This window comes from Magnetofaba australis IT-1 (assembly GCF_002109495.1).
Lineage (GTDB): Bacteria > Pseudomonadota > Magnetococcia > Magnetococcales > Magnetococcaceae > Magnetofaba > Magnetofaba australis.
Genome location: NZ_LVJN01000018.1, coordinates 115,085 through 172,755, shown reverse-complemented (window position 1 = coordinate 172,755; position 57,671 = coordinate 115,085). Strand labels below are relative to the sequence as shown.

44 protein-coding genes and 4 tRNA genes (2 of these 48 running past the window's edge) are annotated in these 57,671 nt (G+C 61.7%); 32 read left to right on the top strand and 16 right to left on the bottom strand.

Going from position 1 to position 57,671, the window contains the following annotated elements:
* The 8 genes from MAIT1_RS06970 to pelG form a co-directional block, all read left to right on the top strand.
* Positions 1 to 361, top strand: partial view of a polysaccharide deacetylase family protein gene (locus MAIT1_RS06970; RefSeq protein ID WP_143814705.1) — the final stretch only. Its footprint begins 1,991 nt before the window's first position; the window shows 361 of its 2,352 coding nt (coding positions 1,992-2,352); its start codon lies beyond the left edge, outside the window; its stop codon occupies positions 359 to 361.
* Positions 362 to 801: 440 nt separating this feature from the next.
* Positions 802 to 3,552 (top strand): hypothetical protein, encoded by a 2,751-nt coding sequence (locus MAIT1_RS06965; RefSeq protein ID WP_085441569.1) that lies wholly within the window; start codon positions 802 to 804, stop codon positions 3,550 to 3,552.
* Positions 3,553 to 3,681: 129 nt separating this feature from the next.
* The gene (locus MAIT1_RS06960) at positions 3,682 to 6,039 is read left to right on the top strand and encodes a TonB-dependent receptor (RefSeq protein WP_143814704.1); all 2,358 of its coding nucleotides are present in this window, start codon (positions 3,682 to 3,684) and stop codon (positions 6,037 to 6,039) included.
* Positions 6,040 to 6,143: 104 nt separating this feature from the next.
* Positions 6,144 to 6,752 carry a hypothetical protein gene (locus MAIT1_RS06955; RefSeq protein WP_085441567.1) on the top strand — a complete coding sequence of 203 codons (609 nt, stop codon included), beginning with the start codon at positions 6,144 to 6,146 and terminating at the stop codon, positions 6,750 to 6,752.
* Positions 6,753 to 6,816: 64 nt separating this feature from the next.
* The gene (locus MAIT1_RS06950) at positions 6,817 to 8,235 is read left to right on the top strand and encodes a GAF domain-containing protein (protein WP_085441566.1); all 1,419 of its coding nucleotides are present in this window, start codon (positions 6,817 to 6,819) and stop codon (positions 8,233 to 8,235) included.
* Complete coding sequence (locus tag MAIT1_RS06945) at positions 8,232 to 9,368, top strand: tetratricopeptide repeat protein (protein ID WP_085441565.1); 1,137 nt, start codon at positions 8,232 to 8,234, stop codon at positions 9,366 to 9,368. Before MAIT1_RS06950 ends, MAIT1_RS06945 begins: the two co-directional genes overlap by 4 nt.
* Before the next feature lie 2 nt (positions 9,369 to 9,370).
* Positions 9,371 to 10,969, top strand: a complete 1,599-nt coding sequence (gene pelF, locus MAIT1_RS06940; protein ID WP_085441564.1) for a GT4 family glycosyltransferase PelF — start codon at positions 9,371 to 9,373, stop codon at positions 10,967 to 10,969.
* Complete coding sequence (pelG, locus tag MAIT1_RS06935; protein ID WP_085441563.1) at positions 10,969 to 12,360, top strand: exopolysaccharide Pel transporter PelG; 1,392 nt, start codon at positions 10,969 to 10,971, stop codon at positions 12,358 to 12,360. Before pelF ends, pelG begins: the two co-directional genes overlap by 1 nt.
* A gap of 257 nt (positions 12,361 to 12,617) precedes the next feature.
* Here the strand turns inward: pelG and MAIT1_RS06930 are convergent, their stop codons facing one another.
* Positions 12,618 to 13,394 carry a TIGR03943 family putative permease subunit gene (locus MAIT1_RS06930; RefSeq protein ID WP_143814703.1) on the bottom strand — a complete coding sequence of 259 codons (777 nt, stop codon included), beginning with the start codon at positions 13,392 to 13,394 and terminating at the stop codon, positions 12,618 to 12,620.
* A gap of 5 nt (positions 13,395 to 13,399) precedes the next feature.
* Positions 13,400 to 14,497, bottom strand: coding sequence for a permease (locus MAIT1_RS06925; protein WP_158089360.1), 1,098 nt, complete (start codon positions 14,495 to 14,497; stop codon positions 13,400 to 13,402).
* A 167-nt stretch (positions 14,498 to 14,664) separates the two neighbouring features.
* Between MAIT1_RS06925 and MAIT1_RS06920 the strand changes: the two genes are divergently transcribed.
* Positions 14,665 to 18,000, top strand: a complete 3,336-nt coding sequence (locus MAIT1_RS06920) for a PAS domain S-box protein (RefSeq protein ID WP_085441560.1) — start codon at positions 14,665 to 14,667, stop codon at positions 17,998 to 18,000.
* Positions 18,001 to 18,039: 39 nt separating this feature from the next.
* On the opposite strand, the gene tnpA is transcribed toward MAIT1_RS06920, so the two are convergent.
* The gene (gene tnpA / locus MAIT1_RS06915; RefSeq protein ID WP_085440116.1) at positions 18,040 to 18,471 is read right to left on the bottom strand and encodes an IS200/IS605 family transposase; all 432 of its coding nucleotides are present in this window, start codon (positions 18,469 to 18,471) and stop codon (positions 18,040 to 18,042) included.
* A 120-nt stretch (positions 18,472 to 18,591) separates the two neighbouring features.
* Here tnpA and MAIT1_RS06910 point away from each other — a divergent pair, with 120 nt between their 5' ends.
* Positions 18,592 to 19,281 carry a response regulator gene (locus MAIT1_RS06910; RefSeq protein ID WP_338038652.1) on the top strand — a complete coding sequence of 230 codons (690 nt, stop codon included), beginning with the start codon at positions 18,592 to 18,594 and terminating at the stop codon, positions 19,279 to 19,281.
* Positions 19,282 to 19,331: 50 nt separating this feature from the next.
* Here MAIT1_RS06910 and MAIT1_RS06905 read toward each other — a convergent pair whose 3' ends face one another.
* Positions 19,332 to 21,188, bottom strand: coding sequence for a Na/Pi cotransporter family protein (locus tag MAIT1_RS06905; protein WP_158089359.1), 1,857 nt, complete (start codon positions 21,186 to 21,188; stop codon positions 19,332 to 19,334).
* A 284-nt stretch (positions 21,189 to 21,472) separates the two neighbouring features.
* On the opposite strand from MAIT1_RS06905, the gene MAIT1_RS21810 reads away from it, so the two are divergent.
* Complete coding sequence (locus MAIT1_RS21810) at positions 21,473 to 21,634, top strand: hypothetical protein (RefSeq protein ID WP_158089358.1); 162 nt, start codon at positions 21,473 to 21,475, stop codon at positions 21,632 to 21,634.
* A gap of 11 nt (positions 21,635 to 21,645) precedes the next feature.
* Here the strand turns inward: MAIT1_RS21810 and MAIT1_RS06900 are convergent, their stop codons facing one another.
* Positions 21,646 to 23,517 (bottom strand): DUF8201 family protein, encoded by a 1,872-nt coding sequence (locus tag MAIT1_RS06900; protein WP_085441557.1) that lies wholly within the window; start codon positions 23,515 to 23,517, stop codon positions 21,646 to 21,648.
* A gap of 368 nt (positions 23,518 to 23,885) precedes the next feature.
* Here MAIT1_RS06900 and MAIT1_RS06895 point away from each other — a divergent pair, with 368 nt between their 5' ends.
* The 5 genes from MAIT1_RS06895 to MAIT1_RS06875 all read left to right on the top strand — a co-directional run bounded on the left by MAIT1_RS06895 (position 23,886) and on the right by MAIT1_RS06875 (position 28,428).
* On the top strand, positions 23,886 to 24,290 hold the full coding sequence (locus tag MAIT1_RS06895; protein WP_414673637.1) for an HAD family hydrolase: 405 nt from the start codon (positions 23,886 to 23,888) through the stop codon (positions 24,288 to 24,290).
* Positions 24,291 to 24,479: 189 nt separating this feature from the next.
* Complete coding sequence (locus MAIT1_RS06890) at positions 24,480 to 25,292, top strand: glycosyltransferase family 2 protein (protein WP_085441555.1); 813 nt, start codon at positions 24,480 to 24,482, stop codon at positions 25,290 to 25,292.
* Positions 25,293 to 26,018, top strand: a complete 726-nt coding sequence (locus MAIT1_RS06885) for a sugar phosphate nucleotidyltransferase (protein ID WP_085441554.1) — start codon at positions 25,293 to 25,295, stop codon at positions 26,016 to 26,018. It abuts the gene before it with no gap.
* The gene (locus tag MAIT1_RS06880) at positions 26,015 to 26,956 is read left to right on the top strand and encodes a lysylphosphatidylglycerol synthase domain-containing protein (RefSeq protein WP_158089357.1); all 942 of its coding nucleotides are present in this window, start codon (positions 26,015 to 26,017) and stop codon (positions 26,954 to 26,956) included. The genes MAIT1_RS06885 and MAIT1_RS06880 overlap by 4 nt, the downstream gene beginning before the upstream one ends.
* Positions 26,953 to 28,428: a phosphotransferase gene (locus MAIT1_RS06875; RefSeq protein WP_085441552.1), complete on the top strand. Its 1,476-nt coding sequence runs from the start codon at positions 26,953 to 26,955 to the stop codon at positions 28,426 to 28,428. Before MAIT1_RS06880 ends, MAIT1_RS06875 begins: the two co-directional genes overlap by 4 nt.
* A 55-nt stretch (positions 28,429 to 28,483) precedes the next feature.
* Here the strand turns inward: MAIT1_RS06875 and MAIT1_RS06870 are convergent, their stop codons facing one another.
* On the bottom strand, positions 28,484 to 30,703 hold the full coding sequence (locus tag MAIT1_RS06870) for a hypothetical protein (protein WP_085441551.1): 2,220 nt from the start codon (positions 30,701 to 30,703) through the stop codon (positions 28,484 to 28,486).
* Positions 30,704 to 31,376: 673 nt separating this feature from the next.
* On the opposite strand from MAIT1_RS06870, the gene MAIT1_RS06865 reads away from it, so the two are divergent.
* On the top strand, positions 31,377 to 32,102 hold the full coding sequence (locus MAIT1_RS06865) for a TVP38/TMEM64 family protein (protein ID WP_158089356.1): 726 nt from the start codon (positions 31,377 to 31,379) through the stop codon (positions 32,100 to 32,102).
* A gap of 10 nt (positions 32,103 to 32,112) precedes the next feature.
* A complete protein-coding gene (locus MAIT1_RS06860) occupies positions 32,113 to 32,838 on the top strand; it encodes a glycosyltransferase family 2 protein (protein ID WP_085441549.1) in 726 nt (241 codons plus the stop codon).
* A 79-nt stretch (positions 32,839 to 32,917) separates the two neighbouring features.
* Here MAIT1_RS06860 and MAIT1_RS06855 read toward each other — a convergent pair whose 3' ends face one another.
* Entirely contained in the window at positions 32,918 to 33,406 is a 489-nt protein-coding gene (locus MAIT1_RS06855) for a DUF4405 domain-containing protein (protein ID WP_085441548.1), read from the bottom strand.
* A gap of 116 nt (positions 33,407 to 33,522) precedes the next feature.
* Here MAIT1_RS06855 and MAIT1_RS06850 point away from each other — a divergent pair, with 116 nt between their 5' ends.
* On the top strand, positions 33,523 to 34,050 hold the full coding sequence (locus MAIT1_RS06850) for a MarR family winged helix-turn-helix transcriptional regulator (protein ID WP_085441547.1): 528 nt from the start codon (positions 33,523 to 33,525) through the stop codon (positions 34,048 to 34,050).
* Between the two features lie 21 nt (positions 34,051 to 34,071).
* On the opposite strand, the gene MAIT1_RS06845 is transcribed toward MAIT1_RS06850, so the two are convergent.
* Entirely contained in the window at positions 34,072 to 35,028 is a 957-nt protein-coding gene (locus MAIT1_RS06845; protein WP_158089355.1) for an AEC family transporter, read from the bottom strand.
* A 196-nt stretch (positions 35,029 to 35,224) separates the two neighbouring features.
* Between MAIT1_RS06845 and MAIT1_RS06840 the strand changes: the two genes are divergently transcribed.
* The 3 genes from MAIT1_RS06840 (at position 35,225) to MAIT1_RS06830 (ending at position 39,196) form a co-directional block, all read left to right on the top strand.
* On the top strand, positions 35,225 to 36,241 hold the full coding sequence (locus tag MAIT1_RS06840) for a TAXI family TRAP transporter solute-binding subunit (RefSeq protein WP_085441545.1): 1,017 nt from the start codon (positions 35,225 to 35,227) through the stop codon (positions 36,239 to 36,241).
* A 69-nt stretch (positions 36,242 to 36,310) separates the two neighbouring features.
* The gene (locus MAIT1_RS06835) at positions 36,311 to 38,419 is read left to right on the top strand and encodes a TRAP transporter permease (protein WP_085441544.1); all 2,109 of its coding nucleotides are present in this window, start codon (positions 36,311 to 36,313) and stop codon (positions 38,417 to 38,419) included.
* A 6-nt stretch (positions 38,420 to 38,425) separates the two neighbouring features.
* On the top strand, positions 38,426 to 39,196 hold the full coding sequence (locus MAIT1_RS06830) for a sulfite exporter TauE/SafE family protein (RefSeq protein ID WP_085441543.1): 771 nt from the start codon (positions 38,426 to 38,428) through the stop codon (positions 39,194 to 39,196).
* A gap of 93 nt (positions 39,197 to 39,289) precedes the next feature.
* Here the strand turns inward: MAIT1_RS06830 and MAIT1_RS06825 are convergent, their stop codons facing one another.
* On the bottom strand, positions 39,290 to 40,834 hold the full coding sequence (locus MAIT1_RS06825; protein WP_085441542.1) for a DEAD/DEAH box helicase: 1,545 nt from the start codon (positions 40,832 to 40,834) through the stop codon (positions 39,290 to 39,292).
* Positions 40,835 to 41,488: 654 nt separating this feature from the next.
* Here MAIT1_RS06825 and MAIT1_RS06820 point away from each other — a divergent pair.
* The 3 genes from MAIT1_RS06820 to MAIT1_RS06810 all read left to right on the top strand — a co-directional run bounded on the left by MAIT1_RS06820 (position 41,489) and on the right by MAIT1_RS06810 (position 43,839).
* Positions 41,489 to 42,259: an SDR family oxidoreductase gene (locus MAIT1_RS06820; protein ID WP_085441541.1), complete on the top strand. Its 771-nt coding sequence runs from the start codon at positions 41,489 to 41,491 to the stop codon at positions 42,257 to 42,259.
* A gap of 194 nt (positions 42,260 to 42,453) precedes the next feature.
* Complete coding sequence (folK, locus tag MAIT1_RS06815) at positions 42,454 to 43,008, top strand: 2-amino-4-hydroxy-6-hydroxymethyldihydropteridine diphosphokinase (protein WP_158089354.1); 555 nt, start codon at positions 42,454 to 42,456, stop codon at positions 43,006 to 43,008.
* Positions 43,009 to 43,035: 27 nt separating this feature from the next.
* Positions 43,036 to 43,839: an SDR family NAD(P)-dependent oxidoreductase gene (locus MAIT1_RS06810; protein ID WP_085441539.1), complete on the top strand. Its 804-nt coding sequence runs from the start codon at positions 43,036 to 43,038 to the stop codon at positions 43,837 to 43,839.
* 5 nt (positions 43,840 to 43,844) lie between these two features.
* Here the strand turns inward: MAIT1_RS06810 and MAIT1_RS06805 are convergent, their stop codons facing one another.
* From MAIT1_RS06805 to MAIT1_RS06785, 5 genes are all read right to left on the bottom strand, one after another.
* Entirely contained in the window at positions 43,845 to 44,615 is a 771-nt protein-coding gene (locus MAIT1_RS06805) for an SDR family NAD(P)-dependent oxidoreductase (RefSeq protein ID WP_085441538.1), read from the bottom strand.
* Positions 44,616 to 44,745: 130 nt separating this feature from the next.
* Positions 44,746 to 46,233 (bottom strand): sodium:proton antiporter NhaD, encoded by a 1,488-nt coding sequence (gene nhaD / locus MAIT1_RS06800; RefSeq protein ID WP_085441537.1) that lies wholly within the window; start codon positions 46,231 to 46,233, stop codon positions 44,746 to 44,748.
* 542 nt (positions 46,234 to 46,775) lie between these two features.
* Entirely contained in the window at positions 46,776 to 47,318 is a 543-nt protein-coding gene (locus MAIT1_RS06795; RefSeq protein ID WP_085441536.1) for a protein-tyrosine phosphatase family protein, read from the bottom strand.
* Between the two features lie 168 nt (positions 47,319 to 47,486).
* Positions 47,487 to 47,562, bottom strand: a tRNA-Ala gene (locus tag MAIT1_RS06790).
* A 60-nt stretch (positions 47,563 to 47,622) separates the two neighbouring features.
* A tRNA-Ile gene (locus MAIT1_RS06785) sits at positions 47,623 to 47,699 on the bottom strand.
* A gap of 255 nt (positions 47,700 to 47,954) precedes the next feature.
* Here MAIT1_RS06785 and MAIT1_RS06780 point away from each other — a divergent pair.
* The 6 genes from MAIT1_RS06780 to MAIT1_RS06755 all read left to right on the top strand — a co-directional run bounded on the left by MAIT1_RS06780 (position 47,955) and on the right by MAIT1_RS06755 (position 54,132).
* Positions 47,955 to 48,044: transfer RNA gene (locus MAIT1_RS06780), tRNA-Ser, on the top strand.
* Positions 48,045 to 48,112: 68 nt separating this feature from the next.
* Positions 48,113 to 48,667, top strand: coding sequence for a hypothetical protein (locus tag MAIT1_RS06775; protein WP_085441535.1), 555 nt, complete (start codon positions 48,113 to 48,115; stop codon positions 48,665 to 48,667).
* Positions 48,668 to 48,674: 7 nt separating this feature from the next.
* Positions 48,675 to 49,124, top strand: coding sequence for a nucleoside deaminase (locus MAIT1_RS06770; RefSeq protein ID WP_085441534.1), 450 nt, complete (start codon positions 48,675 to 48,677; stop codon positions 49,122 to 49,124).
* Positions 49,125 to 49,171: 47 nt separating this feature from the next.
* Positions 49,172 to 49,262: transfer RNA gene (locus MAIT1_RS06765), tRNA-Ser, on the top strand.
* A 256-nt stretch (positions 49,263 to 49,518) separates the two neighbouring features.
* Positions 49,519 to 52,413, top strand: coding sequence for an acetate and sugar kinases/Hsc70/actin family protein (locus tag MAIT1_RS06760; protein WP_085441533.1), 2,895 nt, complete (start codon positions 49,519 to 49,521; stop codon positions 52,411 to 52,413).
* Positions 52,414 to 52,743: 330 nt separating this feature from the next.
* The gene (locus MAIT1_RS06755; RefSeq protein WP_158089353.1) at positions 52,744 to 54,132 is read left to right on the top strand and encodes a GGDEF domain-containing protein; all 1,389 of its coding nucleotides are present in this window, start codon (positions 52,744 to 52,746) and stop codon (positions 54,130 to 54,132) included.
* Between the two features lie 30 nt (positions 54,133 to 54,162).
* Here MAIT1_RS06755 and MAIT1_RS06750 read toward each other — a convergent pair whose 3' ends face one another.
* On the bottom strand, positions 54,163 to 54,786 hold the full coding sequence (locus MAIT1_RS06750; protein ID WP_198947819.1) for an MBL fold metallo-hydrolase: 624 nt from the start codon (positions 54,784 to 54,786) through the stop codon (positions 54,163 to 54,165).
* A gap of 77 nt (positions 54,787 to 54,863) precedes the next feature.
* Positions 54,864 to 56,663, bottom strand: coding sequence for a single-stranded-DNA-specific exonuclease RecJ (recJ, locus tag MAIT1_RS06745; RefSeq protein WP_085441531.1), 1,800 nt, complete (start codon positions 56,661 to 56,663; stop codon positions 54,864 to 54,866).
* Between the two features lie 458 nt (positions 56,664 to 57,121).
* Here recJ and MAIT1_RS06740 point away from each other — a divergent pair, with 458 nt between their 5' ends.
* Positions 57,122 to 57,671, top strand: partial view of a type II secretion system protein gene (locus MAIT1_RS06740; protein ID WP_085441530.1) — the 5' portion only. 104 nt of this gene lie beyond the right edge of the window; the window shows 550 of its 654 coding nt (coding positions 1-550); the start codon lies at positions 57,122 to 57,124; its stop codon lies off the right edge, out of view.

Below are 57,671 nucleotides of genomic sequence, written 5' to 3'. Positions count from 1 at the left end.
CAGCCTCTACGTCATGCTCGACACCTCCAAGGAGGAGGCCCTCATCGCGCTTAAAGAGGCGGAGTTCTCCGGCAAGCGCCCCACCGCCAACCGACTCTATCTGCTCGATTCGCGCTGGCGGGTGTGGAACTTCCAAGAGGATGGCCGCGGCGGCGCGCGCTTTTTCGCCTCAGGCTTTGGCAAAGGCGCCATGACCTGGCGCGTCCCTGAGAGCTCACGCCGTTTCCAAGTGAGCATGGAGAGTCTCGATGGCAAGCTGTTGAGCAACGCCACCGTCGAGGCCAATGCGAACGGCGCCATCACCCTGGCGCTTCCGGCCAATGCCATTGAACCGGTCAATATCACTTTCTGGCGCCTCTGAGCAACGCCTGAACGCCCGATTTTCGCCTCGATGCGCCCTCGTTTCCAGGTAAACGTGTTGTAAACCCGTCTCATTGGCGGCAAAAATTCACAATTGTGAATTTTCCTGCAAAACAAATGCACTATAAATCAGTTAAATAGCTCCCGCCGCAACAATTTGACACAATCCTGAAACATAAACGCCTTGTAAACCAATGATTTTTCAGTGTTTATACAAATCTTCTAATTGAAGAATCGTTCTCATTATGATGTAATAGGGACGGAAATTGGGCGTTCACTCCCCCTCTTAGCAGGTATTAAGTCGCAATTTTCGCGATCGGCGCAAAGAGGAGATGGAGGCAAACGCCTGAGTAAAATCACTTAATTATACCCCGCGCTTTGCCCGGGTCAGACAGATTACGGACAACGGCCTTTTTGCCATGTCCTGACGAGTACGACGCCATGAAAAGCGCCATCTTTACCGCCATCATCCTTGCGATGATGGGCGTGTCCATCAGCACCGCTCTCATTCCCAGCGAAGAGACGCTCGCCTATCTGCATCTGAAAGATAAAGAGTTCGATTCGGCCCTGGAGTTCTATGAGCAGCAGGTCGACGATCAAAACGTTCCCCCGCATGTGTTGATGCCGCTGGCGCAACTCTATCTGCAAAACGGCGATGTGGAGCGCGCCGTATCGCTGATGGAGCGATTCCTGCTGATTCCCAAGAACCAGAACAATGTCGAGGCGCTACGTCAGGTCGCGGTCTACTATCAGTACGCCCAACGCCCGGAGATGTATCTGAAGACGCTGGAGAAGCTGACTGCGCTCAACGCCTCCACCAATGATCTGGAGAAACTCTCCCAGCTCTACAGCAACACCGGCGACATCAACAAACAGATCTCCATTCTCGAGCGTCTGGCCATCCTCACGCCAGACAACGTGAAGATCCGGCAAGATCTGACGCGCCTGTATGCGGCCAACAACGACAAACAGAAGGCGACCGAAACCCTGCAGGCGTTGTGGGCGTCACAGCCCCCAGCCATTGACGGCTTCTATCTGGAGTTGTGGGTCAATCTATTATTGGATCTCAAACAACCGGACCAGGCGGCGCAGATCATCACCGAGTGGCGCGACCGACAAAAAAACGATGACGCCAACCATCTCACCGTGATCGCGCGCGCCTGCAACCTGATGCACTACCAGGATTACGACGACCAAGCCTGGAAAGTGTTGCAGCCTTACGCCGAAACGCCGTTCATTCACCGCGACATTCTTGCCAGCCTCACCCAGGTAATGCCGCGCGTGGGACAGGGCTCCGTTCTGTTTGCGCATATGCAAACCGCCTATGAGAACGGCTCTTTAGCCGCCACATCGCTGGGGGACCTGGCCGATCTGGCTTTTGTGCAGGAGGAGAACGCCTTCCTGTTCGACCTGCTGGCCAGCCGCGATCAGTTTACCCTGCCCGAATGGCTGCAACTGGCCATCGCCGAACGCGCGTTGGATGAGGCGCAGCCGCCGCTGCAGCGCGCCGCCCGCGCCAATATCGCCTGGGACCGGCTACAGCCCCACCTCAAAGAGATGCACCCGGCCCTGGCCGCTGAGCTGGCCTGGGCCAGCAACCAAAGCCAACTCGCCAACGCCTATCTGGACAAAGCCCTAGCCAGTTCCGCCGTCAGCGCCGCCCTCAACCCCAAGGACCAGTTGCGTCTGGCCGGTCTGCTGGTGGGTTTTGGCCGCAAAACGGAAGGGTTGGCCATCGTCGCCAAACTGGCGCGCCATGCCGACACCCCGGCCTGGATGCTGCGTGAATTGGCGGCGCGCTTTGTGGAAGAGAAGAGCGTGGACAAAGGCTATGCGCTGTTCACCGAACTGCGCAAAACCCGCCGCGAGCCGCAAGTGGACGCCGGGTGGGCGCTGCTGAGTCTGGCCGCCAAGCGCTCCTCCCAGGTTGAACAGTGGCTCGCCACCGATCCCAAGCTGGATGAGGCGGACCTCAACGATCTGGCTTTTGTGGCCATTGACAACGGCCATAGCGCGCTGGGCGAACGCCTCTCCAAGCGCCTTTACGCCCAGCAGCACACCGCCGCCAATCGCCGCCTGTTCATCAACGCCCTGCTGGCCAGCGGCGACGCCCATCAAGCCCTGCTGCTGGCGCGCCCCTGGCGCGACTCCAGCAGCAAAGAGGATCGCGATCTGTATGAAGCGTCGCTGTTCGCCGTTAAAGCGCGCGGCGGCGATATCGACCGCGAGTTGATTGCGGTGATCAAAGCGCGCATCAACGACCCCAAACTGGATCCTCAGGAGCGACGCAATCTAGCCTTTGCCCTGATGGACGCCAAAGCCTATCGCAAAGCCAAAATCGCCTTCCAGATGCTGGCGCAGGACGCCGACCCCGACAGCGTGGATCTGGCGCAGCTGCTGTTCCTGTGGGGGCCGCGTCCGGATAAAGAGGCCATCGCCTGGCTTGAACAGCGCGCCCGCGCCGAACAGAGCGACCCAGCCAAACGCGCCGCCTGGGTCAACCACCTGACCCAGCTGGGCGCAGCGGATCGCGCCGCGTTGGTGGTGGAGGCGCGCATGCCCCCCGCCGGTCAAGGCGGCGTGTTGCTGGATCGCTACATTGAGGCGCTGGTGGAGCTCAATGACACGGCGCGTCTGGATAAAGCGCTGCGCCGCGAGATCCCGCGCGTCAACGACGTCAAACAGCTTAAGGCGCTCTCCACCATCGCCGAAGCGCAAAACCTGCCCCTGACCGCCGCCATCGGCTACGACCGCGTGCTGTCCCTCTCCCACGACGACGAACTGGCGCTCAAGCGCTTGGGCTACATGGCCTTCTTCGCCGGACGCTGGCAGGAGGTGGAGAGCTACCTGGGCCGCTATCTGGCCCTCTATCTGGAGCAGGCCGACTACGAAGCGCACTTCTATCTGGCCGAAGTGCTGTGGGCGGAGAACCGCAAAAAGCGCGCGGATGTTCACTACATGCACGCGCTGGAGAAACTGGACAAAGTCAGCGACAAGCCCTTCCCGGTGCGGCTGACCTATGCGCGCATGCTCAACCGCATCGGCCGCGTGCCCGAGGCGCTGCAAGCCTATCGCGCGCTGTATGCCGAACAGCCGGAAAACGCCAATTTGCAAATGGACTTCATTGAGTTGCTCATCGACCAGAATCTCACCGACGAAGCCAGTCGCGTGGTGGTCTCAGCCAAACGGTAACGCCAGCATGACGCCCCCCTCTCTCATGCGGCGCCCCACGCGGGCCGCAGCGCATCGCCCGACTCTGTCGCCAACCCAGCCAAACACGCGGAGCGCCCATGCGCCCGTAGTCAAGCAAGCGTGGTGACCATGCGCCGAGCTTCACTGCAACAGAGTACGCGTCACGCATCCACCGGCGTCTTGCGCGCCCTGCGCGCCCGCCGCGCCCCGTGGGTTGCGGGCGGCTTGGTCAGTTGTGCGGCGCTGGCGGCCAACGTCTCCTTTGGCGGTCTCCCGAGCCCCAGCGGCAAAGCCCCTGCGCGCATCAGCGACGTCCCCCTTGCGCAACACAGCTTACTGCAACAAGCCGCCCTGGCCGCAGCCGCCTGGAATGAAGCCAACGCCGCCATCTCGGCCCGCGCCAGCGCGCCGCCGCGCTCCGGCGCGGCGGAGTTGCGCGAAATCACCTGGGAGGCTACCGATCAGCGCGCGCGCATCATTCTGCACTGGACTCAAGCGCCCGACGCGCCGGTGCGACAAGGGCAACGCTTTGTGGCCGTGCCCATGGATATCTTCCCCGACCCCGGGGCGATGCAGCGCTTGGTCAATACGCTGCCCGAATGGCTCGCCGACGCCAGCCAGGAGGCCAACCATCTGGTGTTTCGCGTGGCCGATGATCTCACCATCACCCACCACCACCAAGCGGCGCAGACATGGATCACCATTCGCCCCATCGATAAGCAGGCGCAACAGCGTCGCGCCCGCCTGCCCATGGCTCTGGCTACCGCTCACCAGCCACGCTGGGGCTCCTTGGGAACCCCACCCAGCCGCGCCTTGATGCTGGCGGCGGCGGGGTCGCTACAAGGATTGGTTGAACAGACCCCCGAACCGATGCCGCCCGCCTTGGATGAGATCACCAAAGAGGCAAAGCTGCTGGCCGAACTCCCCGATCCGCACACGCTGCCGCTGCTCTCCCCTGCAGAGTTGGCGGGCAAGGCGCTGTCGCTGCGCGCGGGGGACGAAACCAAACGCGCCCGCATCGTGTTGGAGTGGCCCACTGCGGTGGAGGCCAGCCATCAGGTCAAGAACAATGAGCTGCTGCTCACATTTGACCAGCCCCTCTCCGATGCCGGTCTCGAGAAGCTGCCCCAGGTTCTCGCCAACTGGATCGGCGACGTGCGCTTTGGCTTCAACACCCTGCTGCTGCGTCCGCTGCGACCCAACACCCGCTTTGCCGTACTCTATCAGCCCACCCGCGTCACCATTGTCATGAGCGTGGAGAAAGAGGTGTTGGCCGAGCAGGAGAACCGCGACATCCGCGCTCGCCGCCTGGACTATCTGGAGTCGCGTCTGGACGTGGTCACCGATGGGACCAAGGATGGCCGCGGCAAGTTGCGCATGCTGCTGGATGAATCGCCGCGCAACACTGAGTTCCTCGGCAACATGGCCAACTGGGAGCAGCAACTCAGCCGTTGGCGGCGCGCGCTCAACTACTATGATCGCGGCCTGCGCGAATCTCCCGGCGAAGCCAACCTGATCATCGCCCAGGCGCTGCTGCGGCAACAGTACGAACCCTCCCTGGATCTGGGCCGCACCTGGCGCAACACCAATCTGGGCGATGAGGCGTGGATCACCGACACGGCGACCTTCAGCGCCCCCATGAGCAATCGCCTCTCCTTCGAACTCACCGCGCAGCAGGCCAATTTCACCGCCCACACCTACGCCGTAGGCGGCTTCACCTTTGCCGATATCGACATCACCCGACGTCAGGGCGGCGCCAGCATGCGTTTGGACTACGATGACGCCGACCACAGCGAAATGGGCGTGATGTTTGGCGACAGCAACGAGCTTGGCCTGCGCGCAGCGCACCAGTGGCGCTGGGAGAAGAATGATCTGACCCTGGATCTGCGCTATCGCGAACCCTATTGGGGCTATATCGCCGCCGCCGCCGGCAACGTGGCGCGCAATCGCGTGCGCGGCGTGTGGCAGGGTGATATGGATTGGGCGATCAACGGCCTGACCGGCAACGCCGCCGTGGAGTACGATACCTACGTCTTCACCAAGGGTTCCGGCAACGTTGGCGAGGTGTTCCCACAAACCGGCGATTTCGCCCACACCGTGGGGTATCAATTCTCCCTGCTGCACAACATCCCGGAGTACAACTTCACCCTCAGCTACAGCGTTGACGGCGAGTTCACCCGCGATGTGGACAACGCGCCCAACTTCGATCTGCCGACCTTCTTCGTCAATCTCACCGACCGCGAGACCCATGCGGTGAACGTCAGTTGGTCGGACCTGCTCACCGACTACCTGGATCACCGGGTGGTGCTGGGCTACAGCTACGACCGCGTCACCAAAGGCCAGGGGCCGGGGGCGCTGCTGGGGCTGACCTACTCGCCGTTTGAGGATTTTGAAGTGGACCTGTCGGTGCAGTACGCCCAGGCCCAGCAGGTGGGCGAAGACGCCACCACCACCACCACCGCGCTGCGCGCCACCTGGATCTTTTAAGCGCCTGACGCCAATGACCGACCAAGACTCAAGCCAAACCCGAATGAATTGAGATAAACGCCATGACCGCATACGCAACCCACACCGCCACAGGAGTCGATTCCATGCGCCGTTCCTCCCTCTTTCGCGCGCGTCTGCTGCGCTGGACCCTGCCGCTGCTGCTGCTGGGGCTGGTCGGTTGTTCGTCAAAAGGAACCAATAACGCCTTCCGCCATCCAGTGCACATGGAGAAGCGCGATATGACGGTGGCGGTGTTGCCGTTCGCCAACCTCACCAACAACCCCAGCGCGGGCGTCATTCTGCATGAGTTGGTGACCACCGAACTCAAAAGCCGCAACGACTTCAAACTGCTCGAAGAGAGCGTCATCCGCCATGAGATGAAGAAGCGCAAAATCGATATCGATCGCCTTGCCGACGCAGGCATCGCCCAGACCATCGGCAAATATCTGGGCGTGGACGGCGTGATCGTCGGCAGCGTCTCGGAGTTCTCCTACCAGCACGGTCTGCGCGAAGAGCCCGCCGTGGGCGTGAGCGCGCGGCTGATCCTGTCGGAGAGCGGCGAAGTGGCCTGGAGCGCCAACCAATCGCGCATGGGCTCCGGTTTCTTCCGTCGTCAGAGCCTGATTCACACGGCTCAAGACGCCGTGGATCTGATGATCGACACCATGGGCTTCGCCGATATGCAGGCCCAAACCCAGGCGGCTGAAGAGTAAGCCGCGTCAGCTGCTGGGTCTGAACCACACGTGAACGCATACTGTGTCAAAGGAGCCCTCCCCCATGGGCATTTCTGAAGCCGCGCAACGCGCCGAGCGCGCCGCCAGCGACGAGCCCGCCTCGGTGCTGACGCGCATCGGCCTGACCGGCTCAACACTGGGCTTTCGCCACTCCGCCCTGGTGGAGTTGGTTCTCTTCTTCGCCCTGTGCATGGTCATCGACAAGCAACTGCTGCTGGGCGACCGCATGTGGGGCGTCTCGCCGCATCCATTCTGGCTCCCGGTGATTCTGTCGGCGGTGCAGTACGGCGTGCGTGAAGCGCTGCTGGCGGCGCTGATCGGCTCGCTATTGCTGTTGGTGGGCAACCTGCCCGAGCGCTCGATTTTCAGTAACGTATTCGAGTTCTTCCAGGAGGTCGCGGCCCGTCCCATGATGTGGTTCGTCACCGCCGTGGTGCTGGGAGAGATGCGCACCAAGCAGATCTTCGAACGCGCCAAACTGGAGGGCGAGTTGGATGAAAGCCGCATGCGCGAGCAGTCCATCACCAATGAGTTTCATCGCATCAGCAAGCTCAAGGATAACCTCGAAGCGCGCATGGTCAGTCAGATGCGCACCGTGGTCTCCACCCACCAGGCCGCCCGCGCGCTGGAGGAGTTGGACCCGGTCAGCGTGCTCAACGGCGCCACACAACTGGTGCGCACCTCGCTGGAGCCGAAGAAGTTCTCCATCTTCCTGCTCGAAGAGGACAAACTGCGCAGCGCCATCGAAGATGGCTGGACCGATGAGGATCAATACCACAGCACCCTGGATGTGAGTTCCGCCATCTATCAGGAGGTGATCGGCAAACAGCGCTTTCTGGTCTCGGCGCGGCGCATGGACCGTGAGGCGCTGGATAATCAGGGCGTGCTGGCGGGCCCCATGAGCAACCCGGAGACCGGCGAAGTGGTGGGCATGCTCAAAATCGAGAAGATGGGCTTCCTCGACCTGAACGTCAGCAACGTGGAGAACTTCCGCGTGCTGTGCCAGTGGGTGGGCGCCGCCTACGCCAACGCGCGGCGCTATCAGGACGCCGACGCCGACCGCGTCACCAACCCCGATCACCAGCTCTACACCTACTCCTTCTTCCCCAAACAGACCAGCATGCTGACCAATCTGGCGCGGCGACTGAAGTTCGACGTGTGCATGATTCTGGTGCGCATCGCCAACCCCGATGAGATCCCCGACGACAAAAAGCGGCTCATCCCCATTGCGGTGAACGAAGCGACCCAGGTGGTGATGCGCAACACCGACATGGCCTTCGACTACCAGAAGCCGGGGCAGGAGTTCGCCGTGGTGCTGCCCGCCACCCCCGCCGACCACATGCCCATCGTGCGTGAAAAGCTGTTGCAGGCCATGGATAAGCATGTGTTGAGCAAGATTCCCGAAGCCAAATTCGAGTATCAGGTGCAGGTGCTGCACCGCACCCAGGAGCCCAAGGAGTGAGCGAGTCGTCCGTCCAAGAGCCCGCAGAGGAGACGGCAGCGTCGCGGCACAAGCTGCAGCGCGATGATTGGCGCTGCACGCTGATGTTCCTGACGCTGGCGCCCATCGTGCTGATTCTGGAGTCCTACATCTGGTTCAAGGTGATCGTCGACCATCTGGCCGATCCCACCCTGTACGGCCTGGCGCACATTCTGCTCTCGCTGGCGTGCATCATCGTGGCGGTGATGTCGGCCATCCGCATTCAGGGCGACCGCGTGTGGCTGTCGCTGCTGGCGCTGTTCGTTATCGTCATGGGTCCCATGGGGGCGTTCGGCGCGCTATTCAGCTTCCTCATGAACCAGTGGTACCGGCGCGGCGCCAGCACCTTTGAGGAGTGGTACAACTCGCTCTTCCCCGAAGGCGAGATCGACGCCCCCCAAGCGCTGGTGGACCAGCTCGAAGCGATCAAGAAGAGCGGCGCGCAGAGCGGCGACACCGCCGACACCGCACAATTCCAGGATGTGCTTTCGTTTGGCGAACAGCGCCAGAAACTGGCCATGCTGGCGTTGATCTCGCGGGAGTTCAGCCCTATTTTCTCGCCGCTGCTCAACCGCGCCCTGGCCGACCCCGACAACGCCGTGCGGGTGCAGGCGGCCACCGCCGTGACCCACGTGGAGCATCGCTTCACCCTGCGCAGTCAATATCTGCAAAAGCGCATCAAAGAGACCCCCGATGACGCCCCGTTGCTGCTGGAGGCGGCGCGCCACTTCGACGACTACGCCTTCACCGGCCTGCTGGACGCCGTGCGCGAACGACAGAACCGCGAACTGGCGCTGGATCTCTACAAACGCTATCTGGCCCTCAAGCCCGACGATCTCTCCGCCCGCACCGCGGTGGGACGCAATCTGTTGCGCGACGGGCGCCATCAGGAGGCCGCCGACTTTCTGCGCTCCTGCTTTGAGGGCGGCTATGGCGCGCCGCAGTTGGCGCTGTGGTTCATGGAGGCGCTGTTCTCCCTGCAGCAGTTCGAGGAGTTGGAGTCGGTGGCGCGGGAGTATGGCGACGTGTTCCGCGACCGTGAACGCTACAATCTGCAAATCAATGAGGCCATCGCCCTGTGGGTGGATGAGACCGCGCTGGAGGACGCCGCATAGCCATGAGCGCCAAGCCTGATAAAACCGCCAGCGCGCCGACCCTGCCCATGCCCGACGTGCGCACCATGGATGCCGTGGACGTCTGCCTCATCCTCGAGGGCACCTACCCCTACGTGGCCGGCGGCGTCTCCAGTTGGGTGCACGACATCATCCGTTCGCACCCGCACAAAACCTTCTTTCTGTTCGCGATTCTGCCGCCAAACCCGGACCTGACGCCGCGCTATGAGCCGCCGGAGAACGTGGTGGGAATCTCCCACATGGTGTTTCAGACCATGCGCCCTGGCAAAAAGAAGATCCCCAATCTCAAAGCCTTCTTCGCCGAACTGGAGGAGGCGCTGTTCGCCTTCCAGGAGCATGGCGACATCAATGCCCTGAGCAATCTGGTGCGCCTCCTCAAACCCTATCGTGATGACCTGGGCGAAGGGCTGCTGCTCAACTCCAAGCCCGCTTGGCGTATGCTGGAGAACCTCTACGAACGCCTGCTGCCGGAGGGGCCGTTTCTGGACTTCTTCTGGACCTGGCGTTTTCTGGTGGGCAACCTGTTTAGCCTGCTGCTGGCGGACATCCCCCCGGCCAAGCTCTACCACACCGTCTCCACCGGTTACGCCGGACTCTTCTCCGCCCGCGCCCATCTGGAGACGGGACGTCCGGCGGTGGTGAGCGAACACGGCATCTACACCAACGAACGTCGCATCGAGATCTCCATGGCCGACTGGCTGTATGAGACCCCGCGCGCAGGCTTCAACGTCGACACCGTGACCAAGGATATCCGCTCGCTGTGGGTCAATGCGTTCCAGGCCTACTCCCTGTGCTGCTATGAGGCGTGCGCGCAGATCATCACCCTGTTCGGCGGCAACCAGAAGTTCCAGATTGCCGACGGCGCCAATCCCGAGCGCATGCGGGTGATCCCCAACGGCATCGGCTGGCGCAATTTTGACAACATCACCCGCGCCGAAGGCGAGCCGCCCACCCTGGCGCTGATTGGCCGGGTGGTGCCCATCAAGGATATCAAAACCTTCCTGCGCGCCTGCGCCACGGTCAAGGAGCAGGTTCCCGATCTGCGCGTGTTGATCATGGGCCCCACCGACGAAGACAAGGAGTACTTCAAGGAGTGCGAGCAGCTCATCAGCCATCTGGCGCTGTTCGACACGGTGGAGTTCACCGGCCGCGTGCGCTTGACCGAATACATGAACAAGGTCGATGTGATGGTGCTCACCAGCATCAGCGAAGGCCAACCGCTGGTGATTCTGGAGGCGGGCGCGGCGGGGGTGCCGTCGGTGACCACCGACGTGGGCGCCTGCCGCGAGATGATCGAGGGCATGCCCGACGAGGATCCGCCGCTGGGCATGGGCGGCGCAGTCACCGCTGTGGCCAACCCGGCGGCCATCGCCCAGGCCTGCATCAAGCTGCTGCGCGACCCCATCTGGCGCAAACAGTGCGGCGAGGCGATCCGCCAGCGGGTGCGCGCCTATTATGATCTGGATCAGATGAAAGCCGCCTACGACGCCCTCTACGAAGAGCTCAGCGCCATGCCCGACGCCATCACCGCGCACCATGGGCAACCCCAGGGCGGCGCCCCACAGTCCGAGGAGGCCGCCTGATGGCCGGGATTGGTTTCAACCTGCGTAAACTCACCGACCGCGACGACTTCCTCGGCGGTCTGATGGCCTATGGCTACTCGGCGCTGATCTCCTCGGGACCGTGGATCTTCACCATCGTCGCCCTCACCGGCACCCTCTTCTTCGGCTCCTTCTTCGTCGACTTCAACAAGCAGGCGGCGTTCCGCATCATCATCATCTACAACTTCGCCTTCTCGCTGCTGCTGTCGGGGCCGGTGGTGATGATCTGCACCCGCTGGTTGGCCGACCAGATCTATAAAAAGGACGTCACCGGCGTGCCCGGCATGCTCATCGCCGCCCTGGGACTGCTGTTCATCACCAACATGTTCCTGGTGATCCCGTTCTATCTGTTCGCCACCGATCTGGATCTGGTGGTGCGATTCATGGCCATCGCCAACTACTTCCTCATCACCGGCATCTGGCTGGTGGGGGTGTTCCTTACCGCGCTCAAGGATTACCACCCCATCATCCGCGCCTTCGCCTTCGGCATGGCCATCGGTCTGGGCTGCGTGCTGATGCTGGCGGGCAAATTCGGCGTGGCGGGGATGCTGGCGGGATTCAACTTCGGTTTGGCCTATATCCTGTTCGCCCTATTGGCGCGGATTCTGGCCGAATACCCCTACCCCGCGCGCCGCCCGTTCGCCTTTATGCGCTATTTCAAGCGCTATTGGGAGCTGGCCCTGGGCGGCTTCGTCGCCAATATGGCCGCCTGGATCGACAAGTTCATCATGTGGTTCTCGCCCCATCGCGAAGTGGTGGCGGGCAATATGATCCACTTCCCCAACTATGATGGGGCGATGTTCCTGGCCTATCTGACCATCATCCCCTCCATGGCGGCCTTTGTGGTCACCATCGAGACCAGCTTTTTCGAACGCTATGTGCGTTTCTACCAGGACATCAGCGAACACGCGCCGCGTTCGCGCATCATGCGCAACCACCAGAGCCTCCTGGATACCGTTCAGGAACAGGGGCGCAACTTCCTGATTCTGCAAGGCGCATTCACCCTGATGGTGATCTCCATGGCGCCCACCATCTTCGAGTGGTTGGGCATCAACTATCTGCAGATGGGCATCTTCCGTCTGGGCGTGCTGGGCGCGTTCTTCCACGTGATGAGCCTGTTCCTGTTCATCACCCTCTCCTACTTCGATTTCCGCAAGCCCACGCTCTATCTGCAGCTCACCTTCCTGGTCAGCAACTGCGTGTTCACCTTGATCTCCATGAACTACGGCTATCAGTTCTACGGCTACGGCTACTTCCTGGCCACCGTGGTCACCTTCCTGGCCACCTTCTTCACCACCATCTATCTGATCAACGAGCTGCCCTACCAAACCTTCGTCAAGCAGAACGCTTCGGTCTCCAGCGCGCCGGAATAGTACATAGCCATACGAACCAAAACCGTACAGAACGGCCAATGTTTATGTGACGCAGCTTGAGCTTGCGCTGACTATTGGCCGCCGACTGGTCGGCGGCGGGGTCTGGGGGCCGCGCCCCCAGCGGGTGTGGGCGGCGCCCACGGTGTGGCTGTTGAACTTGGGAGCTCGAGGGCGAAGCCCTCGATATCTTTCATCTCCAAAATCGCCAACTGAGAATTTTGAATTCAACTGACACTTAAGCGATTTGAACCAAGAGTCTACTGCGAATCGGGATTGAGCCAATAGAGATAGGGCTTGGCGGGCTTCTCCACCTCACGCCAATGCTGCACGTCGAGCAGAATCAGTCGCGGCTGCTGGCCGCCATCGCGCGCCATCCCCTCCACGCTGATCCAGATATTGCCCGGTTGCGCATTCAGCTGCGCCACCGCCTCCCCCTCCAGAATCACCCCCACCGGGGTGGCGTCGGCGGCGCAACAGGCGATGGCGTGACGATAGAGCATGGCGATGGGGCCAGCATGATTGGGTAGGTGGCGCTGCGCCTGCTCGGGGGTAATGTGGGAGAGCTTGCCCACCACCCGCGCCGGAATCGGCGCCGGGATCTCACGCTGGCCATACAGCGCCACCAGATTCAGATCATAGTAGCCATCGGCGGGCAGCGGCGGCGGATGGGCGGCGTTAAACGCAATGCGCGCCGACTGCGCCGCCCGCGCGCCCGGAGCGCTGAAACTGGCGCTATTGAGAGTCAAAGTGGTCACGCCGGTGATCAGAAACAGCGTCAGCGGCGCAAACGCGCTCACAGCGCCCAACACGCTCCAACCGGCGCCGGGAGGCTGCGCAGGCATGGGCGCGCGCGCCGTGCGCAGCACGGACGCCAGCAGCATCAGCGCCAGCAATGCGCTCCCAGCCCAGAGAATTTGCGTCTGCAAGCGCGCCAGATAGTAGCTGTCATCGCCATTGAGCAGAATCAGCCCAAACAGCGCCAACCAACCGGTCAGGTGCAGCGGCCCGCGCCAGTGGTGGAGAATCCGCGCCATGCTGCTCATCCCGCCTGCCCCAGCAGGGCGTCCACCCACTCCCAGCCCCACAGATTGAGCGCCCACACATAGGCGGAGACTCCAGCGATCACGGCGCTGGCCAACAACAGGATAAAACGCCCGGAGAAGACGCTGCGATACATCACCAGCAGCTTGATGTCCAACATCGGCCCCAACACCAGAAAGCCCATGTGCGCAGCCACATTGAACTCCACAAAGCTGGCGGAGACAAAGGCGTCGGCCTCGGAGCAGAGCGACAATACGAACGCCAGCGCCATCATCGCCGCCGCCCCAGCGGCGTCGCCATCGCCCAGATCAAACAGCACGGTCTGATCCACAAAGGTCTTCAAACAGGCCGCCAGGAACGCGCCGAAGAGGAAATAGGGCGCCATCTCCTGAAAGTCCTCCTGCGCATGACGCAGGAGTTGCTGGAGACGCCCCGGCGACGGCGCATGCTCATGCCCATGGGCGCAGCAGGCCCCGTCATCATGTCCATGTTCGAGGGCGTGCGCGCCATCCGCTCTCGCCTTGAAGCGACTGCGCAGCCCCAACAACATGGCAATCAACAACGCCACCGCCAGCGCCACGCTCAGGCCTCCCAAGCCGCGCAGAAAAGGGTAGAGCGGGTCGCGATAGTAGGCGATCCAGGTGCCGGTCAGCACAATGGGGTTGAAGATGGGCGCGGCCAGCAGATAGGCGATGGCGTGGGGCAGCGGCAGCCCCTTGTTGATGAGTTTGCGGAACACCGGCACCACGCCGCACTCGCACACCGGCAGCAGCGGCGCCGCCAAGGCGGCGGCGGGAATGCCCAGCACGCCCAACCGGCGCGCCAAGCGCGGCAGTAGGTTGGCCGGGGCGAACACCTCGATCAACGCCGCCGTCACCGCCCCCAATAACATGAAGGGACCGGCCTCCAGACAGATGCTGATAAAGTAGGCGGAGAAGTTCTCGCGCCAGCGACTGGGCGCGACGCCAGGAGCGTTACGCAGCAACTCCACCGGGTCCGGCCCGCTCAGGAGTCCGATCGAAGGGGAGAAGAACAGCGCCAGAAAACCAAACAGCAATAAGGCGATAAACGCCTTATCGCGCTCAGCGGGCGCCACAGGCGCACAAGAGGGCATCAGCAACAACTCGAAAAATTCAGTGGAAAAGCCATACCGCCCAGGGGGTGGCGGTCTCCTGCAAAACACGCTCCAACCGTAGACAACTCGAAGTCTTATGAGGCAGTATCAAGTATGTGCATAATGGTCATATCCATAAGAGCAGTCAAATGATTGCAGCTCTGTTGTTGCGCATGCGCCAGTGTACGCCCTGGTTCCTCTGCGCCTGGATATTATATCTCCCTTTGCCTGCGTTGTCCGCCGACTCGACGACGGTGACCGCTGTTGTCCCGGCGCACTTTCCACCGCAGTACATCACCCATGCCGATGGCTCCCCCGGCGGCTTCGCCATCGCCGTATTCGACGCCATCGCCAAACAGGCGGGCTTGACGCCTCATTACATCAGCAAGCCCAATTTCAAGGAAGCCGAAGAGTTTTTTGTGCGCGGACAAGCGGACATCATTCCCAACTCGGGCATCACCGAGGCGCGCAAACAGAACTCCCTGTTCACCATCCCGGTGGAGACTTTCCCGGTGCTGGCGTTTAAACGCGCCGCCTCCACGCATCTGCGTGAGAACCAGGATCTGGACAATATTCGCGTTGTCGTTGTGCGCAACAATGTGGGCATGATGTTGATGAAAGACCACCCCACAGAGCGCTTGCAAATTGTCGAGAGTCAGGATGAGGCGCTGTTATCGCTGCTCTCTGGACAGGCCGACGCCTGGGTCTATCCACAACCGGTGGCCCACGCATTGCTGACCAACGCCGGCCTACAGGAGCGCATTGTCCCCTTTGGGCGCCCGCTGTTGGAGGTCAAGCGCGCTATCCGCGTACAGCTCGACCAACCGCAACTTCTCGAGCGCCTCAATGAAGCCGCCAAAGCGTTCGTCTCCACGCCAGCCTATAAAGAGCTGTACGAAAAGTGGCACGGTTCGCCGCCGCCGTTGATCTCTCAGGCTGTCCTCATGTGGGCGATGGCGGGCCTTTTCCTGATTCTGATCGCCGTGAACCTCCTCTGGCGCCATTTCAGCCTCCAGCGTCTGAATCGCACGCTGCGCGCAGAGATCGCCGATCACGTCGCCAGCCTGGAGCGAGAGATTCAGGTCCGCCAATCCGCCGAAGAGAAGCTGGCGATCTTCAAATCCTCACTGGACCGCACCCATGATGCGGTGTTCATGTTTGATATCCAGGCCGAACACATCATCTACGCCAATCGCGGCGCCACCGAACTGATCGGACGCGAACAGAGCGCCCTTTGTACGCTCACGCCAGCGCAGCTGCTCGATGACCACATGCGTTTGCCATTTTTGGATATCCTTGAGGAGTTGTTGGAGGAGAAACATTCACACCTTAAGTTTGAAACGGCGTTAGTCAACGCCGCTGACAGCGTTACGCCGGTGGAGGCGCTGATGCAATTGGTGCGGCCGCGCCCGGGGCTGACGCGCTTTGTGATGGTGGCGCGGGATATCAGCGAGCGCCAAGCCGCCGCCAAGCGTTTGGCCGAAAGCAATCAGTTCAACCAAACCATTCTGGAGCAGTCCCCCATCGCGCTGGCGGTGTTCAGCGCCAGCGGCGAGTGCCGCATGGCCAACCAGGCCATGAGCAACCTGACAGGTTTGAGCCGCGACACCATCCGGCAACAGAACTTCCGCAAGATCCAATCCTGGCGCGAAGCCGATCTGGTGTTACTGGCCGACCGCGCGCTACACGAACAAAAAGTGCAGCAAAAAGAGACCGCGCTGACCTGCCTCTCCGGCGAAACCTATTGGGTTAACTGTCTGATCATGCCCATTGTGCTGCATGGCGGCGCGCATCTGGTGGTCAAGCTCATCGACATGACTGAAAGCCGTCTGAACGCACAGCGCCTGAAGTCCGCCAACAAGCGTCTGGAGATCGCCACCGAAACGGCGGAGATCGGTATCTGGGAGTGGGATCTGGCCAGCCATACCCTCACCTGGGACCAGCGCATGTTCGATATCTATGATATCCCCGCCAATGAGCGGCGCGAATGTCTGAATTACGCCTTCTGGCGCACTCTGGTCCACCCTGCGGATATCGATGACACGGAACAATCCCTGAAAGACGCTCTCGATGGCGTCTCAAACTTCGCCCACACCTTCCGCATTCGCCTGCCCAACGGCGCGATCCGGCATATCCAAGCCGCCGCATTTCTGGAGCGCGACGCTCAAGGCCAGGCATTGCGCGCAGTGGGCATCAATCGCGACATCACCACCCAGGTGCGCAGCGAAGCGGAGTATCGCTCGCTGTTCAAAAAAGCCGAGGCTCTGCTGCGCAACGCCAGCGACGCCGTGCACGTGGTGGATATGCAGGGGGATCTGGTGGAGGCCAGCGACTCCTTCTACCAAAGCCTGGGATATCATCACGAACACCCATCCAAGCTCAACATTGCGCAGTGGGACGTCGGCTTAGGGCAGACGCCTGATCAAATTCGCGCCGTGATTCATGAACATTTTCGCCGGGGCCGCCGCATCCTGTTCGAAACTCGCCATATGATAAGAGACGGTTCGATCATTGAAGTGGAGATCGCCGGGCTTCCGCTCAACCTGGATGGACGCAAGCTGATGTTCTACTCCGCGCGCGACATCACCGCGCGCAAGCGGGCGGAACGGGAGTCGGAGCTGTTCCGCAATATGATCGAGATCGCCTCTGATCCTTTCTATCTGCTGGACTTTGACGACGGCGGACGCATGATTTACGTCAACGAGGCCATGGCCGAGCATTTTGGCGGGCCGCGCGACAAGATCTATGAGCTTCGCATTCCCGACTGGGATCGGGAGTTCACTCCGGAGACCGTCGAGGATCTGGCCCAAGTGCTGCAGGAGGTGCGTTCTCAACGCTTGATGCGGCGTCACCACAACCTGGCTGGAGAGGAGATTCCTGTTGAGATTTCGGCCAACTTCTTTGTGGATCACCGCGGACGACGCTGCTCATTTGGCTGGCTGAAGGATATCAGCGCGCGCCTGGAAACCGAGCGACTGCAACGTCAAGCCCGCGAACAAGCGGAGGCGTCCAACCGCGCAAAATCCCAGTTCCTGGCCAATATGAGCCATGAGATCCGCACCCCCATGAACGTCATCCTCGGCATGAACAATCTCCTGCTCGAACAGGTGCAGTTGGATAGTGAGCAGCGCAGCTATCTGGAGGTGGCGCATAACGCAGGCGAAGCCCTACTGAGCGTCATCAATGACATATTGGACTTTTCCAAAATCGAAGCCCATGAGCTGCGCTTGGAGCTGGAGCCGTTTGATCTGCACAAACTTCTTACCGACGTGGGCAATCTGTTCCAACAAACCGCCACAGAGAAAGGTTTGCGTTTCCGCTCCAGCGTTCAAATTCAAGGCGACGGGTGGGTTCTGGGCGACTTGGCGCGACTGCGTCAGATCTTGATCAATCTGGTGGGCAACGCGGTGAAATTCACCAAACGCGGTCACGTTCAGATTCAAGTTTCCCAACTCAACAACCACCGGCTAAAGCCGGTGGGTTAGCCTTACGGACTGAAAGTCCGGATACCGGCTAAAGCCGGTTTATTCTGGCTCCAACTGGAATTTGTCATTCGGATTCGGCTCGAAATGATGCTCAAGGTACTCCTGAACCATTTCATCTGTAATCTGACCGACCGTCGCGCAGAAGTACCCTCGCGCCCAAAAATGGCGGCCCCAGTATCGTTTCTTGAGGTGGGGGTATTCCTCAAACAATTTGCTCGACGAACGCCCTTTGATCCGGCGCATGATTTCACTTGGAGCCATGTTCGGCGGCGCAGAGACCAAAATATGGACATGATCTTTGCTCACCACCCCCTTGAGTATCCTGATCTCAAACGCTTCACACGTCTGCCGCACATACTCACGGACGCTGGTCGCCACCTCTCCACTCAGAACTTTGTAGCGGTACTTTGTCGCCCACACAAAATGGTACTCAATATTATATACCGTGTGGCTTCCGTATCGGTATTTCATGGACATAGCCCTCCTCTCCAGGAATACGTCCATTATGGCCTGATGCTGCCCATACCGCTACCACGTGGTCGGCTAAAGCTGACCGGCTAAAGCCGGTGGTTTGAACCTTAGGTTCGGAGAATCAACGGATCGCGTCTGCGCTTTGAGGTCGTTGATACGGGCATCGGCATTGCGCCTGATCAGGCGGACAACATCTTCTCGCCCTTTGCCCAGGGCGACGCCTCCACCACCCGGCGCTATGGCGGCACCGGCCTTGGCTTGGCCATTAGCTGCAAGCTGGTGGAGAAAATGGGCGGTGAACTGGGACTGGAAAGCACACCGGGCGAAGGCAGCGCATTCATTTTCCAGGTTCCAATGCCCCCCTGCGCCGCGCCCACCGCCAGCGCCGACGACGCCCACGAGCAGACGACGCAACCCAGCGACGCCCGCAGCCTGCGCATTCTCATCGCCGAGGATTCCGAAGACAATATCCTGCTGCTCAAAGCCTATTTAAAAAGGAGCGCACACCGCATCATTTTCGCCCGCGACGGCAGAGAGGCGGTGTATGAGTTTGAGCGCGCGCCGTTTGACCTGGTGCTGATGGATGTGCAGATGCCGCGCATGGACGGCTATGATGCGACGCGCGCCATGCGCGCCATTGAACGCCAACGCAATGAACGCGAGATTCCCATCTTCGCCCTCTCCGCCCACGCCTCCAAAGAGGCGCACAAGAACAGCCATGAGGCGGGCTGTGACGGACACCTGACCAAACCCATCAAGAAGGCCCGCCTGCTGGAGCTGTTTGACAGCGTGAGCGCACAACTGCATTAACTGCGTTGCTTCCCCCGCGCGTTTCATCTCGCTGTATCGCCTGTATCGACCTAACGGCGCGGCCGCCGACTCCCGCCATGGGGAGCCAAAGGCGCCGCCAGTGGCGCGACCAATGGCGAGCTAGCCACGCCCCCCATGCGCCCGCTACGCCAAGGTTGAGTGAGTTCCCGCCCCACCCCCTGCAGCGTTTTGGCGATGCGCTTGGCGTGGTAGTAGATGCGGGTGAACTGTTCATAAACATCCATCTCCAGCGCATAGGTGCGCGGCGTGCCGATGCCATGGGCCAGTTGCCGGGTCTGCTGCCGGGTCGCGGTCGACAGCAGGGATTGGATGTGGGGTTTGCTCTGCACCACCTCATGAGCGCAGGCGGCGTCACACTCCATCAACGCCGTCAGACAGTTGTTGAGGGTCTCGCCAACCTCTTTGTGGGAGAGCAGAATATGCTCGTGGGCGAACACGCTGAAGCGATCGCCATCGCGGATGTGCCGCTCGCCCAGATGCACCAAATTGGTCTCGATAATATCGCCGATGCTCTCCAACTGCCGGGCGATCTCCAGCAGCGCGGCGATGCGCCGTTTGTGCGCATGGCTGAGGGGTTTGCGCACACTCAGCCGCCCCAAATAGTCGACCACGCTGCGGTAGGCCAGATCGATCTGATGATCCATCTCCGCCACAATGTGCAGGGCGTTGGGGTCAGCATGGATCAGCGCCGGCAGCACCTCGTCATACATGCGCAACACCCGTTGGCCGATGGCGTCCACAATGACGTTGCGCGCCGCCACGATGGCCTGACCGGGGCGCTCGAGCAATGATTCATCCAGTGACGCCAAACGCCGATCGACGCAAGCGGTTGTCTGCGGCGTCGGCGCCAGCTCGGCCTCGGGCACCAATTTGCGCGCCAGATAGGCGAACTGCGCCACAAATGGCAGGAACGCCAATGTGTTGAGCAGGTTGAACAGGGTGTGGGCATTGGCCAGTTGGCGCGGCGTGTCCGCCGCCAGCATGGCGCTGGCGCTCAAACCGTCGCTGTGAGGCGAAACCCAACCCACCAGCGCCGCCATGGCGTCGATGCCGATCACCCCGGTCCAGATCAGCACCCCCAGGGTGTTGAACAGAATGTGCACCGTGGCTGCGCGCACCGCCTCCCGCGAACGCCCGATGGAGGCCAGCAGCGCGGTGATGCAGGTGCCGATATTGGCCCCGAACAGCAGTGCAATGCCTGCAGGCAGGGTGATCAACCCCTGCCCGGCCAGACTCAGCACGATGCCGGTGGTGGCGGAGGAGGATTGGATCAAGGCGGTGAACCCCGCCGATAGCGCGATGCCCACAATGGGCGTCTCCACCTGCGCCATCATCTCTAGAAACGGCGCGTGGTGACGCAGCGGGGCCATGGCGTCGCTCATCAGGCTCATGCCGTAGAAGATCAGCCCCAAGCCCACCAATCCGCGCCCGCCCTGATGCGGAATTTCGCGTTTGAAGATCAACGCCAGCGCCAGTCCGACGGTGATCATGGGCAGGGCGTAGTGGGTGATCTTAAACGCCAGAATCTGCGCGGTGATGGTGGTGCCGATTTCGGCGCCGAAGATGATGCCCACCGACTGCGGCAAAGAGAGCAGACCGGCGCTGACGAAGCCGACCACCAGCACGGTGGTGGCGGAGGAGGATTGAATCAAGGCGGTGACCGAGGCGCCGGTCAGCACCCCGGCCACGCGGTTGACGGTCAGACGCGCCAGCACCGCGCGCAACCGGTCGCCCGCCAGATGTCTGAGCGCTTTGGAGAGGGTCTCCATGCCGAGCAGGAACAGCGCCAGCCCGCCCAGAAGCGCGAAACTCATGGCGGTGAAATCCAGCTCTGCATTCACCGCAGCAGGCGCTGTGGCCGCCAGCAGCGGCGGCGGCAGGCTCATCACCAGCGCCGAGACCACTATCCAGGCCCCGAAAAGCCACCAATATCGTGGCGCCCGACTCCAACACCGCCGTTGAGCGCGCATGACACGCCCCTATGGATCTGAAGGGAGAGAAGTCCGCCTGACCTCATATTAGCATATGTCCATGACACGCTAGCCGCTTTTTCCCAAACTCCGGCGTCGAATTTCTGTTATCGATTAAAAAAATTAATCCCCACTACCAAGAAACTGGAAGCTTTGGTAAAATTGGCGGTTTATCGACTCTTTCCTGGGGTGCTTCGCCCATGGTCTACGTCTTTTTAGCGGTGCTCGGCTATATCGTTTTCGCCGCAGCGCCCACCCCTGTGTTCCTCCTCTACGTCGTTGCCGCGCTGGCGTTGGTGGCGTATCTGTGGTCGCAGGCGTGGAAGCGCCGCCGCCAAGATCGCACCCCGCCCTCTGCGTAGCGTCTGCCGGTTCAATGGCGACGTGACTCTGCGTTCTCGCTGCTCCAGATCTGCAACAGCGATTCAAACGATTTGTAGAAGTAGGGCCGCCCGATGGGATCATCCGCCCAGGTCAACCCGGCGGGCGGACGCAGGACGAACCCCGCTTGCAGGGTGTTCGGATCGCGCTGCGCCAACCACGGGTGAATGGTGGCGGAACAGGGGTGGGGAACCCCTTCGCACACTTGGTTGTAACGCGGCATGTTGACCACGGCGCCCTGGTCGGTGCGCACCGTCATATAGGGTTTATCGCGCACCAGAGGCTCGGCGCCAAATCCTGGCGGCGGCGGAACCAGAGGCCACACCGTGGGGTGGCTCAATTTCATTCCCATGCAGGCGACGCCCAGCGCCAACGCCGCTAGCACAACGCCCCGCGCACGCAGTCTTGAACGCGGCGCGCCGCCAACCAGGGCCGCCGTCAACAGAGCGGGCAGCGCCCACGCCATGGCGCCCATATAGCGCGGCAGCGGACCATTGAGAAACCAGTGCGCCAACGCCGCGCCGCTGGCGAAGAGCAGCGCCCAGGCGGCGAAACGGCAACCGCGCCACAGTCGTCGCCAACGCAGCGCCAACGCCGCCGCCAGCAGCAGCGGCAGCAGGATCAGCGCCGAGAAGTCGTGGTAGTTGGGGAAGTTATAGCGGCTGGCGCTGGCGCTGATCAGACGTTTCCACCAGGGCTTGAGCCAACTCCAGTCCTGTACATCCTGATCCGGACTGCTCACGTGGGGGTTGCGGGTCCACGCCTTGTGCCACGCCATGGCGAATGTCATGTAGTCATGGGGAACGCGCCAGGAGATCTCCCCCACCGCGCCCACGGTCAACGGCGCCAACGGATAGCCGTTGAGAATCATGCCGCGCCCCATCCATAGCGCCGCCAGCAATCCGGCGGGAACCACCACCCACGCTTTGCGCGCCAGCGGGATGCGCTGGGCGCGGGCCAGCCGCAGCAACAGCGCCACAGACAACAATCCGAGAAACAGCGCCACGGTCATTTTGCAGGAGATCGCGGTGACCGCCAGCGCCAGGATCCACCCAATTTGCATGGACAGGAGCTGGCGGGGAATCTCCCCCAGGAGAACGCGCGCGCTATGCAGCGCCAGCAGCAGCGCCAGAAAAAACACCGGCGCGTCATTGCTGGGCGAGGAGAGAAAATAGAGGCTCTGGAACAGCATCGGCGCCAGCAGCAGCGTGGCCATGACGTCGCTGCGTCGCCCCACGCGCCGCCACACCCGCAGCGCCGCCGCGCTCAGTTGCAGCATCAGCGCGCCCATCATCAGACCGGGAACGATATTGTGCGCGCCAAACGGCGAACCCGGCAGGTCGAACAGAGCCAGAAACAGATAGTAGGAGTGATTGAGCCCGGCGCGCAGATTGAGGTTGGAGAGCCCAGGGATGATGGCGTAGTCCTGGGTCCAGCGCAGCAGCGGCAGTTGATAGTCGAAAGCGTCGGGGGTGACGATGCCGGAGAGCGCGCGATTGGCGAGAAACAGCAGGTAGAGCAGCAGGAGAGCGCCCAACGCCCACGCGCCCGGACTCGGCCCCCTCCAACCACGCCAGGAGCGTTTCAGCGCGTCTCGCCATAAACCGAACCCGCCCCACGCCGCCGCCAGGGCGATGGCCCAGCCATTTACCGGCAACCACAGGTGCCACACCGACAGCGCGGCGATGAGCAGGGCAAAACCGCTCCAGAACGCCGCGCTGCACAGCTCCACGCCGCCCCGCCAGGCCAGGCGACGCGCAACCGGCAGCCCCACGCCCGCCACCAGCGCATAGCCCAGCGCCCATTGCAGCAGCAGCGCCGCCATACTCAGCAGCATCACCCCCTCTTCAGACCCGATCGCCATGCCGCCTCAGCTTCCTTCGGTCCAACGTCACCCTCCTGGCGTACCCAGGCCGCCACGCAGCCCCCTCTCAAACGCCTCCGTCTGATGGCGCCGAGTTCCGCATCATACCGTTTCCGCCGGAGTCGCCACAACATAGCGCAATGGTCAGCGCGCTGGCGCCTTTGCCATTGATCGCGCCCACATCACTGCGCCGCCCGCCAGATGGGGGCGTTTCCAGCGCCAGATCAATGGTATGCCTCTTGCGTTGCCGATATGGTCCCAGATTGGGGGAAGCCGATGCAATGCGTGTGTCGACAGCTTGCTCAAACACGCGCACAGCGCGTCCCCATATGAGGTAACGACAGCCAGCGACAGGATCGGCAGGAATGATTCAAAAGGAAAAGTGCATCGTCTGCGATATCGACGGCACGCTGTGCCCAACCAAGCGCGCCGATCAAAGCTATGCCGACCTCATCCCCTACCCCGCCATGGCGGCGCAACTGCGCGCCTACAAGGAGGCCGGGTTCACCATCATCCTGCACACCGCGCGCAACATGCGCACCCACGAAGGAAACATCGGCCTGATCAACGCCAACACCGCCAAATTCACCCTGGCGTGGCTGGACCAGCATCAGATCCCCTACGATGAGATCCACTTCGGCAAACCGTGGCAGGGGCGCGGCGGCTTTTACGTCGACGACAACACCATCCGCCCCGATGAGTTCCTCAATCTCAGCTATGAGGAGATTCAAACCCTGCTGGCCGGTTGTCGTCCGCAGGAAGAGTCGCCATGAGACGGTTTTCGGGGACGAAAATTCTGCTCGCGCCGTTGACCTTCTAAAGCAACTTTGTGTTCATGGCCTATCTTAATCGAACGTCGATTGCGTTTTCATTAAGCGCTCGGCGGCGTCTTGCCATGCTGGGGCTGGCGGGTCATCATGCACTCTCTGTGGTGAGAATCCGGCGGCCAGGAGTTGACCGTTATGCCTGATCCCATTATGGCGTTCATCCCCGCCTATCGTTGCGCGCGACAGATCTCCCGCGTGCTCAAACAGTTCGACCCCGCCATGCAGCAGCGACTGGCGGAGGTGGTGGTGGTGGACAATCAGAGCCCCGACGACACCCTCGCCACCGCCATTGAGGGGCTCAAGTCGTTGCGCCATGTGCGCGTGACCGCGCTGCGCAACTGTGACAACTACGGCCTGGGCGGCTCCCACAAGGTGGCGTTTTTACGCACCTTGGAGAAGGGCTACGCCGGTTGCCTGGTGCTGCACGGCGATGACCAGGGCAGCATCGCCGACATCGCGCCGCTGCTGGATGCGGGCGCGCATCAGCAGTATGACGCCCTGCTGGGGGCGCGCTTCATGACCGGCTCCACCCTGGAGGGGTACTCGGCGTTTCGCACCTTTGGCAACCATGTGTTCAACGGAATCTACGGCCTGGCCGCCGGGAAGCGTTTCTATGACCTGGGCTCCGGGCTCAACTACTTCTCCGCCACACGGCTCGCGGATGAAGATTGGCGACGCTTCGCCAATGACCTGACCTTCAACTACTACCTGAGTCTGGCCATGGTGGCGCGCGATTGGCGCATGCACTTCTTCCCCCTCACCTGGCGCGAGGATGATCAGGTCTCCAACGTCAAACTGTTCAGTCAGGCGCGCCGCACCCTGGGCATCGCCTGGGAGTTCCTGCGCGACCGCGAAGCATTTCTCGCCGCCAACCACGCCGACCGCCCGGCGGATTTTGCTTACCCCTCCGAAGAGATGTTTACGCAAGCGCCGCAGGAGGGCGGGTAAATGAACCTGATCCTGTGCATGGCCGGACTCTATCGGCGTTTTCGCGACGCGGGCTATGAACAGCCCAAATTCCTGCTGCCGTGGCAAGGGGACGTTATCATTGGCCACATTCTGGAGGAGATGCTGCAGGATGGCGCATTTGACAACCTCCTGCTGGTGGCCAACAGGCGCGATGCAGCCCACCGCGCGGCGTTGGCGTCCATCGTCGCGCGCCATGGCTACAGCGAGCGCAATCTGATCTTCATCGACGACACCCGTGGTCAGGCGGAGACCGCCCTGCTGGGCGCGCACTACGTGATGGATGAGCTGCAACCCGCAGATCAGCGCTTGGCGTTCCACAATATCGACACCATCCTCTATGGCCGCGACTATCATCGCATCGCCGAAGCGTTGACCACGGCGGACGGCTATATCGACGTCTTCCCCGCCGACAGCCCCGCCTATAGCTATGTGACGGTGGATGACGCCTATCGCGTCACCGACATCGCCGAGAAGGTGGTGATCTCCAACCACGCCACCACCGGGTTCTATGGGTTTCGCACCCCGCAGCTCTACGCCCAGTGGGCACAACAGAGCGAATGGCGTAATGAGTTCTATATCAGCGACGTCTACAAGCGCATGCTAAACGCCGGGGCGCCGCTCACCATCAACCCCGACTCCGATGGGCATCGCACGCTGATCCTGGGCACGCCCGCAGAGTATGAAGCCGCATGCGCGGCGCCGTGAGCACGCGCCCGCCCCACTGCGGCTGGGCTTGCGCCGGGCGCTTGCTGTTCGTCATCGCGGCCATCGGCCTGCTGGCGCTGGCGTGGCTCGCGCCGCCGGGCGCCGCGCTCTCCGCCTACTGGCGCATCGACGCCGCCAGTCTGCTCATGGCGGGCGGGCTCTATCTCCTCAGCCATCTGATGCGGGTGTTGCGCCTGGGATTGCTGCTGGCCAAACATGAGGAGTTCAGCCTCATGCGCCTGGGGCAGGCGCATCTGTTCACTGCGGGCTTGAGTCTGCTGCTGCCGTTCAAACTCGGCGAAGGGATGCGCATCGTCGAATTGGGCCACCTCACCGGCGGACTCTGGCGCGGCTTTGCGCTGGTGTGGCTGGAGCGCGTGTTCGACGCCCTGATGCTGCTGCCGCTGCTACTGCTGGCTCTGGGCGGCGACGCCAACACCGACGCCACCACCCCTTTGATCCTCTCGCTGACGCTGTTTGCCGTGGCCACCCTGCTGGCGTTTGTGGTGCTGCCGCAGAATCTCACCTATCTGATTCACCGACTCATCCGCCGCCACCACTCCCAGCGCGCATTGCTGGCGTTGGATCTGATGCACCGCATCCGCTCGCGCCTGCTCCACGTCACCGATATGGCGCGCGGCAAACTGGCGACGCTGGTGACCCTGAGCTTTGTGATCTGGTTTTGTGAAATCGGCCTGTTTTGGCTCCTGCTGCACGCCATGGCGGATTCGCCCGAGGGGCTGTTCGCCCACATCATGACCGCGCTGTCCGATAGCTTGAGCGCCGCTGCGCCCACGGCAAGCGCCAACAGCGCCACAGCGGGCTATGCGGAGTTGACGCGCCTCATCCTCACTGTGTGCGCCATCGGCGCGCTGATCCCCTACGCCGCGTGGCGCTTGCGCAGCAAGCCGCGTTTGCGCCTGGAGCCCCCTCAATGAGCCGCTTGATCGTATATGACGACACCCTGCCCGTCTCCGAGGCGGTGCGCTCTCTGACCGGTCTTGAGCACTATGCCGACCTGATCCACCGCAAGCAGCGACTGGCCGAACGCGTGGCGCAGCTGGCCGCAAACACCCGCGGCGCCCTGTTTACACACATGCGCAATCGCGCGGATCTGCGCGCCCTGCGCGAGAGGCTGCGCCAGGAGGAGCAGATCGACCGCGTGCTCTACTGGCCCGCCAGCCTGTTTCCCAGCGACCTCGATGAAGCGGGCGTGATGCTGAACAAATTGCGCTACGCCGACCAGTTCTATCTGTTCGGTCCCGACCCCGGCGGCGCCTGCAGTCTGGCGGATATGGACGTAGCGCTGTTTCAGACCTTCTGCGCCCGCGGCCTGGCCGACGGCGATCCTGCGTTCCTGGCCGATCGCCGCGGCGTGATCTTCACCCCGCTGGAGAATATCGGTCAGTTCCTGGATCTGTCCGACCTGACCGCCTGCACCCAGCTGCTCACGCGCAACTTCGACGTGCGCTTTTTCAATGGCATCACCCACAATGAGTACGAAGTGGTCAAGAGCTCGTCGGATCGCGACAAGATGCGCCGGGAGCACGACTACTACGGCCTGCTGCCGCCGCAGATGCAGCCATTCTTCGTGCAGCCCTATGACTTTCAGGAGCAGGGGGAGCGCGCCAGTTATCGCATGGAGCGCCTATTGATCCCGGATCTGGCGATTCAGTGGATCCATCAAGCGTTGGCGCCCAGCGATCTGGAGCCGCTGCTGGCGCGAGTGTTTCGCTTCATCGACCTGCGCGCGCGCAAATCCGTCCCACCGGCTCAATGGCAAGCGGAGGTCGAGGAAAAATACGTCGCCAAACTCGATGAGCGCATCGCCGCATTCAAGCGTCTGCCGCTGTTTGAACGGGTGGAGGCGCTGCTGGTCAACGCCACCGATTACACTGGGCTGGACGCCATCGTTGCGCGCTACCATCAACTTTATGCGCAATTGAGCGCACGCCGCAAACCGGGTGATCTGGTCATCGGCCACGGCGATCTGTGCTTCTCCAACATGCTGTATGACAAACACACGCAACTGCTGCGTTTGATCGACCCCCGCGGCGCAACCAGCGAGGCGGATCTCTACGCCGACCCCTACTACGACGTGGCCAAACTCAGCCACTCGGTGTTGGGCCGCTATGATTTCATCAATCAGGGGCTGTTTGATCTGCGTTTGGAATCTGGCCTAACGCTCTCTTTGACTCTACCCATCGAGCCGGATGCACAGGTTGCGGAGCTGTTCGAGGCGTATCTCACACGCAGTGGGTTTGATCTGACAGTGACGCGTCTGTATGAGGCGTCGCTGTTTTTAAGCATGATCCCGCTGCATGCGGACGTGGCGGAGAAACCGCTGGGGTTCATTCTCAATGCGGCGGCGATTCTCGATTGGGTGGAGCAGCGCGCAGCGGCGCGCTAATTCGCCACTGTGGAGGAGTTTCGTTAGCGTATCCCGCGCTTGTGTAGAGCGTGGATCACCGTGTCCAAGAGGTCAACGCGCCCAAATGCTCCTTGGGGCTGCCCGCGTCCCAGCGGAACACGCTCACCGGCCCCTGCAACACACAGTGGGAAGCGCCAAACAGCAGCACATCATCGAAGAACACATGGCACAGCTCCGCGTCCGCCTGACGCAGCGTGACCCGCCCCTGGCGCGCCATGCGCGGCAGATAAACCTGAATGGCGCGCATGGAGCCGTCGGGACCGGGCGCGCTGAGAATCGCCGCATTGTCCACAAACTGCAGCATCACTTCACTCTGGGCGCCCGGCAGGAACAGGCCGAAATTGTAAAACACCGGCGTCTCTTCATCCGCCTCCACAGAGAGGGCGATTTGCTGCGTGGCCACAGGCAATTGATAGCTTTGCCCGTCCAGTTGCAGCGCCTCGGGCGGCACGCGATAGAGCCGTTGCGGCGTCTTGATCGTGGACCAGGACAGATCGCTGCGGAACGCCGCCAGAATGCGGCGGCGCATACTCTCGCCCATCCCACGCGCGGCTAAGGGTTGTCCGCCATCACGCGGCGACGCTGTCAAATCGATACGCTGCGCCACGATATTCGGTTCCTTTGCGCTACCCGCATTGTGCAGAGCGAAATAGCGCGGCGCCGTCCCCTGACGCGCGCAGGAGCGCCACTGCCAGATGGTGAACAGCTCCCGCATATACTTGCTGAACTCCCCCTCATTGGCGCGCCCCGGGCCACCCTCCTCACGCAGCACGGGCAATGCGTCAGTGGCCAGCGCATGAGCGTCGATGCCGCCAAAGCAGCTCTGCGCATCGCCCAACGCCTCAGTGATCGCCGCCACCGGCTGCAACCGCGCGGGCATGGTCAAGTCATATGCGGCGCGCATTTTTTGGTGGTTGGCGTAAGCGTAACCGATGATATTGGGCAATAACAGCGCCGCCAGCACCCATTTGAAGCCGACATTGAGGCCGCGCGGCAGGCGCTCGCCCACCTTCTTCATCCACACCGCCGCCAGCGGGATCAAATAGGCCAGCACCAACAGATGGTAGAAGGAACTCACCTCGCCGCGGGAGAAGAGCCGGGTGAAGATCAATCCTGTCAGAATGGTCGCCACGGTGATGGTCAGCGCAATTTCAAAGGCGTTGCGCGGCAGAAAAATCGGCGCCTGCCCGGGTTTGCGCGTGAAGCGGGTCAACAGCCACGCCAGCAGCCCCATCCCCGCCAGTTGCGCCATCACCAACAGCGTGTGCGCAATCTTCACCTGTTCACTGGCGGCCACGTTGGGCAACAGGCGCTGCACCACGCCGCTCTGCATCGCTTGCGAAATTGTCTCCCGCCAACCCTCCGGCAGCAGCGCCACCGGCAAAATGCGGCCGATCTCACCGACGGCGAAATGGACCGCCATCTTCACCTTCTCCATAAACGGATAGTTGCGCCCCTCATGCAGATTCTCAAAACGCCCGTCGCGTAGGATCTCCAGCGCGTCATAGGCCCACATATTGGCCAGCAACAGCGTGAAATAGAAGATCAACGGCGTCGCCAGCAGCCATATCAACGGACTGCGATAGACACGCCAATCCCGACGTATGACCACGCGCCAAAACAGCGCGGCGCCGAGTATCGCCGCCAGGGCGATCACCACGCTCTCATGGAACAGCGACGCCAGACAGAACCACGCGGCGGCAGGCCAGAGTTTGACCGCGCGCCAGCTGCTTTCATCGACGATATCCACGCTGCGCAGGCGCAGCGCGCCGAGCAGGAAAAAGGTGATGCTCCAGGTATAGAAGACGTGCGTGGACCACTGATAGGCGCTGTCCGACATGGCCAGGAACGGCAGACTCAGCGCCAACAGCAGCGCTGCCCAGCGCGGCGCAAACTGGCTGCAGACATGATAATGCGCCCACCCCATCATGGCGGTGGTCAAAGCATAGACGATGGCCATGTGGGCATAGTTCTCGCGCCACAGATCATTCAGATACATCGCCAAAAACAGACCGGGACGGAACAACAAAAAGTCGCCGATGGCCACATATCGGGTCTGATTAAAGGAGAGCAGATGGCTCAACCATGCCGACTTGTGGTCAAACCACGCCAACTCCGGATAGAGAAAGTGGTCATCGGCAAACAAGAAGAAGGGAATCGGCGAATAAGCGTACAGAATCGCCAAAAAGAGCAGCGCAAAGATCGCCAGCGGGTGGAACAGGAACCTCTGCCAGGCGCGCAACCGAGCCTTCATGGAACACCTCAACAGGGAATATTGCGCGCGCAATGGGAACGTATCGCGCCAACAGGGGAAGAGAAGCGCTATCTAAATCGCCACACTATACGGTTCCGGCAAACCCTGATGCAAGGCGGGCGACCGTGGCGTCAAACACAACGTCGACATCGGCGCAGAGCCCTTCCGGCGCAGCGAGAGACGATGACCGCCAGCGTGCTTGGAGACAACCGGCGGTCGCCAGATGCGAGGGCTACGCAAGAGATCGGCGCGCCAAACAATCGACTGAAGAACGCATAATCAAATCCTAATGGTTAGGCATTGCCATTATCACCCATTGCAGCCATAATGCCGAATTGCTTTGTGTCGGATACAATTGTTGCATGCAGTCTATTTCGCTGGAATAAACGCCTTTTCAGCCTAAGAATCAGACACACGCCAGAGCGTCGCGCACTCACCGCTTAAGCTTGATGCCGCCACGGTCCTGTATGAAACCGTTGCGCCAGCCAACAGTGTGTGGAGGCCAGCGTCGATTATTCAGTCGGGCTTGAACGCGCTGTTCGAATTATTGCCCGCAATCACTCGCGCAGCCTATGCGTTGAAAAGCCGGCAAAAGGAGAGATCGCAACAAGACGCCCATGCGCCGCCCGCCCAAACTTGGCGGCGTTTCGTGTACTGGATCTTGATGCGCGTGATGACAATGACATCCAAGCAGTCACTCAACCCTCTCAAAGGCAAAACCGGCTGGCGTCGATTCATCGGCGTCAAACGGCTTATCGCTTTGAGCATGCTGGCGGCGCTGGGGTATATCGCTTGGCGTCTGCGGCAGGAGGGATTGCTGCACCCCGAAGCGATCCAATCGATGTTGAGCGAGCACCCGGTTCAATCGGTGCTGCTGTTCACCGGATTCTTTATGCTGGCCGTGCTCACCACGTTCCCCTCGCTGCCGCTGAATCTGGCGGCGGGCTACTTTTGGGGCGGCATTCTGGGCGGCGTGCTCATCGCCAGCGCAGGTTCGCTGGCGGCCATCATCGCCTTCGTGCTGGCGCGCACCACCATTGGTCAACCACTGGCGCATCGGTTTGATAACCGCATCGTCGCCAAACTTCAATCCGAGTTCGACGCCAAAGGGTGGCGTTTTGTCGCCTTCGCCCGCTTGAATCCCATCATGCCCACCGGCGCGCTCAACTATCTGTTTGGTTTGACCTCACTGAAACTGCGCACCTACGCCACCACCACCTTTGTATTTCTGCTGCCCCCCTCCATCGCCTTCGCCATCCTGGGCGAACAAGCTGGCGGCTTCATGATCGAAGGTCAGACGCAGACCTGGGTGCAGACGGCGCTGTGGATCGCGGCGGGCGCAACGCTGCTGATCGCAGTCAAATATCTGTCGAAAATTCTCAATCAATCGAAGGAATAGAAGGCTTCCCATGAAAGTGACGCTTCTGGCCCTCACGCTCAATGAAATTGACGGCGTGCAGGCGATTATGCCGCAAATCAAACCCGAATGGGTTGATCAGATCATTATTGTGGATGGCGGCTCGACCGACGGCACCATCGAATGGTGCCGCCAAGCTGGCTACGAAGTGTTTGTGCAAAAGCGCAAAGGCATCCGCTTTGCCTATCTGGACCTATTGGAAGCCAACATCATCAAAGGCGACGTCATTGTCACCGTCAGCCCCGACGGCAACTGCCCCATGGATCGCCTGCCCGACGTGCTGGACATGATGAAAGAGGGCTACGACATGGTGATCGGCTCGCGCTACAAGGGCGACGCCAAGAGCGATGACGACGACCTGATCACCGGCTTCGGCAACTGGCTGTTCACCGGCACCATCAACCTGCTGCACGGCGGCAAGTACACCGACGCCATGGTGATCTATCGCGCCTTCCGCTATAGCCTCATTGAGGAGCTGGACCTGCACAAAGAGGAGTCCTACCTGCTGCCCGAGAAGCTGTTCAACACCATCATCAGCTGGGAGCCCCTGCTCTCCGTGCGGGCCGCCAAGTGCAAGAAGCGCATCGGCGAAGTGGGCGTGGGCGAGCCGGAGCGCATCGGCGGCGAACGCAAACTGCAGATCTGGCGCTGGGGCGGGGCCTACTACTTCCAGTTCTGGCGCGAACTGTGGTACTGGCGCTGCAAAGACAAGCGCTAATCGCCAAATAATAAAGAGAGTCACGCCGGATGTTCCCACGACCATCCGGCGTTTTTATTTTCCGCCCGCCAAGCCGCCATCAGCGCGCCAGCTTCTCCACCAGATGAAACGGCTCCATGGCGTTGGCCCGGGCAATCTGCTTGATGGAGAGCGCATCCCCATCCACCGTGATCCCCTGCGCGCCCAACTGCGCCGCCAACTCCTGGGACGATTTGCCCAACACTCCGGCCACCTGCGCCAACGGCGCCGAGAGGAAGGCGTCCAGCACAAACCCTTTGGGATTGGGCCTGCTATTCAGCGCGCCGCCCAGCACCAAGCCGATGGCGACCAGCGCCACGCCGCCCATCACGCCTGCGCCCAGCTTCTGCGAAAAATAACTGGTGAACGTCCCCCAATGGTTGAGGACGTGAAACAGAATGCCCGCCGCCATGGCCAGACCGATCCACTCATGGGCCTCCCGCGCCGCGCCGCCCAGATGGAAAAACAGCAACACGCCGGTCACCGCAACAAACACGCCCGCCATAATCACCAGCGGCGTGGACCACTGCCGCGTTTTCAGATTTTTCATCTCGGATCTCCCTGCCAATTTGCCTGTAATTATCTTCCTGAGAAGCTATATAGCGCGGCAATTATCTTCCTTGCAAGATATTTTGTGGCAAAATATGCTGTATCAAAGGAGGATTCATGACCATTGACAGCCGATCAGTTGCGTCACTTTTTCAGCAGATGGAGCAGAACTGGCCAGACTCGGTCACGCCGGTGTCGCGCATGATGCTGCGCGTGTTCCGTCTCAACGCCATCATCCGCGCCAACGCCGAACGCTGCGCCCGTGAGGAGGCTTTGGACTTCACCGAATTTCAGATTCTGGCGATGTTGCGGCGCGAGTCGCCGCCCCACCAATTGACGCCCAACGATCTGTGCGCGTTTTTGCAGATCACCTCGGGTGGGCTGACCAAGGCGCTGACGCGACTGGAGGGGCGTGATCTGATCACCCGTTCCGTGAGCGATCAGGATCGCCGCAGCAAGCCGGTGCGTCTCACCCCAGCGGGCGGCGCACGCATCGAGCGGGCCATGGCCCACGTGCTGCGTTCCGATGGCGAACTGCTGGAGCAGGGGCTTACGCCCAAGCAGATGGAGACGATGATCACCCTCTTGACCCGACTGGTGGAAGCGTTGGAGAGCAACGCAACGCCGAGCGCGGCTAAGACGTAGAGTTGAGTTGCCTGCGCCGCGTCAAATCCAGCCGCCCCAACGCAGGATGAAGAGCCCGGCGCCCAGGGTGAACGCCGAGGCCAGCGTGCTGACCACGATGATCTGACCGGCCATCTCGCCATTGCCGCCCATGGCGCGGGTCATAGGGAAGCTGGCGGCGGCGGTGGGCGCAGCGAAGGCCAGATAGAGCATGCCCAACTCCACCCCCACAAACCCCAGCGCGATGGCCACTGGGGTGAGAATGAGCGGTAGGGCGACGGTTTTGATGAGGGCGGCGATAGTGGATTTCACCCCCGCTTCTCGCAACCCCGCCAAGGTGAGGGAACCACCGATGCCGATGAGCGCCAGCGGCAGGGTCAGATTGGCCAGATAGTCGCCGGTGCGGGTGGCCAGCAGCGGCAGCGGAATTTGCAACAGACTGAACGGCAGCGCCGCCAACACGCCGATGATCAGCGGATTGCCGACGATCTGCCTGAGCATGTCGCGCCATGACAGCGCATGGGTTTGATGAAACGGCAGCGTCAGCGACACCACCGCCAGGATGTTATACAGCGGGATCAGCAGCGCCAGGATCACTGACCCCACCACCAAAGCTTCCTGGCCAAAGCTGTTCAGTCCAATGGCCAGGCCGAAGATGCCGTAGTTGCTGCGAAACGCCCCATGCACGAAGGCGGCGCGATCCGCCGCCGCCATGCGGAACTGCCCGCTGATCCAGAAAACCCCGCCAAAACTCGCCAATGTCGCCGCCACAAAACAGCCTAGCACCGCCGGGCGCATCAGCTCCGACGGGTCGGTTTTGGCAATCGCCATGAAAATCAGCGTGGGCAGCGCCACGCGAAACACCACCCGCGCCGAATCCTCCACAAAGCGCTCGTCGATCACCTTGATCACGCGCAACCAGGCGCCCAGGGCCACCAACAAAAAAATTGGCCCTGTGACCTGGGCGACAAACCAAATTGAGGACCAAAACTGCTGCATAAGACGCCGCCCACCAACCCGGCCACCCCCTGCAAATCGCTTCTGGCGCATTTACAGGAATCTACTGTAATGGAATCAAAGGGAAAACACGCTAGACCCGACGCACATAATACCACTATGATCAAACCAACATCGCCTACATTTCGAATTGTGAGGCAACCACCGTAAGACGTTTGCGCCTTTTAGGAGAATGACAATGCGATTACTCGGAAAGATTGCTCTGAGCGCCGTGGTCGCGGCCTCGGTGGCCCTGGCCGGAGCGCCCAACGCGCGCGCCAACCAGGATTTTCTGCTGGCCACCGCCAGCACCGGCGGCACCTACTACCCCGTCGGCGTCGCCCTGGCCACCCTCACCAAAGTGAAGATTCAGCCCAAACACAAAATGGGCATGTCCGCCATCAACTCCGCTGGTTCCGGCGAGAACGTCAAGCTGATCCGCGAAAAAGAGGCCCAATTCGCCATTCTGCAAGGTCTGTTCGGCTCCTACGCCTGGAATGGCACCGGCCCGGTGGCCAAATCCGGTAAGCAGACTCACCTGCGCTCGGTCACCATGCTGTGGCAGAACGTCGAGCAGATCGTGCTGGATAAGGAGTACGCCAAAACCGGAACCGCCGCCGACGTGATGGCGGTCAAAGGCAAGAAGATGGCGCTGGGCAAGAAGAACTCTGGCACCATCGGCTCCAACCGCAAGATCTTCGGCAATCTGGGCGTGGACATCGATAACGACTACGACCTGATGTACGCCGGTTACGGCCCCTCAGCCGAGGCGCTGCAGGATGGCCGCGTGGCGGGGGTCAACACCCCGGCGGGCGTGCCCACGGGCGCCATCACCAAACTGTTTGCCTCGGCAGGCAACAAGATCACCCCGCTCAACTTCAGCCCCGAGCTGGCCAAGAAAGCCGATGGCGGCCTGGGCCTGTGGACGCCGTACCTGATCAAGGCCGGAACCTATCCGGGACAGACGGCGGATTGGCACACCATCGCCCAACCCAACTTCCTGGCCACCCACGCCGACGTGGATGAGCAGTTTGTCTATCTGCTGACCAAGACCATCTACGAAAACCTGCCGTTCCTGCAGGCGATTCACTCCGCCACCAAGGCCATGGCGCTGGAAAAAGCGCTGGCGGGGCTGCCGGTTCCGCTGCACAGAGGCGCGGTCAAATACTATAAAGAGGCGGGCGTGAAGATCCCGCCGCATCTGATCGTCGACTAAGCGCTGACGACCGCCCGTCGCCATCAACACGGCGGGCGGTCGCTTCACCCTCTGTATGAGGAGCCCGCTATGGGTGTGACCACAGGTTGGAGTCCTGTGCCCGAGAGCATCGCCGCCGAAGTGGCGACATTGCGGCAAAACCGCCTGATCTACTGGCTCTGCGCGGCGCTGGCGGCGCTGCACTTCTGGTTCAATAGTTTTGGCAATGTGGATGCGCAGGATATGAACATCATCCACTTTGCCGGCTTCGCCCTGCTGTGCGGCCTGCTCAATCCGCTGGCCAACGCCCGTTGGCGTAAATTCGACATCGCCTTCGCCCTGCTCACCAGCGGCGCGGCCATCTATCTGATCTTCGCCCAGGACCCCATCTATGCGCGCGGCGTCAAGCTCATCGCCAGCGACTGGATTTTCGGCGTGCTGGTGATTGTGGCGGCGATTGAATACACCCGCCGCGCCACCGGCTGGATCATCCCGGTTCTGATTATTCTTTCATTAAGTTATATCACTTGGTGGGGGGAGTTGATCCCCGGCGTGTTCCGCTTTGCCGGACTCAGCCTGGAGACCACCCTGTTTCGCAGCATCTATGGCGATGACGCCCTGTTCGGCTCCATTGCGCGCATCTCCGCCACCTTTGTATTCATGTTCATTCTGTTTGGCGCATTCCTGCTGCGCTCCGGCGCTGGGGATTTCGTCATTCATCTCTCCCGCGCCCTGGCTGGGCGCATGGTGGGCGGTCCCGGCGTGGTGGCGGTGATCGCCTCAGGGCTGACCGGCACCATTAGCGGCTCGGCCATCGCCAACACCGCCTCCACCGGCGTCATCACCATCCCGATGATGAAAAAGGCCGGCTTTCCGGCGCGTTTCGCCGCCGGGGTGGAGGCCGCCGCCTCCACCGGCGGGCAGTTGATGCCGCCCATCATGGGCGCGGGTGCCTTCGTCATGGCCAGCTACACCCAGATCGACTATGGAACTATTGTGGCGGTGAGCCTGATCCCGGCGCTGCTCTACTTCTTCTCGCTGGCGTTCTACATCCGCTTTGAAGCCTTCAAACAGGGACTGACTCAGCCGGTGGAAGCGGGTCCGGCAATCCTGCCGCTGCTGTTTCGCGACGGCCTGAGCTTTGTGGTCCCGGTGACCCTGCTCATCGGCATGCTGATGTGGGGCTTCACCCCGGTCTATGCGGGCGCCTTCGCCATTCTGGCGGTGATCGTCTCCTCCTGGTTCACGCCCAAGAAGATGGGGCCGCGCGCGGTGCTGGACGCCCTGGCCATGGGCGCGCGCAACATGGTCACCACTGCGGTGCTGCTGTGCGCGGTGGGACTGGTGGTCAACGTCATCGCCACGGCGGGCATCGGCAACACCTTCTCCTTGATGATCACCGAATGGGCGGGGGGCTCCCTGCTCATCGCCATCGTGCTGGTGGCGCTGGCCTCGCTGGTGCTGGGCATGGGGCTGCCGGTGACCGCCTCCTACATTGTGTTGGCGACCCTCTCGGCCCCGGCGCTGTTCGCGCTGATGGCCAATGGCGAGATGGCGCAAGTCCTGGCGGCGGGCAATCTGGGCGATGCGCCCAAGGCGGTGCTGATGCTGGCCGCGCCCGACGCCCTGCCGCTGCTGGATCAAGGGCTGAACTATGAGCAGGCGCTGGCGCTGATTGAGAGCATGGCGGTGGAGAATGTCGCCCTGCTGCGCCCCATGCTGGTGGATGAGCAGGTGCTCACGCTGCAACTGCTGGCCGCGCACATGATCATCTTCTGGCTGTCGCAGGACAGCAACGTCACCCCGCCGGTGTGCCTCTGTTCGTTTACCGCCGCCACCATCGCCAAGACCCCGCCCATGGCCACCGGCTTCACCAGTTGGAAGCTGGCCAAGGGGCTCTATGTGGTGCCGGTGCTGTTCGCCTATACGCCGATCCTCACCGGCGGTTGGTTCTCTGCGCTGGAGGTGGGCGCGTTCGCCCTGCTGGGTCTCTACGCCTTCGCCTCGGCCATGCAGGGACACTTCCGCGCGCCGCTGGGCATTCCCGCCCGCGCGTTGATGACGCTGCTGGCGCTGGCCCTGCTATGGCCTCTGCCGCTGCTGGCCCATGTAGCGGCGGCGGCTGTATTGATCGCCTTCGCCGCCCTGCTGCTGCGTCAGCAGCGCGCCCGCTTGGCCACATCACCCGTCCCAGGCTGAAACGCCATGGCCCACTGGCAGATGGCGCTGCTGGCGCTGGCGGGGGTCGCCATGGGCTGGATCAACACCATTGCCGGCGGCGGCTCCCTCATCAGTGCGCCGCTGTTGCTGTTTCTGGGGCTGCCCGCGCCCATGGCCAATGGCACCAATCGCATCGGCGTGTTGGCGCAGAGCCTGGCGGCGGTGCTGCGGTTTTATAAAACCCTGGGCGGCGCCGAGTGGCGTCTGGGACTCACCCTGTCGGCGGTCTCCTGCATCGGCGCGCTGCTGGGGGCGATGATCGGGGTTAAGCTGGACGGGGTGTGGTTCAACCGCGTGCTGGCGGGGGTGATGGCGGGGGTGCTGCTGCTCATGGCCAGCGGGCGCAAGGAGTCGGCGGCGGCGTCTGACGACGGGCAAACGCCGCACACACCGGCGCCGCGCAATCTGCTGTGGGGCCACCTCGCCATGTTGGGCGCGGGGTTCTGGGGCGGATTCATTCAGATCGGCGTGGGCTTCATCCTCATGCCCGCGCTACACCGCGTCATGGGCATGGACCTGGTGCGGGTCAACTTCCATAAATCGTTTATTGTGCTGATCTATACGCTTCTGGCGCTGGCGGTGTTCGCCAGTCAGGGGCAGGTGGATTGGGGCGCCGGGGCGGCGTTGGCGTTGGGAGCGTGGGTCGGCGGCTGGCTGGGGGCCCACACCACCCTCACCCGGGGCGACGCATGGGTGCGCCGCGCCCTTTATGTGACCGGCGCGCTGTTTATCCTCAAACTGCTGTGGAGCGGATAGCCAAGCCCTGCCCCCACAAACAACTCGGGCGCGGGCGGCGGGATCTCTCTCATCCCACTGCCCGCGCCCTGAGTCAAAGCAGTGCGGAGTCAATCAGACCGCGCTGGCCATCGCCGCGCCGCGACGGGCGCCGGAACGACGCGCCGGACGCTGTGCGCCCTTGTTGGCGGGATGATGCCCCTCCTTGCGCGGTTTGCCGCCACGAGATTCCTGTCCCGCTTGAGCGGACTGCTGCGGCTTACCTGTGTTCTGCGCATTGGCCGAACGCGGTTTGTTGTGCGCCGACTTGGCCCCCGGCTGTTGCGCTTTGGCAGACTGGCCATTGCCCGCATGGGACTTGGCGCTCTGCGCGCCACCCTGAGCATGATGGGCGCTTTGAGCGCGTCCCTGCTCGCCCGCGCCGCCGCTGTGCGGCTTACGCGCTTGATTGCGTTTGGCCTTGTTGCCGCTGCGCGCCTGACGGCCCGTGCGCGGCTCCGACTTGCCCTGGCCCGCCACCGGCTCCATGTGGAACTCGTGTTCGGCATCCACCGGCACCCGACGACGGATGGCGCGTTCGATGCTGCGCAGCGCGCCGCCCTCCTCGGCATCGCAGAAGGAGATCGCCACCCCATCGCGACCAGCGCGGGCGGTGCGGCCAATGCGGTGTACGTAGGCTTCCGGGTCGTTGGGCAGGTCGAAGTTGATCACGTGGCTGATACCCACCACGTCGATGCCGCGCGCGGCGATATCGGTGGCCACCAGCACCCGCAGACGCTTGTTGCGGAACTGCGCCAGCGCCCGTTCACGCTGACCCTGGCTCTTGTTGCCGTGCAACGCCGCCGCCGACACCGAGTTGCGGCTGAGGAACTCCGCCACGCGATCGGCGCCGTGCTTGGTGCGGGAGAACACCAACACCCCCTCCGTCGGCTCTTTGTCCAGCACGTGCAGCAGCAGGTTGCGCTTATCATTCTTGCGCACGTGCATCACACGTTGATCGATGCGCTCCACGGTGGTGGATTGCGGGGTGATCTCCACCCGCTCGGGGTTGTGCAGCAGGGTCTGCGCCAGGACGTCGATATCCTTGGGCATGGTGGCCGAGAACAGCAGCGTATGGCGCTTGGGCGGCAGTTTGGCCACCACTTTGCGGATGTCGTGGATGAAGCCCATGTCCAGCATGCGGTCGGCTTCATCCAGGATGAAGGTCTCCAGTTGATCCAGGCGGATGTGGCCCTGATTCATCAGGTCCAACAGGCGGCCCGGGGTCGCGGTGACAATATCCTGTCCGCGTCGCAACGCGTGAATCTGCGGACGCTGGCCCACGCCGCCGAACACCACCGAGTGGGAGATGCGCAGGTGGGTGGCGTATTTGGCGATATTGGCGTCGATTTGCGAGGCCAGTTCGCGGGTGGGCGTCAGGATCAAAGCGCGCACACAGCGCTCGCGGGGATGTTTCTTATGTCGCGTCAGATGGTCCAGCAGAGGCAGCGAGAACGCCGCGGTCTTGCCGGTGCCGGTCTGCGCGATGCCCAGCAGGTCGCGCCGTTTGAGCAGGTGCGGAATGGCTTGGGCCTGGATCGGCGTGGGGGTGGTGTAACCGTTTTCTTTCAAGGCGTTGAGAATGGGAGTAGCCAGAGACAGATCAGTAAATTGAGACACAGACAGCTTCTTTCATAGGATGGCGGCAGCGCAACAGCGCGCACGGGTTTCCCGCCAGAGCCATGTATTGCAGGCGGCGGGCGCAACGACGGAACATCCGCGTTGGAGTATATAAAGAGGTGGCGACGGCAGCGGACTGATTGTACAGCGCATCCGCCAGGGGTATTCGCGATGGGCTTGGGCCTGACTTTGCTTAAAGGAGGAGGGCTTGCGCGAAATTCAATGGCCCACTTTGGCGCATATTGCCCTCAGAGTCAAGATCAATATCAACACGCCATCCGCCCTTTGTCACAGAAACATGCTGGGCGGCGCAGTCGACAGACGCGCCGCCCGGGAGGAGTTACTCCCCAAACCGCTCTTTGCTCTCAATAGAATGGAAGACGCCAATGGGAGACGCCACCCACAACGAAAAGGTTATATGAGGGCGCTGGGCCAGCGCGTCCACCGACGCGGCGCAGGCGCGTCATGCACGGCTCCGCCAGCCTGCTGCGCAGGTTCGTCTGATAATCGAATCCGAGGAAAACGCGGAGAATATCAGTCCAGCAGTGGCAGCGCTCAGGCGTCCATGAGAAGATTGCGCCATTCGAACGGCGTTGGCCTACGCCGCTGCGCACTGGGGCGCAGCGCCTCTTGCCCTGCCGTTTAGGAGATTTCATGCCCGCCGACACCGCACCCTCCCCGTCCAAACCCGCCGCGCTGGTCACCGGCGGCGCCGTGCGCCTGGGGCGCGCCCTGGCGCTCTCCCTGGCCCAACGTGGATATGACGTGATGATCCACTACAACTCCTCTGTGGCGCAGCGGGACGATACGCTGCAAGAGCTGGCCGCCTGCGGCGTGGATAGCCACGCCCTGCAAGCCGACCTGAGCGACGTCGCCGCCATCCCCGAACTGCTGCGACGGGCCAAACAAGCCATGCCGCATCTGGGCGTTCTGATCAATAGCGCCTCAGCCTACCAACACGCCTCCATCATGCAGACCGACGCAGCGCTGTTTGATCAACAGTTCGCGGTCAATCTGCGCGCGCCGTTTTTCCTCACCCAAGCCTTTGCCCGCACTTGCGGCCAGGGCTGCGTCATCAACATTCTCGACAATAAAATCAACTACAACCAATTCGAATACGCCGCCTACCTGCTGGCCAAAAAGAGTCTGGCCGAGTTCACCAAAATGGCCGCTATGGAGCTGGCCCCGGCGCTGCGCGTCAACGGCGTCGCGCCCGGCGTGGTGCTGCCTGCTGAAACCCGCTCGGAGGCCTATGTGAAGTGGCGTATTGAGGGAATCCCCCTCAAGCGGCAGGGAGAGACTGATCACATCGCCCAAGCGATGCACTATCTGCTGGAGAACCCCTTTGTCACCGGACAAGCGCTGGTGGTGGACGGCGGCGAGTCAATTCAGCACATCGGCCGACACTTCCGCAACTACGAATAGGATGCCCTTGAGAATCCAAAGAGATACCGGCGCGGACGACGCATTGCCCTGCGCCCCACGCGCTATGGTATAAACACCCCAAGCATTATGCCGAGCAGCCCGCGCCCGTGAGCGCAGCCTGGACTCGACCCTCTCCCACCCGGATGAATGCGGGGCGCTGCGCCCCTCTCCACGCACCCTGGTCTGGAAGAAAAATGGATTATTATTTTATTGGATTAGGCAGCAATATCGAACCGGAACGCAACATGGCGCTGGCGCTGGCGGCGCTGCTGGACCTCGCCCCCACTCTCTACGTTAGCCGCGTGCTGGCGACCAAGCCGGTCAACGTCCCCGACGACGCCTACTTTCTCAACTGCGCCGTGGCGCTGCAAAGCCCGCTGTCGCCTGAGGCGCTCAAGCACGAGTTCAACGCCATCGAAGCGCGCATGGGCCGCGACCGCAGCGATCCGGATCGCTGGAAGAAGAGCCGCACCATCGATCTGGACATCCTGTTCCTCTGGGACAAAAGACGCCCCATCGACTCGCCCACCCTGCTGCCGGACGAACCCTACATACGCCCGCAAGTTCTCGAGTTAATGGATTTTCTGCACATCGACGGCGGCTCTTGGCGGAAAGATCCACTACCGGATGGGCGCGAGATCGTGCTGGAAGGGGTCTATATTGGACTGACTCCGCTGACGCTGCAGCGCAACGCCAATGGCCACTTGATCGCGATGGATACGCTGACCAGTCCGCTTGCAGAGCCCTGAGCCTTTGAATACACAAAGGGACCACTCATGACGCCGCCCCCTGCTTCTGATCGCGCGCAACATCCGCCGCCTCGTCGCGCCATCGTCACCGGCGCCACCTCTGGCATCGGACTGGCCATCACAGAAAATTTTCTCGCCGCCGGCTTTGGCGTGGTGGGCAATGGACGCAGCGCGGAGAGACTGGCGCAGTTGCAGCAGAAAATGGCCGCACAACCCGGCGCGCTGGCGACAGTCGCGGGCGACGCCGCCGATGAGGTCACCATCAGCGCGCTCATTGCCGCCTCTCATGCGCAACTCCTCGGCGCGCCGGATCTGTGTGTGGTCAACGCCGGACAGGGCGCGCCCGGCACGCTGCTCGAAAGTGATGCGGCGCGCTGGGAGGAGCTAATTCAGATCAACATCCTTGGCGCGGCCAGACAGCTGCGCGGCTTCGCCACAGAGATGCTGCGCGCAACACAAGCGCAAAAAAACTCTGAGCAAAAGGCGTGGGATATCGTAGTCATTGGCTCGTCGCTCTATCGCGACGTCGTGCCGGAAGTGGCCCTCTACAATGCGACCAAGCAAGCGCTGGCCAACCTGGCCGAGTCGCTGCGCCGGGAAGTGGCCTCCCACGCTATTCGCGTCACCCATATCGCCCCCGGCCTTGTCACCAGCGGGTTTCAGCACAGCGCAGGGTACGATGACCACACCGTGGCCCAACTGGCGCGCCAATATGGGCCCTTCCTACAGCCTCACGAGGTCGCCGAAGCGGTGGCGTTTGTCATCTCCCGGCCGCCCCATGTGCACATCAACGATCTGACCATCCGCCCCACTGCGCAGTCCATCGCCTAATCGCCTTATGTGATGCTCTGACCGCCATCCACCACCAGATTGGCGCCGGTGATGTAACGCGCCTCATCCGAGGCCAAAAACGCCACCGCCGCCGCCACCTCTTGTGGATCCCCCACCCGCTTAAGCAGGCTGGCGCCGCCGATCTCCGGGTGGCGGTCCGCCGCTTCCCGCCCCAAGCCATAGCGCTCCCGGGTGATACGTTGGGTCGCCTCGCTCCAGATGATGCCCGGCGAGACCGAATTGACGCGAATCCCCTGCGCCGCCAACTCCTGCGCCATGCAGCGGGTCATGCTGTCCAGCGCGCCCTTGCTGGCGCTGTAGGTGAGGTAGCCGGGTTGGGCGATCACTTCAGAGATGGAGCCGATATTGACGATTGCGCCGCCCTGCGGCGGCATATGCGCCAGCGCATGTTTGGCGCACAGCGCCGGGCCAATGGCGTTGACCGCCAAAATGCGCTCCCACGTCTGCTGCGTTGCGTCCACCCCATGAAACGCCAATAGCGCAGCGTTATTCACCAGGATATCCAACCCGCCCCAAAGTGCGGCGCACTGCGCCAGAGCAGCGCTTACACTCGGCTCATCGGCGACATCCACGCCCACGCCCACGGCGTCATAACCTTGCCCGCGCAGCGCCTCGGCTTGGGCCTGTGCGCCTTGAACATTCCTATCCAGCAGCGCCGTGCGGCACCCCTCTTCCGACAATCGGCGTGCAATGGCCAACCCAATTCCCGTGGCCGCGCCGGTCACCACAGCGCGTTTTCCGTTTAACCCCTGCATATTGGCTCCTGCATCTCATCTTTTACGTCCAGCTAAAATCTTGTCTCTATTCACGCAAGAAAATAAGAAGCCGCCCCAGATCCTACGATCTGGGGCGGCTTTTGAACCGACCAAATGCGTCAGACGCGCGCTATTTTGCCAAATGTTCAATCACGCGGTCAAACGAAGCGCCGTTGATGAGGAAGTGCGCGCCGATGGAGACGAAGTAGCCCAGCGCAATCACCGGGGTCCACTTCAGGTGGCTGGCGAAGGTGTAGATGCCGCGCGCCTGACCCATCAACGCCACGCCCGCCGCCGAACCGATGGAGAGCATGGAGCCGCCCACGCCCGCAGTCAGAGTGACCAGCAGCCACTGCCCTTCGGACATATCCGGCATCATGGTCAACACCGCAAACATCACCGGAATGTTATCCACAATCGCCGACAGGAAGCCCACTGCGATGTTGGCCGGCGTGGCGCCCCAATCGTGATACATCGCCTGAGAGACGATATCCAGATAGCCGATAGTGCCCAGACCGCCCACGCACAGCACCACGCCGTAGAAGAACAGCAGGGTGTCCCACTCCGCCAAGCTCACCTTCTGGAAGATATCGAAGGTCTCGCCAGAGAGCTGATGGGTATGCGCCCCCGGGGTGCCGATGGCGCCGGCGTTGGCGCCATGTTCGCCGGTTTTGTCCCCTTGACGATGGCTCACCTGCAGGTAGAAGGCGAAGATTTTCAGATAACCCAGACCCAGCATCATGCCCATCACCGGCGGCATGTGCAGGTAGTTGTGCCCGGCTACGGCGGTGGCGATGGTAAGCAGGAACAGCACCACAATGACGATGCCGCCGCGCAGAATCTTCACCTCTTCGTTGGTGGCGGCCGGTTTCTCTTTGGGCACTTTGAGCGACATGATGTAAGCGGGCACGCCCCAGTTCAACAGGGACGGAATGAACAGGGCGAAGAAGTCGGCAAACGGGATCACCCCTTTTTGCCACACCATCAGGGTGGTGATGTCGCCAAATGGGCTGAATGCGCCGCCTGCATTGGCCGCCACCACGATATTGATGCACGACAGCGACACGAAAATCGGCTTGTCGCGCCCCACCGCCAGCACCACGGCGCACATGATCAACGCGGTGGTGAGGTTATCGGCAATGGGAGAGATCACAAACGCCAGCGCGCCGGTGAGCCAGAACAGTTGGCGGTAGCTGAACCCCGAGCGCACCAGCCAGGCGCGCAACGCATCAAACACCTGACGGTCGGTCATGGAGTTGATGTAGGTCATCGCCACCAACAGGAACAGGAACAGCTCGGCGTACTCAAGCAGATTGTGGCGCACCGCCTGCTGCGCCACGTGGGAGATCCCCTCGCTGGCGTAGGACATGAAGATCACGCCCCAGATCAAACCCGCCGCCACCAGAACCGGCTTGGATTTGCTCAGGTGGATCTGCTCTTCAACCATCACCAATACATAGGCGAAAATAAACACCAGGAGCGCATAGAAGCCCGCGTTGGTGCCCACCAACATCAAGCGTTCACCCTCCGCTGCGGCGCCGCCAGAGGCCAACGCAGCGCTGGGATCAATGAGAACCGCCATCGCGGCAACCAGGAGCAACAGGATAGATCGCAACATGCTTTTTCCTTCGCTGGAATCGTCGTGCGGTGAAATACGAGCATCCAAGAGTGCATGCTAAGGGGATTCTTTATCAATCAATTTTTCACCTGCCGAGCGGGATTTTCGCAAAAATAAAAACTGCAATACGCCTCTTCTGCTCAAGCACGCTTTCCAGCATCATCTCTGAGCCAGCCGAAGCCTGCAAACATTGCGCCCACCGGATGCAGAATAAAATCTTGTTTTTTTTCTACTTACACCAATCTCTCCACCACGTCGCCGCGCAACTATTCGGTTTAAGAAACAGCAAAACAACAATAACAAACAGCCCATAAGAGCCTCTTTCGGTAACCCGCCGCAGAGGGTGAAAAGTCATTTTTTTTTCGTGATGCGCGTCTCAAGACGGTCTGCTTTGGGTGAAATTGGCGCAGAAATACTGCAAAAAAGAGCCCCTTTTTGCAGAATGCATTGCACAATTCACGCGCATGGAGATCCCAGCGGGCGGGGAAAAGCGTATCAAGAGCCTAGTATCGGCAATAACAAGACAATCGAAGCAGGAGAGGTCAAACCTCTGCAACACGCCCCCCGAGGTCCGCCATCACTTTTGCAGCGCACGTCTGGCCCTGCGCAGTCGGGAAGTTCCGTTCGGCCCACGCCATGCGTTCCAGGCCAACCCCCTCTCCGGTGACTTGCCTGAGAGCCACAAGCATCTGTTGGGCCGCTACAGGGCTCAGGCCTGCGTGGAGCAGAAACGCATAGGTGATCATGCCGGTGCGATGAATGCCCGCTGAACAATGGATATAGAGACGCCCGCCATCCCGCACAGCCAGACACATGGCGTCAAACAGCGCAATCAGGTCTTCGTTGCGCTCTGGTTCCGGCGCCTGAGCATTGGGCAGCGGCAGGTGGAGCCACCGAAGCCCCGCCTTGCGCACAGCGGCGCCAATCTGATCAGCCCCCTCATGGGCGCAGAGCAGGGTCACCACATGGGTGCAGCCCTGCTGGTGAAACGACGCCATAGTTTTGAGTTTGGGTCTGCCGCCAACGGCCAGCGCGCCATTGGCCAATGCCCGCCATCCCAGTTCAACGGTTTTTCTCTGTTTCATCGTCCCCGGCCTCGCGTGAAGCCGCCAACTCCAGACCGGACCACGCCAATCCTATTCGAAGCGCACTCTGCAAATGAGTGCGCGTGGAAGCGCGCCCTGAGCGTTCACAAAGGGTGGGACAGGTGACGCGCCCAACGACTGCAGGCTGGCTGTCATGGGAGAGGAAAGTGGTGGAGGTGGACGGGATCGAACCGACGACCCCCGGCTTGCAAAGCCGGTGCTCTCCCAGCTGAGCTACACCCCCAGGATAGGACATCTGGCAATTCAGATTGTATTCAGGAACAACGATTTGGCGGGGAAGGAGTGGTGGGCCTAAGTGGATTTGAACCACTGACCTCACGCTTATCAGGCGTGCGCTCTAACCAACTGAGCTATAGGCCCGCGCCAAAAGAGGATCCACTTTTTACCCCACTGACCTTTTTGCGTCAACAGGTTTTTTTCATTTTTTCTTATTTCCTCAAAATGCTCCCAGCTCTGGGAGAATACAGAGCCATGCTGAAATGCCGCCTAACCGCCGTCGTTTTCGACACGAGGGTCAGACGTTTCGGCGTTTTGGCGCACAAACCGCAACAAAAGCGATTTCCCGAGCTTGACACCTCCCCAGCAGTGGTGTTAAATGCGTGTTCGTTTCGCAACGGAGAGATGGCCGAGCGGCTGAAGGCGGCACCCTGCTAAGGTGTTATACTCTAACGGGTATCGAGGGTTCGAATCCCTCTCTCTCCGCCACTTTTTTCCCAGTTTCACCGACGCACAAAGCCGCCCGATTTCCTCCCCCCGCTTTTGAGAGATTCGGCATGTTGCGATTTTTTGGCGCCATTCTCTTCCTCCTGTTGTGTGCGGCAGGCTTGGCGTACTCCACGCTCTACATGCCCAATCCTGAGCAATCCCCACGCTATTTGATCATTGAAGCATCCAAGGCCGAACGTCTGCCTCTGGCGCCCCATGTGCGCGAACGCCATGCGCGCCCCACCGATGAGATGCGCGACGGCAGCCAGGGGCGTCATTTACGCTTCCGCGTGCTGGATAAACGCACCCTGCGCGTACATGCGCTCACCGTGCGCGTCGGCGAATCCGTCACTGGCCCCTGGGGCGGCGAAATCAAACCCACCGCTTTCGTCTCCGACCTGCAAATTCGCTCAGGCGATGCCGTGCATGGCCCTGACGGCCTGGTCAACCCCGCCGTATGGCTGGAATTGACCGACGCCGAGCGCAAACCACTGCACGAAGGCTGGCTGTTCGCTCGCGACAACGCCCAGACCGCCTGGGACAACCATCGCTTCGATTTGACCTTCCTCGGCTTGGAACTGCCGCCGCCAGTGGAGGCGGACAAAGACGCTGCCGAGAGCTAAACCGCGCATGCCCGCGCAACACGCCCCTTTTCTGGACACCGATTCGGCCTGGGCCCTGCTCAGCGTCATCCAAGGACACAGCCGCGGCGCAGCAGGCGAGATTCCTGTGGGCGCCCTGATTTCCGATGCGGCGGGACGCTGGATCAGCAGTGGCGGCAATCGCGCCATTAGCGCCCACGATCCTGTGGCCCATGCGGAGATCATCGCTTTGCGCATCGCCGGACGCCGCCTGCGCAACTACCGTCTCAACGATTGCCATCTCTGGGTCAGCCTGAGCCCCTGCCCCATCTGCGCCGCTGCCTGCGCCGAAGCGCGCATCGCCTCCATTCACAGCGCCGCCCCCCGCCTGCAAGCGCACGCGCCCCAGAGCGCGCAACAGACGCAAAGCGCCGATGACAACCCGGTGAACGCGCTATCGGCGCGCTGGTTGCGTTTTTTCTTTGCGCCCCGGCGATGAACATGCTTTAATTCCCCGCTCTTCGCCGAGTATGTTGGCGACGATTTGGAGAGATGACCGAGTGGTTGAAGGTGCACGCCTGGAAAGCGTGTGTGTCCTAACCGGGCACCGAGGGTTCGAATCCCTCTCTCTCCGCCATCTTACAAATGACAAAAGCCCCGCGCACCACATGGTGCGCGGGGTCTTTTTTTTTTCGCTCCGCCCCTGCCGCCGGACGCAATCACGTCGTTTCACAGCGCACCGCCCCCATGGGATCCTCGCAGACAAGTCGATCCAGCGCTTGCGAAATATTTCCAGCGCCCCTTTATTCCAACCAAGCTTTCAGGGATCATGCTTACATCCATAGAAAGATGAGGCCCGGAGAGGGTCCGCCACCGCGTCGGGAGCGCCGTTCATGAAGGTCGAAAAAATCTGGTTTCAGGAGAAGCGCCTGGTTCCGCAACTGCAGCCCAATGTGGATGAGAGCGTCAAGAAACGCCTGCGACTGCTGCGCAAGGCGATGCTCACCGCGCTGACCCGACAACGCTTCGTCACCTTCTCCAAACAGCGTTTGTTCTACTACGATAACCAGCTCAACTGCCTGTGGCTGGTGTATCAGTTCCATGGCCGCCCCGACGAGATGTTCCGCTACGTCTCCAAACTGCGCGTCTACGCCTTCAATCACTGGGAGGTGCCGGATATCGATCAGTTGCGCTCCATCGCTCGCGAACCGCTGTTTCTGGAGCGTATCAATCTGAAGAAGGACGCCACCGTCCTCTCCAGCACCCCCTCCACCGACGGCTTGGGCTATCAGACCGTCACCCTGGGCCACATCGGCCAGAGCGGCGCCTCCCAGGAGATGCAGACCATCATCCCGGTGCACCGCGTCAGCCAACGCGACATCTTCGGCTTCATCGTCGCCAACTCGCTGATTCCCGACGGCATTGAAGGGGTGGAGGACAAGCTGCAGGACCTCTACGACCTCACCGTGGAGATGTCGGCCAAGAGCGACCCCAACGCCGCCCCCTCCATCAATGCGCTGCAACACGCCCTGCTGGAGTCGGACTTTGTGCGCGCGCGCCTGCCGGTGGTGGAGAGCGCCGCGTTGACCGATATGGGCAAAGGGTTGTGGGAGCTGTATCACACCAAGGCCCCCAGCGGCGCCGGTTGGCGCCAGGTGGAGCTGCCGGAGGCGTGGGAGGCGCGCAACCCCGAACAGGACGTGCGCGATGGCGTGGTGGCCATCGACTTCGGCACCAGCTCCACCGTGGTGGCGTGCCGCGAGCACGGCAAGACCAGTCTGCTGCGCGTGGGCATGACCGACTTCTTCCAGAAGCCCACGCCGCAGGACTATCAAAACCCCACGGTGTTGCAGTTCATTAATCTGCCCGGCCTGTTGTCGGCTTGGAACAGCGAAGCCTATCAACCCCTCACCCGCTGGGACGATTTCCACTTCTCCCACCAGGCCCTGGAGGAGCTGCGCGCCAACGCCGCCGACCAACAGGTGGTGGGCAGCGTATTGACCGCCATTAAACAGTGGCCTCTGCGCGCCGAAGATCCCAGCGCGCCGCTGCGCATCACCGACCAGACCAGCGGCTATGACCTGACCATTCACCCCGGCATCGCCCCCATGCCCGCGCCGCAGCAGGCGATCACGGTGAGCGAGGATGATCCGTTCGACCCCATTGAGCTCTATGCCTATTACTTGGGGCTGTTCATCAACCATCGCGCCAATGGTCTGTTCCTCGAATACTACATGACCTTTCCCATCACCTATCCGCGCGAGGCCAAGCACCGCATCTTGAGCGCATTTGCCCGCGGTCTGCAACGCAGCCTGCCGCTGTCCCTCATCGGCTCGCCCAGCATGCACCGCTTCTCCGTGCGCGAAGAGGCCTCCGAGCCCGCCGCCTACGCCGCCTGCGCCCTCACCGAACTGCATGTGGAGCCCACCGACAAAGGCGCCGCCTACGCAGTGTTCGATTTCGGCGGCGGCACCACCGACTTCGATTTCGGCATCTACCGCCTGCCCAACGCCGAGCAGGAGGAGCAGGGCTACGAGCACGTCATCAAGCACTTCGGCGCCAGCGGCGACGTCTATCTGGGCGGCGAGAACCTGGTGGCGCATCTGGCCTACCAGACCTTTTTGCAGAATCTGGAAGGCTGCCGCGAACACAAAATCCCCTTCACCTGCCCCATGGAAGCGGAGATGTTCCCCGGCCATGAGCTGTTTGTGGAGAGCTCCCACGTGGCGCAGACCAACACCGCTCTGGTGATGGGCGCGGTGCGTAAATTCTGGGAGGACTTCCAGTGGGATCTCACCGATGAGGCCCTGGCGCAAAAGGTCTCCACCACCGACGGCAAACAGCGCAACCGTCGCCGCACCGACCTGATCGGCGACGCCATCTCCCAAGCCATCGTCAGCGTTGATTTCGATATCGACCCCAAGACCCAGAGCCTGTTTGCCGAAAATCAATACGCTGAATTCGACCTGGAGCTGCTGGATCGCGACAAACAGAAGGTGGCGGTGCACTTCAAGGTGGACCGCAACCAGCTCAACCTCTACCTGACCCAGCGCGTGGGCAAGGGCATTCTGCGCTTCTTCATCGCCCTGAAAGAGGCGTTTGAGGCGCGCGACCACCACCCCGAAGAGGTGCACATCCTACAAGCGGGCAACTCCTGCCGTTCGCTGCTGGTGCAGGCGCTGTTCACCACCTTCCTGCAGAGCAAGATGATGCGCTGGGAGCCGCCGCCCAGTGGCGGGCCGCGCAATCCGGTGCTCGAAGAGATCCAGAAGGCCGCGCCGTTCCTGCGCTTTATCGTGCACCGACCGCCCATGGGCGACCCCAACAACCCCTATAAGCCCACCGCCAAGACCGGGGTGGCCATCGGCCTGCTCAAACTGATCCCCGGCGAGCCGCTGCTGGCGTTGGGACCCAATGACGAAACCGCACAGGGGGAAGCGCCCTTCCGCCTGTTTGTGGGCTCCTATAAGAAGTCCAAATTCACCCCGGCGCTGAAGCAGAACAGCCCCTACGCCGAGTGGCGTGAATTGGGCGCGCCCACCCGCGGCGTGTTCAATCTGGTCTACACCACCTCGCCCCAAGGCGGCATCGGTGGGTTGGAGCGCGGCTCCCAGGAGTTGATGGAGTACGCCCTGCGCTTTGACCCTGGCGTGGAGGGCAAGAAGGTTTTTGTGCGCGCACTCTCCCCCTATCAGGTGGAAACCTGTTTGGCGGAGGACTTGGCGCAGATTCTCAAACGTCCGGAAGAGATCACCTATCAACAGACCTTGAGTCTGCGCAGCATTTGATCGCACGCATGAGCCCGCGCGCGCCTGCAAACCCTATTGAAACTGGACGGAGCAGGGGCGCGGCGGCGCCATCGCGCTGCAGATTTCTGCGGGCCCGCCGTGCAACGCGCGGTCAAACGGTTGAATCCAAGCCTCATTTCAGCCACAATCGGGCGTCTACGTTACAACATGTTGCGCGCGCTTCATCGCGATCGCGCGCAACTTCTCCGCCCCTTGTGATCACGAACTCCCCTGAGTTGCATGCAGCGGATGTCGCCGCGACACCGCGCCCATAACGCGCCTAACGTGAGCCGACATCGCCGATCAACGCCAGAATTGAGCGAGCATCCCATGTCCGACACCTCCCCGGATTTCTTTCACACCGCCACCGCGATTCAACAAGATGGCGTCATCACGGCGGAAGAGGCGCAACAACTGCGCGCGGCGCTGGGCGATACCGCCCCCACCGAAGCCCACGCCAAGGCGCTCTACACCATCAACGACGCGGTGCGCTTTGCCAAGAATGCGCCAGGTTGGCAGTCGGTGTATGTGGAGTTGCTCAGCGAGTATCTGCTCAATCGCGCTGAACCGATGGGCGCGCTGAGCCCGGCCGACGCCGAAGAGGTCCTCACTGTCTGGCGCGCGGCGATCAATCTGGAGATCCCCGCCGACGCCAAGGCGGCGCCGGACGCCAATGAGTTCGCCCTCTTGCTGCACCTCTATCTGCAGTCCACCACCTCGCCGCAGGCGTTCCAGCAGACGATTCTACAGCAGATCAAAACCGAGGTGCTGGGGGATGGGCAGATCGATGAGATGGAGATCAATCTGATCGAGAAGGTTCTCGGCAAAGGGCGCACCGATAGGCGCATCGGCCCCATGGAGGCCAAGCTGATTCTGGAGATCAACGCCCAACAGGCGGACAAACCCGACAACGCCGCCTGGAGCAAGTTTTACGCGCAATCCGCCGGTAGCTTCATCGATCAAACCCGCGTGGTGAGCGATGAGATCAACTCCATGGACCTGGAGTGCGAACGCTTTGCCGACAAGCTCAAGGATCTGCTGGCAGACGACAGCGAAGCGGCCAAGCAGTTGGCGGGCATCACCGACCAGATTCACGCCGCCACCGAGCGCATGCGCCGCTGTCTGGCGCAAAGCCGGGAGATCATGCAGGTCTCCCACACCTATCTGGGGCAGACGCTGGAGGAGCTACGCCGGGTTAAGCTCGAGAGTCTCACCGACCCCCTCACCCGCATCGCCAACCGCCGCGCCTTCGCCGACTATCTGCAACGGGAACTGGACCGCACCGCCCGTTACCATCGCCCGCTCTCCATGGTGCTGTTCGATCTGGATCACTTCAAGAAGGTCAACGACACCTATGGCCACCCGGTGGGTGACCGCGTGTTGATGATGGTGGCCGATGCGGTGAGCCACACCATTCGCGATGAGGACTTCTTCGCCCGCTATGGCGGCGAGGAGTTCGCGGTGCTGCTGCCGGAGACGGCGCGGGACAACGCCATGGAGATGGCGGAGAAGGTGCGCGCCACGGTGGAGGCGCTGGAGATTCCCCTGAATGACGGCCAGACGCTGAAGATCACCACCAGCCTGGGGGTGGGTTGGCTCGCCCCCAACGCGCCGGTCCCCACGCCGGTGAACTTCACCGATAACGCCGACCAGGCGCTCTATGTAGCCAAGGAGTCGGGGCGCAATCGCGTCACCGCAGCAGACAAGCCCGCCGCCTGATGACTCGCATCACGCCGCGCAACCGGGCGCTCAGATGAGGAATTGATTGCCCACCCGTTCGCGGCCAATGGTGGTGCTGGGCCCATGGCCCGGATGGCACGCCACCGTATCGGGCAGCGTCATCAACTTCTCTTCAATGGAACGGATGAGCTGGGCGTGATTGCCCCCCGGCAGGTCCGTGCGCCCCACCGAGCCGGCGAACAGGGTGTCGCCGGTGGCCATCTCATCGCCCCAGCGCAGACACACCCCGCCCGGCGTATGGCCGGGGGTATGCAGCACGTCGATCTCAACGCGCGACAGCAGCAGGGTCTGCCCATCGGTCAACTCATGATGCACCACGGGCAGGTCGCCAAACGGCAAGCCCCAACGCGCCGCATGCTTGGCCGCCCCCGCCACCAGCGCATGATCCGCCGCATGCAGCCAGAATTCGCAGCCGAGCTTTTTCTGCAGCGCGCTGACCGCGCCGATATGGTCGAAGTGGCCATGGGTGTTGACGATATGCAGCGCGCGTAGCTTCATGCGCTCGAGCAGCGCCAGGATCAGCTCGGCGTCGCCGCCGGGGTCGATGATCACCGCCTCGCCGCTATCGGAATCGCCAAGAATGTGGCAGTTCACCTGTAGAGGACCGGTTTCCAGGGATTGATGCAGCAGCATGGTGCGGATTCCATTTTCAATATCGGGTCAAAAAGACAGCTTATCAGTGTGAAAGCTTTGGCGCGCGCTGTCCAGTCTCAATTGCGCGCGGGTTCCTGATCCCAGGGCAGCGCCTGCGCCGCACGCACATCCTTAATCCGAAACTGCAACCGCTCCTGGCCGCGCCAGTGGTCTACGGAGAGCGTCCCGGCCACGTCCCACGCCCCCTGATTGGAGAGCAGCGCATCGGCCACCGGGCCGGGCGCCACGCCAAATCCGATCGCCTCCACCCCGGCGCCGCCATCGGGCCGCACCAGTTGACACGCCACATGCCGCCCCTTGATCAAGCGACCATTCCAGGCGCTCACCCCGGGCAACACCAGCACCGGCTCCGGGTTGCCCATGCCAAACGGGGCGAACTGCTGCAATTGCGCCGCCAGACCGAGCTGCGCCAACTCCACCGGCAGCGGCGCATCCACCGCTAGACGCGGCGTGAACGCCGCCTCCGGCAACTCCGCCAAGGCGGTGAAAAAGGTCTCGGTAAACGCAGCGATGTTCTCTGCTTGAATGGTGACGCCGCACGCCGCCTTATGCCCGCCATAGTGATCCAGATACTCGGCGCAGCGGTCCACCGCCGCCAGCAGATCGACCCCGGGAACCGTACGCCCGGAGCCTTTGCCGACGCCGTCGTCATCGATAGAGATCACCAGCGCCGGACGATGAAAACGATCCACCAACCGCGAGGCCACAATCCCCACCACACCAGGGTGCCAACCAGGACTGCTCACCACGATGCCGCGCGCACGCTCCAACTGGCCGGAGCCCTCCACTTGGGCCACCGCTTGGGCGACCATCTCCTTTTCAATAGATTGTCGCGCCTGATTGGAGGCGTCCAGCTCGGCGGCGATGCGACGCGCTTCCGCCAGATCTTCTGTACTCAGCAACTGATGCCCCAACTCGCCGCGTCCCAACCGCCCCCCAGCGTTGATGCGTGGGCCAATCTGAAACCCCACCTGGGAGCAGCGCACGCCGCGATGGTCAACCTTCAGCTCCGCCGCCTCCATCAGCGCGGCGATGCCTGCATTCTCTTTTTGCGCAGTCACGCGCAATCCGGCGGAGACCAGCGCCCGATTGATGCCGGTGATAGCGGCCACATCGGCCACCGTGCCCACCGCCACCAGATCCAGTAACGGCTTGAGCGGCGGCTCCGGGCGCGTCTGGGTAAACCAGCCCCGTTCACGCAGGGCGCGGTTGAGCCCCATGGCCAGATAGAACGCCACCCCCACCCCCGCCAACTGTTTGTGCGGAAAGGTCTCATCCAAGCGGTTGGGGTTGATCACCGCCAATGCTGCGGGCAACGCCTCACGCGCCTGATGGTGGTCGGTGACGATCACCCCCAGTCCCGCATCCTGCGCCGCCTCCAACGCCTCGAATGCGGTGATGCCGCAATCCACGGTAATCACCAGACGCAGCCCCTCCTCCGCCAGCTTGCGCATAGCGTCGGGGTTGGGGCCATAGCCTTCGCTCAAGCGGTCGGGGATATACACCCGAACCGCCAGCCCCAAGGCGCGAAAATAGCGCGTCAGCAGCGCTGAGGAGGTGGCGCCATCCACATCATAGTCGCCAAACACGCCGATACGCTCACCCGCCTCCACCGCCTCTACCAAGCGCGCAATGGCTGCGTCCATATCGCGCAGACTCAGCGGATCCGGCAACTCCTTCAAACGCGGCTGTAAAAACGCCCGCGCCGCCCCGGGAGAGTCCAACTCCCGCGCAGCCAACAGCGGCGCAATGATCTCCGGCAACCCCAGATGACGCGCAGTCTGCGCATGCTCTGCGCGCGCCAACGCTCGCGGGGTCCATAAACATCCCGTCAGGGAGAGAACATCCTGTGGCATATCTCGTTGCGCTCCAATCCTCAAAACTGCAAAAGCGCTCCAGCCTGATCCTGCAAAAGCGTTGCCTGGGCCCAGATTTGGGCTGATTTCGGCATTACAATTGCGTCCGTGTTCAAAAGGAGCGACATTCTGTCATTTGCATTACATTTACATTTCCCAATCCATTCTCATTGCTCACACCGCCCATTTTGATAGCCTGATAAACGCCTTTGTAAAGGCTCTGCGCAAAAACAGGAAGCGCTTGATCTCACTGATCACAACCCATACCGCGCCATGCCAATTTTTATGCAAAAAAGCCGTTTATTTCTATCAATCCATCCTTGCAATTCCCGTCACAGCATGGTCAAATGCCCACCAATGGGGCAAGGAGTGTTGGGGGACCTATTCGTTAATTATATTGTGACGTCGCCCAAAGACACTAAATCACTATCTCGTATCGCTTGTAAGGAGCCAAACAGATGAGCAAACATGTTAACGCCATCCGAAGCCGCTTTGAAAAGGGCTTCACCCTGATGGAAATGGCCATCGTGCTGGTCGTCATCGGCCTGATCCTCGGCGCCGTCTCCATCGGTAAAGACCTGCAACGTAACTCCGAATACCGCAAAATCACCAACAAGTTCATCGGCCAGTGGGCGCAAGCCTACGGTCAGTACTACGAGCGCACCGGTGTTGTGGTTGGTGACAACGTGGACAGCCCCAGCGGTAAAACCTCCGCCTCCCAGTCCGCCATGGTCTCCAGCTTCGAGAACCTGGGCATCAAAGTGCCTCGCGGTCAGTCCGGCACCCATGAGTACCAGTACCTGTACTTCAACTCGCAGGGCGAGCCGGTCACTCTGGAAGTCATCTTCGAGCACCAAGCCACCTCCTCCAACACCGCTGGCGGCACCTTGGTGGGCAACCTGATGCGTATCCAGGGCGTTGCTCCCGCTCTGTACTCCGCTCTGGACTCCTCCATCGACGGTCTGGTCCAGTATGCTGACGGCGTGTTCCGTTGCGAACTCAACCTGA

Excerpts from the sequence above, each read along its gene's own strand:
- MAIT1_RS06965 (WP_085441569.1), top strand. The coding sequence starts at position 802 with ATGAAAAGCGCCATCTTTACCGCCATCATCCTTGCGATGATGGGCGTG.
- MAIT1_RS06960 (WP_143814704.1), top strand. The coding sequence starts at position 3,682 with ATGCGCCGAGCTTCACTGCAACAGAGTACGCGTCACGCATCCACCGGC.
- MAIT1_RS06955 (WP_085441567.1), top strand. The coding sequence starts at position 6,144 with ATGCGCCGTTCCTCCCTCTTTCGCGCGCGTCTGCTGCGCTGGACCCTG.
- MAIT1_RS06950 (WP_085441566.1), top strand. The coding sequence starts at position 6,817 with ATGGGCATTTCTGAAGCCGCGCAACGCGCCGAGCGCGCCGCCAGCGAC.
- pelF (WP_085441564.1), top strand. The coding sequence starts at position 9,371 with ATGAGCGCCAAGCCTGATAAAACCGCCAGCGCGCCGACCCTGCCCATG.
- pelG (WP_085441563.1), top strand. The coding sequence starts at position 10,969 with ATGGCCGGGATTGGTTTCAACCTGCGTAAACTCACCGACCGCGACGAC.
- MAIT1_RS06930 (WP_143814703.1), bottom strand. The coding sequence starts at position 13,394 with ATGGCGCGGATTCTCCACCACTGGCGCGGGCCGCTGCACCTGACCGGT.
- MAIT1_RS06920 (WP_085441560.1), top strand. The coding sequence starts at position 14,665 with ATGATTGCAGCTCTGTTGTTGCGCATGCGCCAGTGTACGCCCTGGTTC.
- tnpA (WP_085440116.1), bottom strand. The coding sequence starts at position 18,471 with ATGAAATACCGATACGGAAGCCACACGGTATATAATATTGAGTACCAT.
- MAIT1_RS06905 (WP_158089359.1), bottom strand. The coding sequence starts at position 21,188 with ATGAGCCTGCCGCCGCCGCTGCTGGCGGCCACAGCGCCTGCTGCGGTG.
- MAIT1_RS21810 (WP_158089358.1), top strand. The coding sequence starts at position 21,473 with ATGGTCTACGTCTTTTTAGCGGTGCTCGGCTATATCGTTTTCGCCGCA.
- MAIT1_RS06900 (WP_085441557.1), bottom strand. The coding sequence starts at position 23,517 with ATGGCGATCGGGTCTGAAGAGGGGGTGATGCTGCTGAGTATGGCGGCG.
- MAIT1_RS06890 (WP_085441555.1), top strand. The coding sequence starts at position 24,480 with ATGCCTGATCCCATTATGGCGTTCATCCCCGCCTATCGTTGCGCGCGA.
- MAIT1_RS06885 (WP_085441554.1), top strand. The coding sequence starts at position 25,293 with ATGAACCTGATCCTGTGCATGGCCGGACTCTATCGGCGTTTTCGCGAC.
- MAIT1_RS06875 (WP_085441552.1), top strand. The coding sequence starts at position 26,953 with ATGAGCCGCTTGATCGTATATGACGACACCCTGCCCGTCTCCGAGGCG.
- MAIT1_RS06870 (WP_085441551.1), bottom strand. The coding sequence starts at position 30,703 with ATGAAGGCTCGGTTGCGCGCCTGGCAGAGGTTCCTGTTCCACCCGCTG.
- MAIT1_RS06865 (WP_158089356.1), top strand. The coding sequence starts at position 31,377 with ATGACAATGACATCCAAGCAGTCACTCAACCCTCTCAAAGGCAAAACC.
- MAIT1_RS06860 (WP_085441549.1), top strand. The coding sequence starts at position 32,113 with ATGAAAGTGACGCTTCTGGCCCTCACGCTCAATGAAATTGACGGCGTG.
- MAIT1_RS06855 (WP_085441548.1), bottom strand. The coding sequence starts at position 33,406 with ATGAAAAATCTGAAAACGCGGCAGTGGTCCACGCCGCTGGTGATTATG.
- MAIT1_RS06850 (WP_085441547.1), top strand. The coding sequence starts at position 33,523 with ATGACCATTGACAGCCGATCAGTTGCGTCACTTTTTCAGCAGATGGAG.
- MAIT1_RS06845 (WP_158089355.1), bottom strand. The coding sequence starts at position 35,028 with ATGCAGCAGTTTTGGTCCTCAATTTGGTTTGTCGCCCAGGTCACAGGG.
- MAIT1_RS06840 (WP_085441545.1), top strand. The coding sequence starts at position 35,225 with ATGCGATTACTCGGAAAGATTGCTCTGAGCGCCGTGGTCGCGGCCTCG.
- MAIT1_RS06835 (WP_085441544.1), top strand. The coding sequence starts at position 36,311 with ATGGGTGTGACCACAGGTTGGAGTCCTGTGCCCGAGAGCATCGCCGCC.
- MAIT1_RS06830 (WP_085441543.1), top strand. The coding sequence starts at position 38,426 with ATGGCCCACTGGCAGATGGCGCTGCTGGCGCTGGCGGGGGTCGCCATG.
- MAIT1_RS06820 (WP_085441541.1), top strand. The coding sequence starts at position 41,489 with ATGCCCGCCGACACCGCACCCTCCCCGTCCAAACCCGCCGCGCTGGTC.
- folK (WP_158089354.1), top strand. The coding sequence starts at position 42,454 with ATGGATTATTATTTTATTGGATTAGGCAGCAATATCGAACCGGAACGC.
- MAIT1_RS06810 (WP_085441539.1), top strand. The coding sequence starts at position 43,036 with ATGACGCCGCCCCCTGCTTCTGATCGCGCGCAACATCCGCCGCCTCGT.
- MAIT1_RS06805 (WP_085441538.1), bottom strand. The coding sequence starts at position 44,615 with ATGCAGGGGTTAAACGGAAAACGCGCTGTGGTGACCGGCGCGGCCACG.
- nhaD (WP_085441537.1), bottom strand. The coding sequence starts at position 46,233 with ATGTTGCGATCTATCCTGTTGCTCCTGGTTGCCGCGATGGCGGTTCTC.
- MAIT1_RS06795 (WP_085441536.1), bottom strand. The coding sequence starts at position 47,318 with ATGAAACAGAGAAAAACCGTTGAACTGGGATGGCGGGCATTGGCCAAT.
- MAIT1_RS06775 (WP_085441535.1), top strand. The coding sequence starts at position 48,113 with ATGTTGCGATTTTTTGGCGCCATTCTCTTCCTCCTGTTGTGTGCGGCA.
- MAIT1_RS06770 (WP_085441534.1), top strand. The coding sequence starts at position 48,675 with ATGCCCGCGCAACACGCCCCTTTTCTGGACACCGATTCGGCCTGGGCC.
- MAIT1_RS06760 (WP_085441533.1), top strand. The coding sequence starts at position 49,519 with ATGAAGGTCGAAAAAATCTGGTTTCAGGAGAAGCGCCTGGTTCCGCAA.
- MAIT1_RS06755 (WP_158089353.1), top strand. The coding sequence starts at position 52,744 with ATGTCCGACACCTCCCCGGATTTCTTTCACACCGCCACCGCGATTCAA.
- MAIT1_RS06750 (WP_198947819.1), bottom strand. The coding sequence starts at position 54,786 with ATGCTGCTGCATCAATCCCTGGAAACCGGTCCTCTACAGGTGAACTGC.
- recJ (WP_085441531.1), bottom strand. The coding sequence starts at position 56,663 with ATGCCACAGGATGTTCTCTCCCTGACGGGATGTTTATGGACCCCGCGA.